This is a genomic window from Lactobacillus sp. UCMA15818, assembly GCF_030400225.1.
Taxonomy (GTDB): domain Bacteria; phylum Bacillota; class Bacilli; order Lactobacillales; family Lactobacillaceae; genus Liquorilactobacillus.
In genome coordinates this window covers 1-57671 of record NZ_VJYB01000003.1, presented here as the reverse complement: position 1 = coordinate 57671, position 57671 = coordinate 1, and the positions used below count along the sequence as shown (strand labels likewise).

General features: G+C 35.9%; 45 protein-coding genes, 1 rRNA gene and 2 pseudogenes (1 of these 48 running past the window's edge). 36 read left to right on the top strand and 12 right to left on the bottom strand.

Annotation, left to right across the window (positions count from 1 at the left end; translation table 11 throughout):
• Together FFX44_RS05615 and FFX44_RS05610 are read left to right on the top strand one after the other, a co-directional pair.
• On the top strand, positions 1-96 hold the end of the coding sequence (locus FFX44_RS05615) for a glutamate synthase subunit beta (protein ID WP_289978748.1). It extends 1329 nt beyond the left edge of the window; only the last 96 of its 1425 coding nucleotides appear in the window; its start codon lies off the left edge, out of view; it ends in the stop codon at positions 94-96.
• Between the two features lie 354 nt (positions 97-450).
• Positions 451-873 carry a YjdF family protein gene (locus FFX44_RS05610; protein WP_289978746.1) on the top strand — a complete coding sequence of 141 codons (423 nt, stop codon included), beginning with the start codon at positions 451-453 and terminating at the stop codon, positions 871-873.
• 153 nt (positions 874-1026) lie between these two features.
• On the opposite strand, the gene FFX44_RS05605 is transcribed toward FFX44_RS05610, so the two are convergent.
• From FFX44_RS05605 to treR, 4 genes are all read right to left on the bottom strand, one after another.
• Positions 1027-2337: an amino acid permease gene (locus FFX44_RS05605; RefSeq protein ID WP_289978745.1), complete on the bottom strand. Its 1311-nt coding sequence runs from the start codon at positions 2335-2337 to the stop codon at positions 1027-1029.
• 319 nt (positions 2338-2656) lie between these two features.
• Complete coding sequence (locus tag FFX44_RS05600) at positions 2657-3484, bottom strand: undecaprenyl-diphosphate phosphatase (RefSeq protein WP_289978744.1); 828 nt, start codon at positions 3482-3484, stop codon at positions 2657-2659.
• 92 nt (positions 3485-3576) lie between these two features.
• Positions 3577-5256 carry an alpha,alpha-phosphotrehalase gene (treC, locus tag FFX44_RS05595; protein ID WP_289978742.1) on the bottom strand — a complete coding sequence of 560 codons (1680 nt, stop codon included), beginning with the start codon at positions 5254-5256 and terminating at the stop codon, positions 3577-3579.
• On the bottom strand, positions 5249-6007 hold the full coding sequence (gene treR / locus FFX44_RS05590) for a trehalose operon repressor (RefSeq protein ID WP_289978741.1): 759 nt from the start codon (positions 6005-6007) through the stop codon (positions 5249-5251). Before treR ends, treC begins: the two co-directional genes overlap by 8 nt.
• A gap of 179 nt (positions 6008-6186) precedes the next feature.
• On the opposite strand from treR, the pseudogene FFX44_RS05580 reads away from it, so the two are divergent.
• Positions 6187-8156, top strand: a pseudogene (locus FFX44_RS05580) (glucose PTS transporter subunit IIA).
• Between the two features lie 375 nt (positions 8157-8531).
• Here the strand turns inward: FFX44_RS05580 and FFX44_RS05575 are convergent.
• On the bottom strand, positions 8532-9038 hold the full coding sequence (locus tag FFX44_RS05575; RefSeq protein ID WP_289978735.1) for a MarR family transcriptional regulator: 507 nt from the start codon (positions 9036-9038) through the stop codon (positions 8532-8534).
• Between the two features lie 138 nt (positions 9039-9176).
• On the opposite strand from FFX44_RS05575, the pseudogene FFX44_RS05570 reads away from it, so the two are divergent.
• The 13 genes and pseudogenes from FFX44_RS05570 to FFX44_RS05510 all read left to right on the top strand — a co-directional run bounded on the left by FFX44_RS05570 (position 9177) and on the right by FFX44_RS05510 (position 22465).
• Positions 9177-10118, top strand: a pseudogene (locus FFX44_RS05570) (ATP-binding cassette domain-containing protein).
• An 11-nt stretch (positions 10119-10129) separates the two neighbouring features.
• A complete protein-coding gene (locus tag FFX44_RS05565; RefSeq protein WP_289978733.1) occupies positions 10130-10906 on the top strand; it encodes an ABC transporter permease in 777 nt (258 codons plus the stop codon).
• A 768-nt stretch (positions 10907-11674) separates the two neighbouring features.
• A complete protein-coding gene (locus FFX44_RS05560; protein ID WP_289978732.1) occupies positions 11675-12793 on the top strand; it encodes a glycoside hydrolase family 88 protein in 1119 nt (372 codons plus the stop codon).
• Between the two features lie 17 nt (positions 12794-12810).
• Entirely contained in the window at positions 12811-14241 is a 1431-nt protein-coding gene (locus tag FFX44_RS05555; RefSeq protein ID WP_289978731.1) for a glycoside-pentoside-hexuronide (GPH):cation symporter, read from the top strand.
• A gap of 107 nt (positions 14242-14348) precedes the next feature.
• A complete protein-coding gene (locus FFX44_RS05550; RefSeq protein WP_289978729.1) occupies positions 14349-15185 on the top strand; it encodes a sugar phosphate isomerase/epimerase family protein in 837 nt (278 codons plus the stop codon).
• 67 nt (positions 15186-15252) lie between these two features.
• A complete protein-coding gene (gene aldA, locus FFX44_RS05545) occupies positions 15253-16719 on the top strand; it encodes an aldehyde dehydrogenase (RefSeq protein WP_289978726.1) in 1467 nt (488 codons plus the stop codon).
• A 109-nt stretch (positions 16720-16828) separates the two neighbouring features.
• On the top strand, positions 16829-17065 hold the full coding sequence (locus FFX44_RS05540) for a hypothetical protein (protein ID WP_289978723.1): 237 nt from the start codon (positions 16829-16831) through the stop codon (positions 17063-17065).
• 111 nt (positions 17066-17176) lie between these two features.
• On the top strand, positions 17177-17827 hold the full coding sequence (locus FFX44_RS05535; RefSeq protein ID WP_289978721.1) for a bifunctional 2-keto-4-hydroxyglutarate aldolase/2-keto-3-deoxy-6-phosphogluconate aldolase: 651 nt from the start codon (positions 17177-17179) through the stop codon (positions 17825-17827).
• 110 nt (positions 17828-17937) lie between these two features.
• Positions 17938-18783, top strand: coding sequence for a 5-dehydro-4-deoxy-D-glucuronate isomerase (gene kduI, locus FFX44_RS05530; RefSeq protein ID WP_289978720.1), 846 nt, complete (start codon positions 17938-17940; stop codon positions 18781-18783).
• A 20-nt stretch (positions 18784-18803) separates the two neighbouring features.
• The gene (gene kduD, locus FFX44_RS05525; protein WP_289978718.1) at positions 18804-19619 is read left to right on the top strand and encodes a 2-dehydro-3-deoxy-D-gluconate 5-dehydrogenase KduD; all 816 of its coding nucleotides are present in this window, start codon (positions 18804-18806) and stop codon (positions 19617-19619) included.
• Between the two features lie 38 nt (positions 19620-19657).
• Positions 19658-20623, top strand: a complete 966-nt coding sequence (locus FFX44_RS05520) for a sugar kinase (protein WP_289978716.1) — start codon at positions 19658-19660, stop codon at positions 20621-20623.
• 18 nt (positions 20624-20641) lie between these two features.
• On the top strand, positions 20642-21607 hold the full coding sequence (locus FFX44_RS05515; protein WP_289978714.1) for a sugar kinase: 966 nt from the start codon (positions 20642-20644) through the stop codon (positions 21605-21607).
• Positions 21608-21706: 99 nt separating this feature from the next.
• Positions 21707-22465, top strand: coding sequence for an IclR family transcriptional regulator (locus FFX44_RS05510; protein WP_289978713.1), 759 nt, complete (start codon positions 21707-21709; stop codon positions 22463-22465).
• A 269-nt stretch (positions 22466-22734) separates the two neighbouring features.
• Here the strand turns inward: FFX44_RS05510 and FFX44_RS05505 are convergent, their stop codons facing one another.
• Positions 22735-23694 (bottom strand): IS30 family transposase, encoded by a 960-nt coding sequence (locus FFX44_RS05505; RefSeq protein WP_289978712.1) that lies wholly within the window; start codon positions 23692-23694, stop codon positions 22735-22737.
• A 586-nt stretch (positions 23695-24280) separates the two neighbouring features.
• Here FFX44_RS05505 and FFX44_RS05500 point away from each other — a divergent pair.
• From FFX44_RS05500 to glmS, 6 genes are all read left to right on the top strand, one after another.
• Positions 24281-24472, top strand: a complete 192-nt coding sequence (locus FFX44_RS05500; protein WP_289978710.1) for a hypothetical protein — start codon at positions 24281-24283, stop codon at positions 24470-24472.
• A gap of 292 nt (positions 24473-24764) precedes the next feature.
• Entirely contained in the window at positions 24765-26570 is a 1806-nt protein-coding gene (locus tag FFX44_RS05495; protein ID WP_289978706.1) for a PTS mannitol transporter subunit IICBA, read from the top strand.
• Positions 26571-26585: 15 nt separating this feature from the next.
• Complete coding sequence (locus FFX44_RS05490; protein WP_289978704.1) at positions 26586-28655, top strand: helix-turn-helix domain-containing protein; 2070 nt, start codon at positions 26586-26588, stop codon at positions 28653-28655.
• Between the two features lie 8 nt (positions 28656-28663).
• Positions 28664-29107, top strand: a complete 444-nt coding sequence (locus tag FFX44_RS05485) for a PTS sugar transporter subunit IIA (protein WP_289978702.1) — start codon at positions 28664-28666, stop codon at positions 29105-29107.
• Positions 29107-30261, top strand: coding sequence for a mannitol-1-phosphate 5-dehydrogenase (locus tag FFX44_RS05480; RefSeq protein ID WP_289978701.1), 1155 nt, complete (start codon positions 29107-29109; stop codon positions 30259-30261). The genes FFX44_RS05485 and FFX44_RS05480 overlap by 1 nt, the downstream gene beginning before the upstream one ends.
• Before the next feature lie 241 nt (positions 30262-30502).
• The gene (glmS, locus tag FFX44_RS05475; RefSeq protein ID WP_289978700.1) at positions 30503-32323 is read left to right on the top strand and encodes a glutamine--fructose-6-phosphate transaminase (isomerizing); all 1821 of its coding nucleotides are present in this window, start codon (positions 30503-30505) and stop codon (positions 32321-32323) included.
• A 202-nt stretch (positions 32324-32525) separates the two neighbouring features.
• On the opposite strand, the gene FFX44_RS05470 is transcribed toward glmS, so the two are convergent.
• Complete coding sequence (locus tag FFX44_RS05470) at positions 32526-33602, bottom strand: glycosyltransferase (protein ID WP_289978699.1); 1077 nt, start codon at positions 33600-33602, stop codon at positions 32526-32528.
• Positions 33603-34050: 448 nt separating this feature from the next.
• Here FFX44_RS05470 and FFX44_RS05465 point away from each other — a divergent pair, with 448 nt between their 5' ends.
• Genes FFX44_RS05465 through cydC form a run of 4 tightly spaced genes read left to right on the top strand, consistent with a single transcriptional unit; the run spans position 34051 to position 39959 of the window.
• Positions 34051-35469: a cytochrome ubiquinol oxidase subunit I gene (locus FFX44_RS05465; RefSeq protein ID WP_289978698.1), complete on the top strand. Its 1419-nt coding sequence runs from the start codon at positions 34051-34053 to the stop codon at positions 35467-35469.
• Positions 35469-36485: a cytochrome d ubiquinol oxidase subunit II gene (gene cydB / locus FFX44_RS05460; protein ID WP_289978696.1), complete on the top strand. Its 1017-nt coding sequence runs from the start codon at positions 35469-35471 to the stop codon at positions 36483-36485. The genes FFX44_RS05465 and cydB overlap by 1 nt, the downstream gene beginning before the upstream one ends.
• Positions 36485-38200 carry a thiol reductant ABC exporter subunit CydD gene (gene cydD / locus FFX44_RS05455; protein ID WP_289978694.1) on the top strand — a complete coding sequence of 572 codons (1716 nt, stop codon included), beginning with the start codon at positions 36485-36487 and terminating at the stop codon, positions 38198-38200. Before cydB ends, cydD begins: the two co-directional genes overlap by 1 nt.
• Position 38201: 1 nt before the next feature.
• A complete protein-coding gene (gene cydC, locus FFX44_RS05450; protein WP_289978691.1) occupies positions 38202-39959 on the top strand; it encodes a thiol reductant ABC exporter subunit CydC in 1758 nt (585 codons plus the stop codon).
• Positions 39960-40169: 210 nt separating this feature from the next.
• Here the strand turns inward: cydC and FFX44_RS05445 are convergent, their stop codons facing one another.
• On the bottom strand, positions 40170-41150 hold the full coding sequence (locus FFX44_RS05445; RefSeq protein ID WP_289978687.1) for a polyprenyl synthetase family protein: 981 nt from the start codon (positions 41148-41150) through the stop codon (positions 40170-40172).
• Between the two features lie 105 nt (positions 41151-41255).
• Here FFX44_RS05445 and FFX44_RS05440 point away from each other — a divergent pair, with 105 nt between their 5' ends.
• Together FFX44_RS05440 and FFX44_RS05435 are read left to right on the top strand one after the other, a co-directional pair.
• A complete protein-coding gene (locus tag FFX44_RS05440) occupies positions 41256-42167 on the top strand; it encodes a prenyltransferase (protein WP_289978686.1) in 912 nt (303 codons plus the stop codon).
• 18 nt (positions 42168-42185) lie between these two features.
• On the top strand, positions 42186-43394 hold the full coding sequence (locus tag FFX44_RS05435) for an NAD(P)/FAD-dependent oxidoreductase (protein WP_289978684.1): 1209 nt from the start codon (positions 42186-42188) through the stop codon (positions 43392-43394).
• Between the two features lie 681 nt (positions 43395-44075).
• Here the strand turns inward: FFX44_RS05435 and FFX44_RS05430 are convergent.
• The 4 genes from FFX44_RS05430 to FFX44_RS05415 form a co-directional block, all read right to left on the bottom strand.
• Complete coding sequence (locus FFX44_RS05430; RefSeq protein ID WP_354669250.1) at positions 44076-44945, bottom strand: NAD(P)-dependent oxidoreductase; 870 nt, start codon at positions 44943-44945, stop codon at positions 44076-44078.
• 24 nt (positions 44946-44969) lie between these two features.
• Positions 44970-45911: a DMT family transporter gene (locus FFX44_RS05425; RefSeq protein WP_289978683.1), complete on the bottom strand. Its 942-nt coding sequence runs from the start codon at positions 45909-45911 to the stop codon at positions 44970-44972.
• Positions 45912-46076: 165 nt separating this feature from the next.
• Positions 46077-47300 (bottom strand): OFA family MFS transporter, encoded by a 1224-nt coding sequence (locus tag FFX44_RS05420; protein WP_289978681.1) that lies wholly within the window; start codon positions 47298-47300, stop codon positions 46077-46079.
• A gap of 373 nt (positions 47301-47673) precedes the next feature.
• The gene (locus tag FFX44_RS05415; protein WP_289978679.1) at positions 47674-48105 is read right to left on the bottom strand and encodes an Hsp20/alpha crystallin family protein; all 432 of its coding nucleotides are present in this window, start codon (positions 48103-48105) and stop codon (positions 47674-47676) included.
• Positions 48106-48392: 287 nt separating this feature from the next.
• On the opposite strand from FFX44_RS05415, the gene FFX44_RS05410 reads away from it, so the two are divergent.
• The 8 genes from FFX44_RS05410 to FFX44_RS05375 form a co-directional block, all read left to right on the top strand.
• The gene (locus FFX44_RS05410; RefSeq protein ID WP_289978676.1) at positions 48393-50018 is read left to right on the top strand and encodes a peptide ABC transporter substrate-binding protein; all 1626 of its coding nucleotides are present in this window, start codon (positions 48393-48395) and stop codon (positions 50016-50018) included.
• A 235-nt stretch (positions 50019-50253) separates the two neighbouring features.
• The gene (locus FFX44_RS05405; RefSeq protein ID WP_289978672.1) at positions 50254-53094 is read left to right on the top strand and encodes a sigma 54-interacting transcriptional regulator; all 2841 of its coding nucleotides are present in this window, start codon (positions 50254-50256) and stop codon (positions 53092-53094) included.
• Positions 53095-53296: 202 nt separating this feature from the next.
• Positions 53297-53788, top strand: a complete 492-nt coding sequence (locus FFX44_RS05400; protein ID WP_289979053.1) for a PTS sugar transporter subunit IIB — start codon at positions 53297-53299, stop codon at positions 53786-53788.
• Between the two features lie 95 nt (positions 53789-53883).
• Entirely contained in the window at positions 53884-54852 is a 969-nt protein-coding gene (locus tag FFX44_RS05395; RefSeq protein WP_289978670.1) for a mannose/fructose/sorbose PTS transporter subunit IIA, read from the top strand.
• Positions 54853-54875: 23 nt separating this feature from the next.
• Positions 54876-55688 (top strand): PTS mannose/fructose/sorbose transporter subunit IIC, encoded by an 813-nt coding sequence (locus FFX44_RS05390; RefSeq protein WP_289978668.1) that lies wholly within the window; start codon positions 54876-54878, stop codon positions 55686-55688.
• A 19-nt stretch (positions 55689-55707) separates the two neighbouring features.
• Positions 55708-56622, top strand: a complete 915-nt coding sequence (locus tag FFX44_RS05385; RefSeq protein WP_289978666.1) for a PTS system mannose/fructose/sorbose family transporter subunit IID — start codon at positions 55708-55710, stop codon at positions 56620-56622.
• 278 nt (positions 56623-56900) lie between these two features.
• On the top strand, positions 56901-57269 hold the full coding sequence (locus tag FFX44_RS05380; RefSeq protein WP_289978664.1) for a DUF956 family protein: 369 nt from the start codon (positions 56901-56903) through the stop codon (positions 57267-57269).
• A gap of 293 nt (positions 57270-57562) precedes the next feature.
• A 16S ribosomal RNA gene (locus tag FFX44_RS05375) occupies positions 57563-57671 on the top strand; the annotation flags it as partial.

Below are 57671 nucleotides of genomic sequence, written 5' to 3'. Positions count from 1 at the left end.
GATGCCCGTCGTGGTGCTAGCCTTGTAATTTGGGGTATCTATGAGGGCCGAATGGCTGCGGATATGATTGATCAGTCTTGTCAGGTTAAGGTGTAAAAAAAGATTTTATTGGTTTCATGTGAAACAAAGGTTATTGTAAATGAGTGCGTATCGTAAATTGAAAAAATTTTGATGTATAAAATATATTTATTCGTAATAGTTAGAGGGGCAGATTAAAAGAATTTTAATTTGATCCCTTTTTGTAGTGTACTGAAAATAAGCTAGATTGTTGTTTTGAAAATTAACTGATGGGCGAATAAATAGTATCAGAATTACGAATAATTTCGTGTTAGAATAAGAATGGAAAGTAAAAACACGGTTCGGTTGGTAGTCCGAACATAGTGATTTAGCTATCAGTAACCTGCCTCCTTGGTTGTCCATCTTTCTTAATTTATTTAAGGAGGATGCTTAATGTTAACTATTAAGAGTTCATTAACCATTATATTTGACCCACCGTTTTATAAGGCTATTTTTGAGAGGCGTTATGCTTCAGTTTATGAAGTTGGACAAGTGACCTTAGGAACTTCAGAACCTAAATTGAACTGCATCTATACTCTAGTTACTAATCATTGGTCAAGAGTGGTTTTCTTTCGGCAAAGTGATTCAAATGCTCTTGTTCTAGAAAAGAGAATTAATCCCAAGCGACTTCAACGTCTGGCTAGGAAGAGTGTTGAGAAAGGTGTAAGTACGAAAGCACAACTTGCATTACAGAAACAAATAGAGATTCGAAAGACTAAGAAAAAGCAAATAAAGCAGGCCGGTAGGGAAGCAAAAGAAGTACTTGCTTTTGAAATGCGACAAGCAAAGAAAAAGCAAAAACATAAAGGTCATTGAGCAATTTATCGTTAATTATGGGTGACTTGTGGGAAATGCTTATACAAAAAAGATCTCAGATTAAAAAAGCTGAGGTCTTTTTATACATATTAACCTTAATAATAATACTTAAATTTTGAAGGATAATACAACCTTTTGAAGAGGTAGTCTAGGTTATATTTGTTTACGCTTATTTATTGAGATGAGACTATACAAAACGACTATCCAGATAATGGCTCCAATTGCTCCGGGAATATCTGCAGGAATTAGGAACAAGCTAAGAAAGACCAAAGCAAAAAAAATAATAGTAGCCATACTTGTAATTCTATAGGCTGGCATAAGAAAACCATTTGCTAAAAAATCATTAGAGGTACGATATTTCCGATGTGCTAGTAGAGCTAAAATGTAAACTATAATGTAAAGATCACTAGAGGCACCAGTAACAATTGTAAAAACTTCACTAATCCCCTTTAAAATACTCATCAAGGGTGCAATCAGTACCAAGATAGCTGAAGCAATAATTGCTCTTGCTGGAACCCCATTTTTAGAAATATGTGCAAATTTTTGATTTAACCAACTTTGATGAGATGATTCAAGCGCCAATTGATAAAAGTGGCGCCCAGCAGAAAAAATGGAGCTATTCAAAGCAGAGGCAGCAGCTGTTAAAACAACAAAATTAATAATAACTGCTGCTGCCGGAATTCCTGCCAACTGATAAACTTGCACAAAAGGGCTTTTTTCTGCAGTTAATGCATGCCATGGGATAATGCCCATAATTACTACAAGCGCACCAATGTAAAAAATTAGGATTCGAACAAGAGTTTCGTTAACTGCTTTGCGGATAATAGAATGTGGTGATTTAACTTCACCGATTGTAATACTGATGAACTCTATTCCTTGAAAAGCAAAGAAAACCATCGGGAAAGCAGTAATAAAGTTAAAAGCTCCTTTGGGGAATAATTGATAGTTCCTGAATATATTGTTAAGACTAGCATGTCCTAAAGGAGTTTTAGCGTTTGTAAAAATCATGAAAATACCGGTGATAATGAGTGCGACAATTGCAATGATCTTAATCATAGCAAACCAAAACTCTGCTTCTCCAAAAAAGCGGACTGCAACTAAATTAATTATAACTAAAACGAATAAGAAAATTAATTCAACAAGCCATGCAGAAGAATTGGGAAACCAGTATTTTACATATGTTCCAACAGCAGTCAATTCAGCTGTTGAAAGAAAAATGAGACCTAGCCAATATGTCCAGCCCGCGAGACTCCCAAGTGTATCTCCTAAGTAACGCGATATAAATGCAACAAAAGTATGTTGTGTGGGATCAGAATAAAGCATTTCACCAATGGCACGCATCATGAAAAAGAAGAAAACACCTAAAAATAAATAAACCCATAAAACTGAAGGTCCTGTTTTATAAATAGTAGTTCCAGCTCCTAAAAATAGGCCAGTGCCAATAGTTCCTCCAATAGCGATCATTTGTACATGACGATTACTTAGTGACCGGTGTGTTCCGTCTTTATTTATTTCTGTTTTCTTAACGATTATGAAATACCTCCTTGGTATACCTTATCTAGTTTATAATTTTTTTTGATTATAGTAAAATTCATCATGTTCATTTAAAAATGATTTAATTTCATTTAAGCTGAAAAATGATTAGAAACTGTTTATAAATTTAGTAAACAGATAGGAAGTTTTGACTCACGAACCATATTTTTCGAGAAAAAATAAAGAGACTGAATCAAAAGTTAGCGTTGATTCAGTCTCTAAAGTTTATAATATAGTCTTCTTGTATTAATTAATGGAAGATAAGGAAGTATCCAATCACAACGATACCTAAGACAATTCGATACCAACCGAAAATCTTGAAGTCTTTAGTCTTGATGTAATTAAGCAGGAATCTAATAGAAACGTATGCTACAACGAATGAAACAATAACCCCAACTGCAAGGATAATACCTTGGAGACCAGCTAAACTTCCCCCATGACTAAAATACTTATAAAGCTTAAGCAATGAAGCGCCAAACATTGTTGGAATAGCCAAGAAGAATGAGAATTCTGCAGCTACGTAACGAGATGTTCCGACCATGATTCCGCCCAAGATAGTAGAGCCTGAACGAGAAGTTCCAGGAATCAATGAAAGAACCTGGAACAAACCAATGATAATCGCCGTCTTATATGATAGCGTATTTAGATCTGCAACTTTTGGTTGAACGTGTGCATTGTGATTTTCAATGACAATGAAAAGAATACCATAAAAGATCAGTGCAACCGAGACAACTAGCCAGTTCATCAGATGCGAATCCATCCAATCATTCAACGGCAAACCAACAATCATCGAAGGAATAACTGCAACAATGACTTTCTTCCATAAAGTCCAAGTTTGCTTTTTTTCAAGTGAGTTTTTTTGTGATGCCCACGGATTTAACTTGTTGAAGTAAATAACAACAACAGCCATTATGGCTCCCAACTGAATTACAACGTTGAACATGTCAACGAAAGCCCTTGACTGTTCCATTTTAATGAATTCATCGACCAATACCAAATGTCCTGTAGAGCTAATCGGCAAGAATTCCGTAATACCTTCAACTATTCCAAGAATAATCGCTTTTATAATGTCAAACATACAACTTCTCCTTCACAACTAAAAAGTTTTCATACCTCACTATGATACTTCATTTTAAGTAGATAAACAATTTAGGGAATGGTTAAGAATGATCAACTAAATTTAAAAACTAGTGATTCATATGGCTTTAGCGTGAGTACTCTAGGCAGTTCTCCTAGAGTTCGATTGTAATTTGAAAGAATAACTGATCCGTGACGTCTTTTATATTTTGATGGTAGTTCAATCGTTGTGGTTTTATCATAAAAGTTGGTAAGAACAACTAATGCAGAATCAGCCAAATATCTGCTATAGGCAAAAACTCTTTGGTCATCGCGCAACAAGGGCATAATGTGACCATCACTGATAAGTGGCTCACTTTTTCGGAGTGCAATCAGCTTTTGATAGAATTTGAATATCTTACCATGATCTAGTTCAGCCGCGACATTTATAGTGTCTTGATTAGTAGAAGCCAGCCATGGCTTGTTATGTGAAAAGCCAGCATATTTGGCAGCAGTCCACTGCATTGGAGTTCGACTATTGTCACGAGACTTCTGCTTAACAGCTAGAAATGCATCATTTTCTGAAAAACCGCTTTTTTGCAGTATATGGTAGGCATTCTTGGTTTCAACATCAACATATTCTTCAATGGAAGTATAGTCTGGATTAAGCATACCGATTTCTTCACCTTGATAGATGAAAGGAGTTCCTCGAAGTAGCTGAATGGCCGTAGCTAACATTTGTGCGCTTTGAATACGATATGTTTGTGTATTGCAAAAGCGGCTAAGTGCTCGCGGTTGATCATGGTTATTCCAAAATAATGCATTCCATCCATGTCCTTTATCAAGAGATTCCTGCCATGAAAACAGTAATTCCTTGAGTTTCATAAAATCAAAAGGAATAGTTTGCCATTTGTCACCATTTTTGTAGTCAACCTTAAGATGGTGGAAAGTGAAAACCATGGAAAGTTCCTGATTCTTAGGATTCGTATAATCAATTGAATTTGCAATTGTGGTAGAGGACATCTCACCAACTGTTATAATTTGAGAATCTTGTCCGAAACTTGCTCGATTCAGTTCGTGTAGATATTTATGAACAATGGGTGTGTCTGTATAGAGCTTTTTTTCAGCAGTTTCATCGCCATTTGAATTAACAAGAGTTTCGGATTTGCCAGTAACGTTGAAGACGTCAAAACGAAAACCAGTGACTCCTTTTTTTTGCCAAAAATTGATAATATTTGCAGCTTCATAGCGAACATCTGGATTGTGCCAGTCAAGGTCAGCCTGGGTTGGATCATATAGATGTAAATAAAATTTGTCAGTATTACCAAACTTTGACCAAGCTGGGCCACCAAATTTTGACTGCCAGTTTGTGGGGAGGGAACCATCTTTTCTTGTTGAACGAATATAAAAATAATTCTGATATTTTTGATTTCCTGCTAAGGCCTTTTGAAACCATTGGTGTGATGTTGAACAATGGTTAAAAACCATATCAAGCATTACACCAATATGATTTGCCCGAAGTTTTGCAACTAATTCTTCAAAGTCGTCCATTGTGCCAAAGACGGAATCAATGTTGTAATAATCTGCAATATCATAGCCGTTGTCATTTTGCGGTGAAATGAAAAAAGGATTAAACCAGATCATGTCGATATTCAAACTGATCAAATAGTCTATTTTCGCAATTATTCCACGAATATCACCAATTCCGTCGTCGTTGCTGTCATAAAATGACTTGGGATAAATCTGATAAATTACTTTTTTCCCTAATTCACTGAGATCTCTTTTTTTACTCATAGCGATGCTCCTTTAACTCATCATGAATCATGACTTTTCGCCGTCTTGCAAAATCAATAAACTTGAATTTTTCCGGATTATGATATGATTCTGTAATTTGCAGTAGGTTGGTATTTGCAAGGTAAGTGAAGCTCTTGACCAACACTGCGATATTATCAGAGTTTAGTTTTAAATTAGAACTGATGGCTTTAGAAACTGCCTCAACAGTAATCTCTTTTGTGGCATATGAAATCTCTAAACTAAGTTCATTTTCAAGATAAGCATAAATCGAATCTTCAGCTACTGACACGGGTAATTCAGTAACCGGGGGGCTTAACAAATAATCAATGTCTAAAACAGCAGGTTCATTTCCAATCAAACGGAGCCGTTCAATATAGAAAGCATCTCGCGTTGGAGGCGTAATTTCTTTTATTAAAGATGTTGGAATTTTTCTTTTTTCTAACTTCAAAACTTTGGTACTTGCATGCATGCTAAGAGAGTTGTTTAACTCCTTAAAACTGGTGATTCCTGAAATTGGGAATGTGAATTTTTGAATATCTAAAACAAGTGACCCACGTCCCTTTATTTTCTGAATTAAACCAAGTTCAGTTAATTGATCTAAGGATTTCCTGATTGTTTCCCGCGAAGTACCATATAGGTCACATAATTGATGTTCACTTGGTAAAAATTTTTTTGGAGAATAGAGTCCATGGTGGATTTTTTCTGCAATATCTTTAGCGATGATATTCTGTTTATTTGTATTTTTTTGCAAAGATACTCCTCCTTAAGTAATCGTTTTCTTTTTATTATAACATTCTTGTCTATGCAATCAACAAATTTAATAATTCTATTTAACAAGGGAATGATATTTAATTATTTGACAGATGTATATACAAGCTATAAGATAAGAGAAAATGTATGTAAGCGTTTAAAAATTTGGAGGGGATATTAATGTTCGGTTTCAAAAAGAAAGTAGATGTGGTAGAGATTCATGCTCCGGTTTCAGGTGAATTGATTGCGCTTTCTAAAACGAAGGATGCGGTTTTTTCTACAGGAGCGATGGGGCAGGGATTTGCTATTGAACCTAATGCCAATGAAATCATTTCTCCATTTGATGGCAAAATATCTGTGGTTGCGGAAACAAAGCATGCTATAGGTATGACAACTTCAGATGGATTAGAGGTGCTTTTGCACTTAGGAATTGATACGGTTGAACTTGGAGGCTCACCATTTGTTGTTCCAGTTAAAGTTGGTGATAAAGTCAAAGTTGGACAGAGATTAGTGTTAATGGATAGACAAAAAATCCAGGGAAATGGGTTATTGGCAACTGTTATGGTAGTTATCACGAATTCCAATGATAAGCTTGAAAGCCTTGATGTTGAGGAGAAAAAGTATGCAGTTGGTGAGATAGTTGGGACTTTGAAGTTAAAAAACTAGGAGGAAGCAAGATGGCAAACAAAGATTATTCAAGATTAGCTAGGACAATTGTTTCTGATGTTGGTGGAGAAGGAAATGTAGATAACTTGATTCATTGCATCACAAGATTACGATTTTATCTGAAGGACGAAAGTATCGCGAAAGATGAAGCACTAAAGAATACTGAAGGTGTAATCGATGTGATAAAGGCATCTGGGCAGTATCAAGTTGTGATTGGAAACGAGGTAACAAATGTTTATGATGCGGTGGTAGAAGAATTAGGACCAGAATTTGCGAAGAAACTTGATTCTGACACAGATACCAGTGCCGCTAATGATGCAAAAAAACCGAGTACGGATGGTAATCCGATAACACGCAACATAAATAAATTGATTGGAGTTATTACAGGATCGATGACACCAGTAATTGGAGTCATTGCTGCTTCTGGCATTATTAAGGGAATTTTGGCATTATTGACATTACCCCAATTGGGTCAGTTATTAAGTACAAAAAGTACATTATATCTTACGATTAGTGCAATGGCAGATTCAGCATTCTTCTTTCTTCCTGTTTTCGTAGGCTTTGCAGCTGCGAGGTATATGAAGGGAGATCCAATTATTACAGCTGTAATCGGTGGAGTATTAACATATCCGCAGATTATTGAGTGGGGAAGTAAGTTCAAGACGATGTTTTCGGTAGGTGGATTTAACTTCCAGTTTCTGAACTATACTTATTCGATTTTCCCAATGATTTTAGCAGCTTGGTTTGCAAAAGAAATTGGTAATTGGCTCAAGAAAAGTCTTCCAAGTTATTTACAAATGATTTTTACACCCTTAATTACAATTTTAGTTGTTAGTACAATCACCTTGGTTATTACAGGTCCCGTAATTCAAGGAGCCGCGAACGGGATTGCTGATTTTATTAATTGGTTAGTTCACATTTCAGGTTGGTTTGGTGGAGCAGTTATTGGTGGATTCTATCAAATCTTGGTAATCTTTGGTTTGCACTGGGGTGTTGTACCATTGGTTGCGCAACAGATTTCTGGCAGTGGCGAAAGTGCGTTAAATGCAATTATTTCAGGAACGATGGTTTCTCAAGGTGCGGCAGTGTTGGCTGTGGCAATTAAGTCTAAGAAAGATGATATCAAGGGCCTAGGCTTTGCGGCCGCGATTTCCGCCTTCTGTGGTGTTACAGAACCAGCCATATATGGTGTTAATTTACGCTATCGCAAGGTATTTATTTCAGGTCTGATTGGTTCCGCTGCAAGTGGATTGGTTACAGGATTGATGCATGGAAATATGTTTGGTTTTACTGGCTCATTAATTGGTTTTTCTTCATTCTTTGATCCGAAAAATTCTTCAGATTTGAACAGCTTTTATGCATTCTTACTTTCAAGTTTGGCTGCCTTAGTAGTTAGTTTCTTGGTTACATGGTTCTGGGGATATAATGATCAAATGAAGATGGGGACACAGGTTGAAAAGAAAAAGAATCCTTCAAAGGCATAGAGGATTTTAAAAAGATACACGTAGATTTCTAACTTATGGGATACGTTCAATTGGAGTTAATAAGGAAACGGGGTCATAATCCCCAAACTAAAGAATTCTACCAAAGAGAGTAAGAATCTTTGATTTTTCATTGGAACTATTGGTAAATTCAAACATTGGAGTTCTAATTATTTTATGATTAGGGCTCTTTTTGTTTTAATCTGAAAAATATTATATCTTTCTTCATGATGTGTTTGAAATATTTCAATGGTTTTTTTATTTTCTCAGAAAAACTAACAATACCCCAGAAAGAGGCATTACAGGTATTTCAGTCTTTGTGTTGAATAAGTAATATCCAAAAAAATCTAACTCTTGAGAGTTGCTTAAATATGAAAGTTATTTTTTAAACTGTTTTAAATATCGACTGGCAAGTAGCTTATGAAACTTAACTCCCAAGGTGGGGTTAGCTGCATCGATATCTGCATACATAGCCGTTGTGATTTTAGTAAGTAACGGTATTAATTGATCCAGTTCGGTTTCAGAGAGGGTATCAACAAATGGTGGAATTTCTTGATCAGCAGATTCGATTTCTTGTCTACCTGCATTAGTTAGATTTATCAAATTTACGCGCCGATCTTTTTGTGATTTGGTTAAAGTTACTAGCTTTCGTTTGGCGAGTTTATAGACAAATTCGCTGGTAGACTGAGGTGACATTCCTAAACGTGTTGCGAGTTGGTGCTGAGATAGATGGTTTTCGTCAGCCAGTGCCAGCAAAATTTTTCCTTGACCTTCAACTGTCAAATGAGGACGAACTTGTTTAACAATATCATCATAAATCTTACTAAGTTGTTCATATTCTGCTAATTTTCCTGCAGCTAGTTCCGCCTTGATTCTATTTTTCATAATTAATCTTACCCTTAACGTTTACTTCAGTATACACCATTCCGAAATTTCATAATAATTTTCCTTGACATTTTAATCAGGTGGCCTTACTATATTTTTAGTCAGGTAACCTGATTAATTATAAGGAGGTGCTGCTACATGTGTAGCTATGAGGCGATTGAAGTAAGGAATGTTCAGAAAAGATTTGCGAAAAAAAAGCAGTGAACAACGTTTCTTTTACTATAAAAAGAGGTGAGATATTTGGTTTATTGGGTCCAAACGGAGCTGGAAAAACCACGCTTTTAAAGATGTTGACAACTTTATTGCATCAAGATGAAGGTGAGATTTTTTTGAATGGATTTAACACGATGACGCAGAGTCGACTGGCACGTCAACAATTTAGTGTGACCGGGCAGGCCACGGCGATTGACCAAGATTTAAGCGCACGTGAGAATTTATTGATATTTGGTAAATTAACCGGTTTAACTCGTAATGCCGCATCTAGCCGTGCGAGCGAACTATTAACGGATTTTGACTTAACTAATTCAGCTGATCAAGCTTTAGCTACATTTTCTGGTGGGATGCGTCGTCGTTTAGATTTAGCCATTAGCTTGATTGGAAATCCTAATATACTTTTTTTGGATGAACCAACAACAGGGTTAGATCCAAGGACACGAACACAGATGTGGCATGCTATTCAAAAACTGGTGGCGAGTGGTTCAACTGTTTTGTTAACAACCCAATATTTGGAGGAAGCAGATCACTTGGCAAATAGAATTGCTCTCATTGATCATGGCAAAATGATTGCAATCGGGACGCCGAGTGAACTAAAGCAGCAAGTAGGTGGGATGCAACTTCGGTTAGAGGTATCAGATTTACAAATGGTTGCGCAAACTCGCAGTATTGTCCAAGGTATTTTAGAACGACCTGTTAGTGTTACCGATCGAACATTGACGGTATTACTTGGTAATTAATGATATGCAGTTAGTTACTCCAATATTGAATCAGCTTCAAGATGCTCGAATATTAATTAGCAACTTGAAGATTGGAGCTCCATCGTTGGATGATGTTTTTTTGAAAATGACGATTGGTAAAAATTAAGGAGAAAAATTATGAAGTTAAACTTGACAAAGAATTATGTTGTTAACAATATACTTACCATGGCGCACCGTAACTTACTAAAGACTTTGCATAATCCGGATAACCTCAGTGACGTTATTATTCAACCAGTGATTTTTACTCTGTTGTTCGGGTACCTGTTTGGGGGAGTTATTGCGGGTAGTGTACATGCTTACTTACCGATGCTGGTATCTGGAATTTTGGTCCAAAGTATCTTGAATGCTGCTTCAGGTTCTGGACAACAATTGCGTGAAGATATTAATGAAGGCATCTTTGACCGCTTTAAAACCTTACCAATTTCACCCATTGCACCACTAGCAGGACAATTAGTAGGTGACATGTTTCGACTACTAATTTCTGGGATAATGACATTAGCAACGTCCTTTTTGATGGGATGGCGACCATCTGTTAACATTCCTACACTTGTAATAGTTATGTTATTAGCTATTTTTATTGGCTGGTCTATCTCTTGGATTTTTGCCTTAGTTGGCTTAATGGTCAAGAATGCGGAGTTAATTGGCAGTTTATCAATGATTATTATTCTAGTGATGACGTTTTTATCTAATGCCTTTATTCCAACAAATACATTACCACGTTTTTTGCAATCCCTAGTTAGAATTAATCCCGTCAGTCTAACAATTACTGCGATCAGAACAATTTTGAGAACTGGTAGTTGGAGTAATAATGCTACTCTAGTGCTTATCAGTGGTGTAATAATTATTATGATTTTTATGCCATTAACTATTTTTGTCTATCAGCAACGCAGTTAGTAATCGAACTTATGGGGTGTATAGGGCAGAATAGTTTATGCATTATCAAAAGATGATAACGTCCATGCAAGATGAAATTGTATATAGAAAGCTTAGAAAAGATAATAGGGCACATGTTATGCAGGTACAATGGGACTAAATTAAAAAATAATAGAAAAGTATATTCAAGAATAAGAATCAGAAGATCGATTAAGAGATACAATTAGCAATTATATTGATTTGAAATTCCTTACACATGCCAAGTGCTGACCTTTGCAATGAAGTGTGGTAGAAACTTGATAAAGTATAGTGAAAAGACCTTCTCATTAGTTTTAGTATTGGAACCCAAATAATACATGATTTTTTTATTTTCAAGGTGGCTAATTTGATTATAAAATTTGCATATTAAATTGAGCACTGTAAAATTGGAGAAAATTTTACAGTGCTATTTTTCAAAGTGTTTAAAAAGAGTTGAAAAAAAATATGTGATGTATTATACTTTTATTTGGAAATTAGATTTCTTAAAAGGAAACTTGTGGTGGTGATGCAATCTTGAAATATTTTTATGTAACACTTGAAAAATAACAAAAACGGCATTATTTCTATGAATAAAATAAGTTACTATTCATTATTTCATTTTGTATCAGCAATATTTAATTTTAGTGATCTAATGATCAAGTGGAAATGAATGAGTTTTATTTCTATATTATAATAATTAATATAACTTAATATTTATAGCCATTTGAAAGTGAGATAAAATCTATTAAATAATTGTAGGAGGGAAGAACAATGAATAAAGTAGCAGTGAAAGACAAGTCTTTAACAAAAGGTCAGCTGCAAACAACAATTAAATTGTTAATTCATAATTTAGTGAATCTAAGTGATCCAACAGGTGAGTTTTCAGTTAAGGTTGCTGATGGTTCGATTATCGATAATAAGAGTTTTGATTATTGGGAGTGGACATCAGGAATCGGTCTTTATGGTATGATGAAATATTTTCAACTAACTCGTGATAAAAAGGTTCTAGAGAGTATTGTTAGCTGGTATGATAAACATTTAACTGGAGAACCAGTTGAAAAAAACATTAACACAATGGTACAGATGTTGACTCTTTCTTACCTATATGAAGAAACTGGTAATAAGGCTTATCTACCATTTCTAAAGCAGTGGGGAAAATGGCTTTATTACGATCTTCCAAGGACAGAAAGAGGAGGGTTTCAACACGTAACATTTGGAGATTTGAATCCAAATGAAATGTGGGATGATACTTTGATGATGAGTGTATTAACAATCGCTAAACTTGGAACTGTACTTAATAAAAAAGAATACATTGAAGAAGCTAAGAAACAGTTCTTATTGCACATTCAGTTTTTACAGGATCGAGAGACAGGTCTGTGGTATCATGGTTGGACTTTTAATAAGCGAAATAATTTTGGTAAAGCTTTTTGGGGTCGGGGTAATTGCTGGATAACAATTGCTATCCCAGAATTCTTGTCACTGATAGGATTCGATAAAAATGACGGTTACCAACAATTTATACTGACTAGCTTAGAATATCAACTTGATTCTTTACAAAAATATCAGGATTCAAAAACTGGATTGTGGCATACTTTAGTTGATGATTCGAGTTCCTATCTTGAAGGTTCTGCTACAGCAGGATTTACTTATGGCATTTTGAAAGCGCTTAATAATAATATGATTGACACCCATTACTTATCTGTAGCTGAAAAAGGTATTCAAGCACTACTTAACAATATTGACGAAAATGGTGGTTTAGCACATGTCTCAGCAGGAACTCCGATGGGTGCAGATCTAGATTTTTATAAAAATATTAAAATCTCAATTATGCCATATGGTCAATCTATGGCTAGTTTAGCTCTGACTGAATATCTGAAGAAGTTTTATTAAAATCGAGGTGTAATATAATGGATAATCGAGTAACAAGTAATGACAGCAATGAAAAAGCCTTAGCAATAAAGGCTGCTTCGTTTGGAACTAAAGATAAAGTTGGATATATGTTTGGTGATTTAGGTAATTGTTTTATTTTAGGACTTGTCAATAGTTTTATCACGATTTATTATACAAATGTTTTAGGAATTACAGGAGCAACACTTGGAACCTTGTTTTTAATTGCTCGGTTTATAGATGCTATTTCTGATGTTGCAATTGGCAGAATTGCAGATGTAGCTAAACTGACAGACCAAGGGCGCTTTAGACCTTGGATTAGAAAAGCAAAATATCCATTTTGTTTGATTTGTATTGTGCTATTTTTCCCATTTGTCAATGACTTTTCAATGACAGGTAAGCTTATTTACGTAACTATTAGTTATTTAGCTTATGGTGTCTTATTATCTTGTATTAATATTCCTTATGGTTCATTGGCTTCTGCAATTAGTGCTGATTCGGATGATAAGGCCTCTTTGTCAACATTTAGAAGTGTCGGGTCTGCAATCGGTGGAGCCACCACTGGTTTATTGATTCCTATTTTTATGTATACCAGTATTGGTAGTGGTCACAAGCAAATTAGCGGAATGAGATTTTTCTATATTTCGATTGTTTGTGCAATCTTAGCTTTTATTGCTTATAACATAACTTATCATTTAACAACTGAGCGTGTGCAGGTTGAAAAAAGGCAAAAAGTATCATTGAAGAACATGGCTAAAAGTGTAAGCGTTAATAAACCTTTAATTGCATTGATTTTTACTGATATGTTCATTGTTATTAATCAAAGTGCTTTGGGCACAATGATGAGTTATTTGTTTAATGATTTCTTTAAAAATAACGTTGCATTGTCGATTGCTGAATTTTTCACATATGGTTGTCCAATACTTTTAGCACCATTTGCAACTTATATAATTAAACATTTTGGCAAAAAGGAAGCATCTTCTTTAGCACTGATTGTATCCGCTGTTGATTTTTATGCGCTATATTTTATGCATATCCAAAATTCGTGGACATATTTAGCATTGATGTTTGTAGGAACAATTGCATATTCTTTCTTTAACTTGATGGTTTGGGCGTTTATTAGTGATGTTATTGATTATCATCAGTACATTTCAAGTTATCGGGAAGATGGTACGATTTACGCTATTAATTCATTTGCTCGTAAGGTTGGTCAAGCAATTGCTGGGGGAATGAGCGGTTGGTTACTAGCTTTAATTGGGTATCAATCTTCAATGACAGGTGGCGTACTACAAAGTGAAACTGTTAGGCAGCGTATCTACGCGGTATCTAATTTGATGCCAGCTACTTTGTTACTTATCAGTGCTTTAATTTTGATATTTGGTTATTCATTAAATAAGAAAAATATGGATAGGGTTACTACAGAATTGAAAACAATCAATAAGCAAGAATAATAATGAGTTTTATAAAAGAAAAAAATGATGTTCCATAGTTAAGGTAATATCGACTTATCACTTTTATTATTTGTTAAGGCAATAATCTATATGAAAGGAATTTTAAAATGGAACTAGGTATTAGGGCACATGATGTTCAAATATTTGATGATATAGATAATCTTTCCAATAAGTTAAGTAATTTAGGATTTTCATATATCCAATTTGCTCCCAGGGTATCACTTGCCAAAACGACATCCAATGGTGAAAATATTTCCTTTGGATTAGCCAATAAAGTTAAGTGGTCTTTGGAACGAAATAATATTCAAATTGCCTTGTTAGGATGTTACGTGAATATAATTCATCCAAATTTAACTAAACGAAAGCGAGAAGTAAAAATATTTCAAAAATATTTATCTATGTCAAGTAGTTTTGGTAGCGCTTTAGTAGCAACCGAAACAGGTAGTGTTGATCCAACTTTTCATCTAACTTCAAATAATTATAAAAATAAAGTAATTGATGCAACTATTGAGCAAGTTAGGCTATTGGTTACTTCAGCTGAAAAATGTGGTTGTTTGGTAGGGATAGAGCCAGGTGTTAATCACCCTATATATAATGTGGCCGTTACCAAAAAGTTGGTAGAAGAAATAAAGTCACCTAATCTAAAGATTATATTAGATCCAATGAACCTAGTTCTAAAAGAAAAGGATAATGAGTACAGTATTTTGGTGGATGCCATTAATGCTTTTGGTGAGAAGATATATGCTTTCCACATTAAGGATTATATCTTTAGTAAAGGAGAAAAAGTAGGTGTTCCAATTGGTGATGGTGTTGCACCCTTGAAAAAGATGTTGAATGCAATGAACAGTTTTCAGTCTAGTCCCTATGTAATTTTGGATGAGATTCCACAAAAAAATTTTGAAATTTCTTTAAAAAGAATTAACAAAATTGCGACAGAACTTTAAATATGGTTTCAGATAGATACTTAACCTAATTTATAAAAGATTTGTTTTCAGAAAGGAAAAAGAAAAAATGTATAAAAGTATTAAACATTTTAAAATGTATATCAATGGAAAGTTTCAAGATTCTGAATCTGGCAAGGTATTGACTGTAATTAATCCTGCAACAGGAGAAAAAATATCAACTGTTCCAAATGCAACACGAAAAGAAGCCCAATTCGCCATTGATATGGCGGAAACTGCACAAAAAAAATGGAAAAAACTTCCAGCTCCAACAAGAGGAAAGTATCTTCAAAAATGTGCTGAAGAGATTCGTAAAAATAAGGACAATTTAGTCTACATCTTGCAAGAAGAACAAGGTAAAATCAAATCTTTAGCCGAAACAGAAGTATTGTTTTCTGCTGATTACTTAGATTATATGGCAGCACAAGCTAGAACATATGAAGGCGAAATACTTCAGTCTGATAATATTGATGAGAATATTCTAATTGCAAAACAACCTATTGGTGTTGCCGCAGGTATTCTTCCTTGGAATTTTCCTTTCTTCCTAATTGCTCGTAAAATGGGACCGGCCTTGGTAACGGGTAACACTATTGTACTAAAACCGAGTTCTGATACTCCAAATGTGGCCTTGGAGTTTGCAAAAATTGTTGATAAAGTAGGAATTCCTGCAGGGGTTGTTAATTTCATTACAGGTCCTGGTACACAGGTTGGGGATGAAATTTCCCATAATCATAAGATTGGAATTATCAGTCTTACTGGTTCTGTTGAAGCTGGTAAAAATGTAATGGAAGGTGCGGCAACACACATGGCCAAGGTTTCTCTTGAACTTGGTGGGAAAGCTCCAGCAATTGTATGTAGTGATGCTGATATTGATTTGGCAGTTCAAGCTATTATTGATTCACGTATTGATAACAACGGTCAGCTTTGTAACAATGTTGAACGTATATATGTCCAAGAAAAAATTAGTAAAGAATTTACGGAAAAATTGGCTCAAAAGATGTCCAAAGTAATTGTAGGAAATCCCTTAAAAAACAAAAAAGCCGAAATGGGTCCACTTATCAATCAAATAGCTTTAGATAAGGTGGATGCGATGGTTCAAAAAACTGTCAAAGAAGGAGGGAGAATTATAGCTGGTGGACATCGAGTAAAAATCGAAAATGGTTTTTACTATGAACCAACAGTAATTATCAATGTCAAACAAAACTCTGAAATTATGCAAAAAGAAATTTTTGGCCCTGTACTTCCCATATTGACTTTTAAGACTTTATCCGAAGCAATTGAGTTGGCTAATGACAGTGAGTTTGGCTTGGCATCATCAATTTTTACTAAAGATCTAAATAATACCTTACGTGCTGTAAAGGAGCTTGAATTTGGTGAAACCTATGTGAATCGCTTTAACTTTGAGGCAATGAATGGATTTCATTCGGGTTGGAGAAACTCAGGTCTTGGTGGAGATGACGGTCGTCATGGATTAGAAGAGTTTCTGAATACTCATGTTATTTATTTAAAGGCTCATCCAGAGGACACACTTGGTTGATAAACTATTCTGGTATATATAGATCTTTGACAAATATAATTTATTACAGAAATTTTATCAACTTTAGGAAAATACTATTCACATTATGTATACACTGGAGGTAAAAAAGATGATAGACAAAAAGATTAAAATTGATTCAAATGAGTTTGCCTGTGCAGTAGTTGCAGGGTCTGGTTTTAAGGATGACGGAGATCTTGAAATTAGTAAAAAGGCTTTAATTCGCTATCTGACGGCGTATTATTTAATCGAAAAATTCAATCGGTTGGAAGCAAGTCAATTTAATTTTACAAAAAAACCTAATTTTGAATATTTAATGAAAGCGCTTGACCAAATTAAACCCGTTTAATAACTAAAAAGTTATATATAGTTAAAAATAGAGTTGTTATTTTGAAGTTAAAAACATTAGGTAACCTTAATTTTATTTTCAGCAAGGCATTTTTTAAAAATGGAGGCACTCATGAAAAAAGTAAGCATTCTAGAAAAAATTGAAAAAGCAGGAATTATAGCTGTTATCAGAGGGACTAAAAAACAAGCTTATCAATCAGTAAAGTCTTGTGTTAATGGTGGTGTGAAGGGAATTGAGTTAACATTTACAGTTCCTGAGGCTGATAAGATTATTGCACAAATAAAAGAGGAATATGATAGCGATCCAGAGGTTTGTATTGGAGCTGGGACTGTGCTAGATGTTTCAACAGCAAAATTAGCAATTAGTGCAGGTGCGTTATTTATTGTTGCTCCAACATTTAACAAAGAAGTTGCAAAATTATGTAATTTATATCAAGTTCCGTATATTCCTGGTTGTATGACGGTTACAGAAATACAAACAGCATTAATGTATGGAGCTGATATTATAAAAGTTTTTCCCGGTAGTGTTGTAGGTAAAGATTTTATCGCGGCCGTAAAGGCACCTTTACCACAAGTAAACATTATGCCAACCGGTGGTGTTAATCTCGATAATATGCAGGAATGGTTTAATGCAGGTGCGCTTGTAGTTGGTACTGGAGGAAACTTGGTAGGACCTTCATCCAATGGTGATTATGCCAAAGTTGAGCAAAATGCTCGTGCATATCATGAAAAATTTGTGGGATTGAAAAAAATAAGTAATTGAGTTTCTTATAAGTTATTGGTAGTTGCGAAATCAATAAAAATGTACTAATATTATCATATAATTAAAAAGAAATATGATTTCTTATTAGGAAATAAAAAGGAGGATTTTAAATGTCGTTCAAAATGAAAACCAATTATGCACATAATCCAGCTGATATCGAACATTATTCAACCACGCAAATGCGTGAGGAATTTGTGATGGATAAATTATTTAGTGTTGGCGATGTCTTACTAACTTATACGTACAATGACCGCATGATTTTTGGTGGTGTTACACCAGGTAATCAAGTTTTGGAAATTAAACTTGATAAGGAATTAGGTGTTGACTATTTCTTGCAACGTCGTGAATTGGGAATTATTAACATTGGTGGTAAAGGGTATTTGACAATTGACGATGAAAAAATTGAAATGGTAAAACACGATGGTTATTATGTGGGAATGGGAACAAAACAGGTACTTTTTGGATCCGAGGATATTTCGAATCCAGCTAAATTTTATGTAGTTTCGACTCCAGCGCATAAAACTTTTCCAAATAAAAAGTTATCATTTGCTGATGCTTTGAAAAAGCCATTGGGCGATCAAAAACACATAAATAAACGTACTATTTATAAATATATTGATGCTACACAAATGGACACCTGCCAGCTGCAAATGGGCTATACTGTTTTAGAGCCAGGTTCTTCTTGGAATACTATGCCCGCACATACTCATGCTCGACGAATGGAAACATACATGTATTTTGAGTTCGAAGAACCAGATACGAAAGTTTTTCATTTTATGGGCGTACCTAAGCAGACTAAACATGTTGTACTGAATAATGAACAAGCAGTAATTAACCCAAGTTGGTCAATTCATTGTGGTGTTGCAACCACTCGCTATTCTTTTATTTGGGCAATGTGTGGTGAAAATCAGACTTATGATGATATGGATTCAGTTGCAATGAATGATCTTAGATAAATTTGAGGAGATGTTATAACATGGAACAATCAAATGAAGAAATCAAAGTTAACGAAGCTGCATTGGATAAATTTAAAATAAATTTTTTCAGTCTTAAAGGAAAAGTCGCCGTTATTACGGGTGGTAATACGGGATTAGGGCAAGGCTATGCAGTTGCTCTAGCTGAAGCGGGTGCAGATGTATTTATTCCTACTTTTGCCAAAAAAGAGTGGGATGTCACTCGCAGTATGATTGAAAAAAGAGGTCGTCGGGTAGAATTTATGCAGATTGATTTGACTCAAAAGGGCGCACCTCAAAAAATAATTGATGAAGTAATTAAAAAATTTGGAAGTATTGATATTTTAATCAACAATGCTGGAATGATTCGACGTAATCCTTTACTTGAATCAAAGGATGAAGATTGGGAGAAAGTCATTGATATTAATTTAAACGCTGTCTATTATATGTCAATGGCAGCAGCCAAAGAAATGGCAAAACAAAAATCAGGAAAGATTATTAATATTGGTTCAATGCTTTCTTTCCAAGGAGGGAAATTTATTCCTTCCTACACAGCTTCAAAACATGCTGTAGCAGGTTTAACGAAGTCCTTTGCTAGTGAACTAGGTTCATATAATATTCAAGTTAATGCAATTGCACCCGGTTACATTAAGACTGCCAATACGGCTCCAATTCGGGCAGACAAAGTAAGAAACCAAGAAATTATTGATCGAATTCCTGCGGGACACTGGGCGGAACCTCATGAGCTGATGGGAGTAGCAGTTTTTCTTGCAAGTAAGGCCTCGGATTACGTAAATGGACATATTTTGGCGGTTGATGGTGGATATTTAGTTAGATAAAGATAAAAAGAGAGCTTTTTTGAAAGGGTGTCTGGAAAGTGAGTGAAGTAAACCTTTTGACATTTGGTGAACCATTAGTTATGTTTGCGTCTCAGGATTTGAATTTAAGCTTAACCGATTCCACCCACTTTAGAAAATTACTTGCAGGAGCGGAGCTAAATGTGGCAATTGCTGCAAAAAGATTAGGAATTGGTACTGAGTATGTGACTTCTGTGGGAAATGATTTGTTAGGAATTTATATTAAAAAAAGTATTAGTGAATTAGAAATTGGAACTCATTATTGCTATACAGATGAAACACATCAATCTGGTTTTTACTTCAAACAAAGAGTTAGTCAGGGGGATCCTTCAGTCTATTATTATCGTAATAATACTGCTGCAGCTAATTTTTCACAAAATTTTTTAGAAGATATTAATTTTACTGGGGTTAAGGCCCTTCATGTAACAGGAATTTTTGCTGCAACTTCATCAAATAATTTTAAAGTAATCCAAAAGTTGCTGAGTTTGGCGAAAGCAAAGAATATTATCAGTTTTTTTGATCCTAATATTCGACTACCACTTTGGGATTCTAAAGAATTGATGGTTGAGTCGTTGAATTCATTGGCACAACAGGCAGAGATAGTTTTGCCTGGTATTAGTGAAGGGAAACTTTTAACTGGACTAAAAAAGCCATCAGAAATTGCAGATTTTTATTTGAAATACAGTAACCGTACTAGGTTAGTAGTAATTAAATTAGGATCCAAAGGTGCATATTTTAAAAATATTAATGGAAATCAAGGATATATTTCTGGTTTCCAGCCACCTCGTGTAGTTGACACAGTAGGTGCTGGAGATGGGTTTGCAGCAGGGTTGATATCAGGAATTATTGAAAATTTATCAATAGAACAATCTGTTGCTCGTGCTTGTGCGATTGGAGCATTGGCTGTTTCGTCAGCAAGTGATAATGGGGGATACCCAACTAGGTTTGAACTTGAGAGATTTATGGAAAAAGTAAATGAAAATTGATAGAAAGTGAGATACGGAATGACAGAATTAATCACAGTTGGGGAACCAATGGGCCTCTTTATAGCGCAAGATAAGGGTCCACTGGAGAATGTTAAAAACTTTGTCAGTAGAATTGCTGGTGCAGATTTAAACGTTGCAATCGGAGTAGCACGTCTAGGGCATTCGGTTAATTTCATTACGCAAGTAGGTAAAGACACATTTGGTTATCAGATAATTAACTTATTACATGAAGAAGGGATAGAAACTTCAAATGTACAGCAAAGTGATATTTGGAAAACTGGGTTTATGCTGAAAGGGTTAGCCTCTGATAATGGGCGACCAGAGACGGATTATTACCGTAATGATAGTGCTACTTCAAATTTAGAGTTTAATAAATTTCGAGAAATTAACTTTTCTGATACCAAAATTTTACATCTTGGTGGAATTTTGGCCGGTTTAAGTGACAAGGGTTATCAGGCAACTTTGAAATTGATTAAAATGGCACGTCATTATAATATCCAAATTACTTTCGATCCTAATTTACGACCAACAATTTGGAATTCTAAAACCTTAATGATTAAACGTACTAATGAAATTGCGCAGTTGTGTGATGTTGTAATGCCAAATATCAAGGAAGGACGAATTTTAACTGGCAAGTCAACAGCCGAAGAAATTGCTGATTACTATTTGAGTAATAGTAATGTTAAACAAGTGATTATTAATATGGTAGATGATGGTTCTTTTAGCAAACGTAAAGTGAACAAATGTGACACACAGAAAGAACTTGTGACTGCAATCAAAGACTTGAAGATTATTGATCGCATCGGAGCTGGGGATGGCTTTGTAGCTGGTGTAATTTCAGCTAAACTTGAGGGCTTAAATGACAAAGATTCTTTACTGCGTGGTAGTGCAATCGGTGCTATTCAGATGCAAAATATTGGTGATAATGAGGGCTTGCCAACAAAAAAAGAATTAACTGTATTTATGGATAAGAAAATAAACTAGATGTTAGTGAGTATAATTTAAATTTATTTGATATGTGACATTCCATCGTTTTTGAGGTACAATAATTTCTAAATAAGAAACTATTAAGGATGGAAATTAATGGCAGATCAAATTTTTTATGGTACGGTTCTTCTAAAAGCTAAACAAATTACTGATTACATTGTTGACAGTAACACAGCAGTTTCTTTAAAAGACATCAGTGATAATCTTGCGATTACAAAACCAACTATTTTAAAAATACTGAGAACTTTAGAATATTGTGGTTTTGTTAATCGTAATTCTGAGACACAAAAGTATAGTTTAGGAACTGTCTATTTGCGTTATGGTCAAAAGGTTGCTGAAAGTTTTGATATTAAAGAACTTACTCGTCCTTTTCTTGAACAACTACGGGATAAAACGAATGAAACAATTAATCTTGGTATTGTCGAAAAAAACAAAGTTGTTCTTTTAGATAAGCTTGAAAGTTCGAGAAGTGTTAAACTTGTTTCGCGAGTTGGTGGTACGATGCATATGTATTCGTCAGCAATGGGAAAAACATTTTTGGCGCACTATACCCCAGAGAAATTGACGAAGTATTTGGAAAATACTTCGCTTGTATCATTAACCCCAAACACAATTACGGATGTGCAAACTTTGAAAGATGATCTTGAACAAGTACGTCAGCAAAATTTTGCAATTGACAATGTTGAAAATCAAGCAGATATTTTTTGTGTGGGTTTTATCTTGGAAAAAAATAGTAACTGTTATGGTGCCTTTAGTATTAGTGCACCTGAGTATCGTGTTACCAAAAAAGTATTACATGAATTTATAAAATATGGGAAGGAAGCACAACTAAAGATTTTGGAAGTTCTTAATTAAGTTCTGTTCCAGTTCGAAATAGGTCGCTATTTTAGTTTACATATATTTTAGCAATACATGTTGATGTTGTTTTTTGGTAAGTACCCAATAACTGACCATCCATAAAAAGTGAACTTCAAATTGACTATGTTTAATTATTAACTAAATTTATACTTATGTATTTTTAGACGCTAAAGTACATTAGCTTTTGGAGGTGCAGTCTATGGAAAATATATTAAAAGAGCTGGAAGAACAATTGCTTTTTTATAGACTTGAAATGTCAAATTAAGTTAGAAATAACTTAGTTGCTTATCTGTGATATTTTTCATGAATATCTCAATTGGTGTTTTGTAATTTAGTGATTTCCTCGGTATATGATTACGTCGGCTGCTGACTTGTTGAACCACAGTATTTGGTAAGCTACGAAAATCCATGTCCTTTTTGAGACCATCTCGTCTAATCATTCCGTTGTTGTTTTCATTTAAACCACGTTGGTTAGGAGCTCCAACTTCGGCAAAGTAAGCACTAATATCATGCTTATTCGCAATTTCTTTCCAGCCAGCAAATTCTTTACCATTATCAAAAGTAATTGATTTGAAAAGGTGTTTTGGCTGTTGAGACAACCATTGATCAAGGTGTTCGTTAACACATTCAGCTGATTTTTGTTGAATGTTCAAAATGATCTCAACTTTGGAGAGACGCTCAACTAAGGTCATAACTGCACCTTGGTGAGCTTTGCCTTGGACTGTGTCTGCTTCTAAGTGACCAAATTCATGTTGAAAATGAGGGTAATCCTGATATCGTTGGTAAATGCTTCTGCCAAGTCTGCCAGCTTTACCACGTCGTTCAACGTAACCATTTGGATGCCGTTTACCTTTCATTGGCAATAATTTCTTATTGAAAACTCCCCTTTGAAAAAAGCGGTATAAAGTTCTCATACTACAACTGATATGAATCTTTGCGCGACCAATAATTGTATCAGGGGTCCAACCTAATGAGACTTTTTGCTTAATGTATTTGACTTCATCTTCTGGTAATGTAATTACTTTTCGACCACAGTGAGCCTTGTTAATTCGGTAGTTTTCTTGGAATTGGCTAATTGAATGTCCGGTATCTAAGAAACGGTAAACACGATAAACAGTTTCACTAGAACGTTTAAGAGCTTTAGCAGCTTGGTAAGCTTTAATACCTTGTTTCCAAAAATTATATATGAAGGTTAATTCTTGTGTGGTAAGATGTTTATAGGTCATTTGTGGTTACCTCTCTTTTGATTAGGGATATTCAAAAGTCTACCACAAATGGCTTTTTTATTTCTAACTTAATTTTACAAACGACGAGAAAAGAAGATTTTAAAAAGCTACTTGATGAAAACTATAAAGAAATTGGGGTATCAGGAGAAGTTTGCAATAAGGCAATGGAATGAACTATGTAAACAGTCATCAAGTATTATCAAAAAAAAGGCTCACCATTTCTGATGTTTCTAGTAAAGGAATAGGGGAAAACCTGATTATGAATTCCTTCAGAACTACTGATAAAAGAACAAATACATCTGCTTTTAGAACATCTCTCTAGAAAAACAAGTTAATGGTAATTGGAAAATTTTTTTCTATCAAGGGGCATCTACAAATGAATAAATTCCTTCCATTGATATCTATACTGCAGAAGTAAGTTTTAATTATAGGGACTAAGATTTTCAATAACCCCTCAAAAACTTTGAAATAATAGCGGCAATAAAAATTACTATCTCAGATTATAAATACTACCATACTTCCTACTCCCTATTCCTTATTCCCTATAAATTACTTATACAATTGTTAATCGAAGGAGGCATAATTTATGACTTTAAAGAATATTTTCTATAATTATGTAGGCTTAGTAGCTACAACATTCCTCTGGTTTATAATTTTGGTGGATAAGGATAACGATATGCAAAGATTTTTCTTCATAGCTGTCATTGAGTTTCCAGTGACGATTTCAATTTTGTTTATTAAAGAGCTGGTTCTTAAATATAGAAAAAACAAATTTTAGTCTTGATTTATGAAACATGTTTATTCGTGATAAATATAGAAACTAGATCAAAATTTAATTTTTGACCCAGTCTTCAAAATAAGGAGCTTCACTAGAGAAAATTTTCTGGTGAAGTTCTTTTAGTATAATCTAAAAAACAATTGAGATTACTTGCAGGAGTGAGCTAATAGCCTACATGTGAAAACATTAACTTAAACTGGCACAAGTTAATGTGACTTAATGTTATTTACTTTGTCTTGAAAACGCTTGCAACAAGAAAGTAAAATAAAGATGTAAAAAGGAGGGAATTTTAATGGAAATGAAGAAATCAAAGAGTTCACTTAAGGCTAAAATTCAGAGACTAGGAACCACTCTTAGCGGAATGATTATGCCTAATATCGCGGCAATTATTGCTTGGGGGTTAATTACAGCAATTTTTATGGCAGCTGGGTGGTTTCCTAACAAGCAAATAGCGACGTTAATTAACCCAATGCTTAATTATATGATCCCGCTTTTAATTGCTTACGTTGGTGGTAGAATGGTCTATGAGGAACGTGGTGCAGTTGTGGGAGCAATTGCAGTCATGGGTGTGATTGTCGGTTCAAGTGTACCAATGTTCTTAGGAGCAATGATTATGGGACCACTTGGTGGCTGGAGTATTAAGAAATTTGATCAATTATTCCAAGATAAGATCAAGTCTGGTTTTGAAATGATTTACAACAACTTCTCAAGTGGAATTTTAGGAATGATATTAGCAATTTTTGGTGTTTTTGTAGTTAATCCACTTGTGACTGCTGGGAGTAACTTCATGAGTAAGGGTGTAGATTGGATTATTTCTATTCATATGCTACCTCTTGCAAATATTTTCATCGAACCTGCGAAAATCTTGTTTTTGAATAATGCAATCGGGAATGGAATCTTGGTACCCTTGGGTATTCAACAGGCTTCGCAATCAGGCAAGTCAGTCTTGTTCCTTCTCGAATCTAATCCAGGTCCTGGGATTGGCATCTTGTTAGCATTTATGATTTTTGGTAAAGGAACTGCGAAAGCATCTGCTCCTGGGGCAGCAATAATTCAATTCTTTGGCGGAATTCATGAGATTTACTTCCCATATATTTTGATGAAACCAGCATTAGTTTTTGCAGCCATTGCTGGTGGCGTGAGTGGAACATTTACTTTCCAATTATTGAACACAGGATTAAAAGCAGCTGCATCTCCTGGCTCAATCATCGCAATTTTATTGATGACACCCAAAGGAAATTATTTGAAGATTCTAATTGGTGTTTTGGTTGCGGCAATTGTATCATTCGTGGTTGCAGCAATAATCTTGAAGGCTGATAAAACAATGACAGACGATAGTGACCTTGAAGCACGTCAACGACAGATGGATGCGATGAAGTCTGAATCAAAGGGTGGTGCGTCAACTGCTGCTAGTGGTCAGAGTGCTACAGAACAGGTCAAGGCATATGAAGATGTTAAAAAGATTATTTTTGCATGCGATGCGGGGATGGGTTCTTCTGCAATGGGGGCTTCCTTGTTGAGAGACAAAGTTAAAAAGTCGGGTATTACAGATATTCCTGTTACAAACACCGCAATTAGTCGTTTGAAAGACGAGAGTGGACTGCTTGTTATTACACAGGCAGAATTGGCTGAAAGAGCATTACAAAAGACACCAGGTGCAATGCATATTTCAGTTGATAACTTCTTGAGCAGTCCAAAATATGATGAAGTAGTTCTTAACTTGAAGGCATTGAACCAGATTTCTCCAAGTGAAGAGAAACCAACTGTTGTTGATGAAGACACAACAGTCGAGACAGGATTGCAAAATCTGAACTTCACAGCTATTAAAGAAGTTGACTTTATTCATCACGATCAGCGAGTAGGTTCGGCTACGATGGCAACATCAATGTTCAAAGATCGTTTGAAGAAGGCTGGTAGAAAGACACCAGTCAAGAATATTGGAATAGATGAACTTGAAGATAGTAGAGAACGTTTGGTTATAGTGACAAAGGAAGCAGAAAAGAATCTCAAATTGAGATATACAAATGTTCAGATTTTAAGTGTATCCAGTTTGCTTGAAGCTGACGAATATGATTCGGTTGTAGCACATTTAAATTAAAAAGGATGATGTAGCTTGATTTTGTTGTCAGAACGCCAGAAAAAGATTCTGCAAAAGCTGTGCAAGCACGATGAGGGTGTTTCGATGTCTGCGATTGAAGATTCGTTGGTGATTAGCAGAAGAACAGTATATCGGGAATTCTCAGAATTAAAACTGTACCTTGTACAACATGGCTTAAGTATTGCAAGCAACGATGGGCGTTACTGGCTACATGGATCAGATGAAAATCGAAAAAGATTAATGACTGAACTAAATAATCAGGTTGCAGAGGTTGCTTTGTCGAGCAGCCAGAGACAGGCGGCGGTTGTCTGTCTGCTTCTGCTTGGTACTGAACCAATTAAGATATTTTCTTTAGCCATTACACTAGGAGTTAGTGAAAATACTATTCAAAGAGATTTGAAGGGTATTGCAAAAGCTTTGAGAGAATATGGGATAAAAGTGGATGTGAGGAAGTCTGTTGGAGTTCAAAGTACAGGTGAGGAAGCACAAAAGCGGCTAATATTATGTGGAGTTCTTACAAATGAAATTAACGAATATGAGTTTTTTGATTATTTGAACTCCACTGATGAGAAACCAGCTAAAAGCTTTTTTCTGAATTTATTACCGAGACAGATTTTGTTTGAATGTGTTGCGGCACTCAAAAAGGCAATGGTAGAATATACCACAAAATCGGATATTCAGGAAGTTCAGTGGGTGTTGCTGGTTGCAATCTCAATACTGCGAATGAAGACGACAGTCATAAAAAGTTATTCTGCAGCAAAACAAAAGAGTATATTCAAGTATCGTCAGAAAGTCTTAGTAATACTAGATAAATTTGGAAGTGAAATAAAGGAAAAAATAACATCTGGAGAAATTGATTTTTTAGCAGTTCAGTTGAAGGGCCTTGATTATCATTTTTCAGCTGAAAGCTGGTCAGATGATTATGGGTTACAGATATCATATGATGTTAAAGAATTGATTAAGTGGGTCTCAGATGCATTTGGGTGGAACTTTGGCCGCGATCGGGATTTGTTTGACAGGCTTAGCAAGCATATTACCTTATTGCTGAAAAATAATACACTCAAGTTGCCTAATACAAGAATTGAAACACTTGAAAATGTTAGCCAACAATATCAAGAACTTTACAAAGCAATACAAGATGCTTTGCGCGAAGTATTTCCTGAATTTATTTTTACACCAATGGAAGCACAATTAATACTATTATATTTCGCAAATAGCTATACAAGTGATTCTAAAATACAAAAACTGAAGACTTTGATTGTATGTCCTAATGGAATTGGAACAGCAAGTATCTTGAAGAGCCGTCTGCAAAGAGAGATAGTTGAGATTCATGCAGTTAAAATAGCGAAGGTTTCAGAGCTTAATAATGTTGAACTCAGTCAGTATGATTTAATCTTGTCAACGGTGAGCCTTCCAGGGTTTGGTTGGAATTATCTAGTGGTCAGCCCGCTCCTGTTGGATGATGAAGTTCAGCAAGTTAAGTCTTTAATTAGGAAAATCGGTGGACGGCTTGAGTATGTAGAAGCACAAAATAAAAAAGTGACAAATGCCATATATGATAAAGGTCAAGAAAAATTAACGCGATTAGCCCAAGAGATAAAGGAAGCAAATGAGTTTGCGAATTCAGTCGAAGTTTCTAGAGTTAATAGTACAGGTGATTTAGGGAGTACATTGGATTTGATACTTGGTTCAATTCCAGAAAAAATCACAAATGAAAAACAAGCGGTAAAAGAGGAACTTTTAAAGCGAATACGCTTAGCACCAGTTGGAATTCCGCGAGCAACAATTGCATTGGTTCACGCTACAAATTCCAATGTAAAACGCCCATTCTTCAATATTTATGACCTCACAAAGCCGATTGATATGTTGGCGATGGATCAAGCTCCAATCAAAGTCAGTAGAATACTTTTGATGCTGGGGCCAACTCCAATGACGGATTTTCAAAATATTTTGATGGGGACAGTCAGTGGGGCAATCGTAATGAGCAACTTTACTACGGGTATTTTTGAAAAGGGCAATCAGGATCAAGTTCGTGACCTGATAGCTACTCAGTTCTTGGAGCAAATTGAAATGAAAGGAAAGTGATGATGAAGATGGATTTAGAGAAAGATATGATTAAGCTTGATCAGCATGTGGCAACCAAGGAAGAAGCTATTCGTCTTGCAGGAAAACTGCTTGTAGATAGTGGGGATGTTGAGCCTGAATATGTAGAATCTATGATTGCTAGAAATGATGATGTTTCGACATATATGGGGAATTTTATCGCAATTCCTCATGGAACCGAAGATGGAAAGAAATTCATTAAGAAGACTGGAATCTCAGTTGTTCAAGTGCCAATGGGAGTTGACTTTTCAGAGGATAGTCAGAATGAGAATGTTGTAACTGTAGTCTTTGGGATAGCAGGTCTAAATGGAGAACATCTAAATTTATTGTCACAAATAGCACTTTTTTGTAGCGATGTTAATAATGTTGTAAAGCTTGCGGATGCGCAATCGGAACAAGAAATTATAAACTTGTTGAAAGAGGTCGATAAATAATGAAAGCAGTACATTTTGGAGCAGGTAACATTGGACGTGGATTTATTGGAGAAACATTAGCAGCTAATGGATTTGAAATCAAATTCGTTGATGTTAATGAGACAATCATTGATGCATTAAATGAGAAGAAAAGCTACACAATCCAGTTGGCTGATGAATCTCAAAAAGAAATTACAGTAACTAATGTCAGCGGGATTAATAATGCTAAGAATCCAGAAAAGGTTGTTCAGGCAATCGCGGATGCTGATATTGTAACGACAGCAATCGGACCCAAGATTCTAAAATTCATTGCACCATTAATTGCAGATGGAATTGTTGCTAGGAAGTCTGCAGGTAACGAGAGTAAGATTGATGTAATTGCCTGTGAGAATATGATTGGTGGAAGTCAGAACCTGAAGAAAGAAGTATACACACACTTAGCTAAAGAAGATCAGAAGTATGCAGACGAGATAATCGGATTTCCTAACGCTGCAGTTGATCGGATTGTTCCATTACAAAAGCATGAAGATCCTTTGTTTGTGTCAGTTGAACCATTTAAAGAATGGGTTGTTGATGAACATCAGATGAAGGCTCCTGAAATAAAATTAACGAGTGTAGAGTATGCTCCTGATTTGGAACCTTATATTGAACGTAAGTTATTCTCCGTAAACACAGGGCATGCAACAGTTGCATATACAGGCAAATATAAAGGATATACAGATATTGGTTCAGCAATCGCCGATGAACAAGTTCTTGAGCAATTAAAGCGGGTCTTGAAAGAGACAGGCGACTTATTAATTACAAAATGGGACTTTGATCGTGCGAACCATGAAGCATATCAACGTAAGATAATTGGTAGGTTTGAGAACAAATATTTATCTGATGATATTGCAAGAGTTGGAAGAACTCCGATTCGCAAATTAGGATATGACGAACGGTTCATTCGACCGATTCGTGAAGCAAAAGATAGAGGACTATCATATGAAGCATTATTAGAGACAGTTGGGATGATTTATACTTTTGACGAGCCTAATGATACTGAGAGTCAAGACTTGAAAAAGTTAATCGTAGATAAGCCAATTGCAGATGTTGTGGCACAGACAACGGGATTGGATGATCATGAATTAGTAACACAGATTGTTAGTTCTTATCAAAAAGCACTTGCTAATAAATAACTAGATTCTTTTCTAGAAAAGGTATACGGCTGAAAGACTATACGAAGCTGTATGCCTTTTTGGTATATCCTTATTTTTTGTCATGTGTTTTTATATACCAATATTTGAATTATAGTTTGACAACCATATTGATAGGTACTATATTAGATGTATTAAAGCTAAGATTATCACATTTTGATATAGACCAATTTAATGAAAATTAATAATTAATTAGAAAATGGTTAGGAAGGCTGGTTTTGGTATGTGTGGAATAGTAGGTATTACTGGTAATAAAAATGCAGTTGATATTTTGTTGAATGGATTACAACGTCTGGAGTATCGAGGGTATGACTCTGCAGGTATATATGTGAACTCGCAAGATGGTAAAGAGTATCTTGTTAAGGAAAAAGGACGGATTGACGACTTACGTGAAGAAATTGGGGCTGATGTTCATGGTACAAGTGGAATCGGTCATACGAGATGGGCAACGCATGGAGTACCAAGCAAAGAGAATGCACATCCACATGTTTCAGCAGATGGACGTTTCTTTTTGGTACATAATGGTGTGATTGGCAACTTTGCAGAATTAAAAACAACCTATCTGCAAGACGTTAAATTTGCTAGTGACACGGATACCGAAGTAATTGTACAGTTGATTGCGAAATTTGCGAAAGAAGAAAATCTTGCAACCAAAGAGGCTTTTAAAAAGGTTATCTCACTGGTAGATGAAAGTTCTTCATATTCATTCTTGTTGATGGATAACCAAGAACCTGAAACCCTGTATGTTGCAAAGAACAAGAGCCCCCTTCTGATTGGGGTAGGTAATAACTTTAATGTGGTATGTAGTGATGCAATTGCAATGCTTGATCAAACACATGACTTTATTGAACTCGTTGATGGTGAGATCGTGATTGTCAAACCACAAAGTGTAACAATTGAAGATCCACAGGGAAATGTTATTGATCGTAAGCCATTTCATGTTGATACAGATGCTTCTGAAGTTGAAAAGGGTGCATATCCTTATTATATGTTGAAAGAAATTGATGAGCAGCCTACTGTAATGCGTTCATTGATTAAGCATTATATTGCAGATGATGGGTCAGTTACAATTGATGACACGCTTTTGGATAGTATCAAAAAAGCAGATCGTTTATATATCGTAGCGGCTGGAACGAGTTATCACGCAGGGCTTGTTGGTAAAGAACTCTTTGAGGGATTAACGAAGACCCCAACAGAAGTTCATGTAGCATCAGAATTTGGTTATAATCCACCATTGTTGTCCAAAAAACCATTCTTTGTCTTTTTGACTCAAAGCGGAGAAACTGCCGATAGTCGTCAAGTTTTAGCACAAGTCAATAAGTGGGGATATGAGAGTTTAACGATTACAAATGTTGAGAATTCGACGTTATCACGGGAGGCAACATTTACATTATTGTTGTATGCTGGTCCTGAAATAGCTGTGGCTTCAACTAAAGCATATACTGGACAGATTGCACTTGAGGCAATTCTTGCGAAGAAAATTGGTGAAGAGAAAGGCATTTCAGCTGCAACTTCATTTGATGTTGCACATGAACTTACAACGGTTGCTAACGGGATGCAAGAATTAGTTGATGAAAAGAGCCAGTATGAACAGATTGCGGCAAATGTTCTTGCAACGACACGCAATGCTTTTTATATTGGCAGAGCAATTGACTATGATGTTGCACAAGAAGCTGCATTGAAGTTAAAAGAAGTATCTTATGTACAAACTGAAGGATTTGCTTCGGGTGAATTGAAACATGGAACAATCGCGTTAATTGAAGAAGGAACTCCTGTAATTGCAATTATTACTGGAGCAAAAACTGCAAAGCATACTAGGAGTAATACACAGGAAGTTTTGGCTCGTGGCGCAAATGTGATAAATATCGTAAGTCGTAATTTGGCAGAAGATGGTGATCAGGTTATCTTGCCAGATGTGCATTCACTATTAACGCCACTACTAGCAATTATACCTTGTCAGTTATTGGCTTATTACACGAGCCTGCAGCGTGGGTATGATGTTGATAAGCCTCGTAACTTGGCTAAGAGTGTAACGGTTGAGTAAACTGGATTATATAAGTTTCCAATAAAACAGCTATCTCAGAAAAAATGATACTTTTTCTGAGATAGCTGTTTTGATATAACCATAAAAAGAGACACATAAAAGTTGATAAAGTTTAATTACCAACTTGAAATAACATAGTGATTCCTTACTATAAGTAATGTGAATGTAGATGAAAGAAACTCTGTTCTTAAATTTTTAATATTCAGATTTCTTCCAACATCACCCGCCATTCTTCAACAATATTTTGAAGTACAAAACTTTGCGATCTTTCCCGAGATTTTTTTGCCCAATACTCACGTGCTTTTTTATTTTGTGTAAGCTGTTTGAGCTGCTTAACTAAGTCTGCAACATCATGGTCAGCAGTAATAATACCAAACTGATTGTCTAGTAAATATTCATAGGCACCTGTGTTATTCATGGAAATAACGGGCAAACCGAAATTCATGGCTTCACCGATTACTAATGGCATTCCTTCCCAACGTGAGGTCATGAGAAAGATTGAAGAGGCTTGATAGTGTTCTTGTAATTGTTGATCTGAGAGTGTTCCCAAAAGTTGTAATTTATCTTCTAGTTTTAGGCGCTTAATTTCATTTTGCAGATTATTATAGTCAGGACCGTCACCAGCTAACTTGATAATCCAGCCATCTTGTAGTTGCTCAGCTGTACTGAGCAATAAATCTAACCCTTTTTGTGGTGTATCAATTCTAGATACAGCGCTAATGATAGGATTATTTAATGTGGATAATTTGGTAACATCAATGGTGAGCGGATTATATAATACTAAGGTTTTCGCCTGTTTTTCCGAAAAGCCTTGCAGATCGTGTTCTGTCAAAACCACTAATCTATCGGCTGCAGCCAAGCCAGCCACGAATTCTGTTTTCATGAATTGATAATAATTGTTCATATAAGTCTCATAGCTGTTATGCATCCAAGCGATGCAATGGATATCGGGAAGTTGTTTTTTAATTTTTGGAATAAAGCTGGTTAGTAGACCCGCAGTTAAGATGACTGCATCATATTCGCCAACCTCCAATACTTTAATCAAATCCACTATTTGGTCCCGATAGTTAATAAACGGTTCCTTGCCTCTGAAGCTTTTTCCAGAATTTACAGGAGACTTTGATGTAATGAGCGGCGCGGCGAGCTTGAAGAAGGCAGTGTTATCTGAAAGAGAATAATAAGTTACTTCCATTTTTTTTGAAAGCTCATTGCCAATGACTGTTGCAACTCTTTTAAGTCCATCCATTACTAGATTTTCTACACAAATTAATATCTTCATAATTTACATCCCCTAATATGAAATCTTCCCAGGTTTATTTACAAAGCTTCTCAAAAAATGGTTCCACGTATTATTTCTTCAGGCACATTCTCAAACTAATTTGTGCTGACTGCTTAAAGTTATTCATAAAAAAGCGGTACTCCATTTGTCTTCCTCAAAACTACTATAAATCGCTGTAATAATAAAGAAAAAAGCATATTTCAGTAAGAGAATACTAGTACAAATTAAGTGCAATTAAAACAAGAATAATTGAGAATATTAGATAAATAGAAAGTAATATTAAAATTGAATAAAAAAATAGGTTTTTCACAATGTTTTGTAGCCTAATAATTGATTTTACTTATTATAGTAGTATATTTTTAAGTGAATGTGTTTGATGTTCTTACATAAATTTACGGTGTGTGAGAAATACTGACGTTCTTAAAAAAACAAAAGGGAGGGGTTTCGTATGAGTATTGTTGAACTTGGACGATTTCAGTTTGCGATGACAACGATTTATCATTACTTTTTTGTTCCGTTTTCGATTGGAACAGGATTGGTAGTTGCAATTATGGAAACAATGTATGTTATTACAAAAAAAGATAAATATCTTAAAATGACGAAATTCTGGGGTAATATTTTTCTATTAAGCTTCGCTGTTGGAGTTGTGACGGGTATTATTCAAGAGTTCCAATTTGGGATGAACTGGTCAGCTTATTCGCGGTTTGTCGGCGATATTTTTGGGGCACCATTGGCAGTGGAAGCATTGCTTGCTTTTTTCATGGAATCAACGTTTTTGGGACTATGGATTTTCACTTGGAAGATGGTCAGTCCTAAATTACACGTTACTTTTATGTGGATTGTAACCTTAGCTTCTTCGCTGTCGGCGTTGTGGATTTTGGCGGCCAATAGCTTTATGCAGCATCCTGTGGGTTATACAATCAAAGATGGGCATGCTGTAATGACAAGTTTCAGTGCACTTCTAAAGAATCCGCAATTATGGTATGAATTTGGACATGTCATTGCTGCCGCAGTCGTAACTGGTGGGATAATTATTACAGGATTATCAGCGTTTCAATTGCTTAAGAAAAAAATTGAGAATCCTGATTTTTACAAGCAATCATTGCATATCGGGTTATTAGTAGCCTTATTTGGATCAATCGCGGTTTTAACAGCAGGCGATCTGCAGATGAAGGAACTAGTAAAAGAGCAGCCAATGAAGTTTGCAGCTACTGAAGGTTTATATAAGAACTCAGGTGATCCGGCTTCATGGACACTTGTTGCTTGGGCAAATGAGAATGGTCATAAACGTGTTTGGGGCGTTGAAGTTCCTTATGTATTAAGTATTTTGGCATACGACGAGCCATCAGGTTCTGTTAAGGGAATGAATGCCATAAACAAACAGCTGGTTAAGGAATATGGGAACCGCAACTATTATCCACCAGTTAACACACTATTTTGGAGTTTTAGAATAATGGCTGGCTTTGGGACGTTGATGCTACTTGTTTCCTTGCTGGGACTGTTCTTTACGAGAAAGAAAAATCAGCTTTTATATCGACAAAAATGGATGCTGTGGATTTTAGGATTATGTACTTTCACGCCATTCCTAGCTAATACTACTGGTTGGTTAGTAACGGAATTAGGTCGTTATCCATGGACAGTTTACGGCTTATTCACGATTAAACAAAGTATCTCACCAAATGTTTCAGTTGCATCGTTATTGATATCTAATATTGTCTATTTTCTCTTGTTCACAGGTATTGGGGTAACGATGATTTCATTAGTTGTTCGTGAACTTAGAAAGGGACCAGATTATGAAGAGAAACTCGATGAGCAAGAAAAAAGAGCTGCTCGGATTGATCCATTTGATAAGGAGGCATTTGAATAATGAGTGGATTACAACTATTATGGTTTATTTTAATCGCAGTTTTATTCTCAGGCTTCTTTTTTCTCGAAGGTTTCGACTTTGGAGTAGGGATGGCAGTTCAATCTCTAACACATAATGAGAATGAGAAGGATCAAATTGTTGCAACAATTGGGCCTGTTTGGGATGGGAACGAAGTATGGTTAATTACAGCTGGAGGGGCATTGTTTGCCTCATATCCCTTCTGGTATGCGACATTATTTAGTGGTTACTATTTGATACTATTAATGATATTGACTGGACTTATTATTCGTGGGGTATCATTTGAATTTAGAAAGAATGTTCCAGCTAAGCAAAAACAGTTTTGGAATTGGACACTCTCAATTGGTAGTCTGATTGTTCCATTTTTCTTTGGTGTGATGTTTATTAGCATGATTAAGGGAATGCCGATTGATGCGCATGGTGATATGTCTGCGACCTTTGGTGACTATATTAATTTATTCTCGCTTGTTGGTGGGATTGCAGTCGTCTTGCTTAGTTACTTGCATGGATTGAACTATATTGCTCTTAAGACGACTGGACCTATTCGTAATCGTGCAAAAAATTATGCCAAGTTCTTATATGGCGTCTTGTATCTTGGCTTGGTTGCATTTGCTGTTTTGATGTATTTTAATACGGACTTTTTTGAATTACATTTTGCAACTACTTTGGGATTACTTATCTTGATTGTTGTCTTGACGATAGTTGCCAATATTGCAGTCATGAAGGATGCCGAGATAACAACTTTTGTTGCAAGCGGTGCGACCTTTGTAGCATTAGTTGCACTGATCTTTACGGGGATGTTCCCAAGAGTAATGATTAGTTCAATCAACTCTAAATATGACTTATTGATTACGAATTCTTCTTCTAGCCCATATACATTGAAGATTATGTCATATGTAGCGATTACTTTCTTACCTTTAGTCTTGGCATATTTTGCATGGACTTATTATATTTTTAGAAGAAGAGTAAAACATGCACCTGTCATGGAGACGAAATAATGATTGATAAAAAGCTGATGATGTTGCCAGGGATAAAAAAAGTGTTAGTAATCCTGACCGGATTGGCTCTGATGCAAGCTGTCGCAATTGTTGGACAAGCTTGCTTTTTGTCGACAGCAATAGTTGGGCTGTGGAGTGGAAATGAGATAGGTAACCAAGTTAAGTGGATCTTACTTTTTTTCTTATGCTTTGCAATCAGACATCTAGTCAATTTCTATCGTGAAGGGCTATTGGATGACTATGCTGCTGAGCAGGCTGGTAAAATCCGAGGGAAGTTATTGAATAAAGTTTTTCATCTTGGTCCAATTGTTATTCAAAGTAATGGAACTGGTAATACCACAACAATGGCGCTTGAAGGAATTGATCAGGTTGAAGATTATTTACATCTGATTCTTGCTAAGGTTACGACGTTAATGACTGTTCCGTGGGTTGTTTTAGTGGCAATTTTTTATTTTGATTGGGAGTCGGCCGCGTTCTTATTAGGCATTTTTCCTGTCATTATTATTTTCATGATTGTCTTGGGCTATGCTGCACAATCAAGGGCAGACAGGCAGTATGCTTCATATCAGATGCTGTCCAATCACTTTGTTGATTCCCTTAGAGGTATCGACACTTTAAAGTATTTCGGGCTTAGCAAGAATTATGCAAACAGTATTTTTAAGACAAGTGAAAAATTCCGTAAGGCGACACTTAATACACTTAAGATTGCAATTCTTTCAACATTTGCATTGGATTTTTTTACAACCTTATCAATAGCTGTTGTTGCTGTTTTCTTAGGATTGCGTTTGATTGATAATCATATGATTCTTTATCCAGCGTTGACGATTTTGATTCTTAGTCCGGAGTATTTTCTGCCGATTAGAGATTTTTCGAGTGATTACCATGCAACGCTGAATGGCAAGAATGCATTGAATGCAATAAACAAGATTTTGGATGTATCAGAGCCTCCTATTTTACCAGTTCCTGTCACTAAATGGAGTAATTCTTCACAGCTGGAACTTAGTAATCTAAATTTTTCTTACACAGAAAATAAACCAGCATTGAAAAGGATTAATTTGGCAGTTTCTGGATATAAAAAAGTCGGGATTATTGGATTGAGCGGTTCGGGCAAATCGACGTTAATTAATATTCTAAGTGGCTTTTTGAATCCGAATGAAGCGACTATTAGATTCAACAATGAAAAAACTAGTTCTTTTGCCCAAAAAGATTGGCAGAAACAACTGACGTATATTCCACAAAATCCTTATATATTCAAGGGAACACTGCGGGACAATATTGTCTTCTATCAACCCGATTCAACAATGGAACAGATTAGGCAGGCTGTAGAAGTTGTGGGGTTAGATAAACTGGTTTCTGAATTATCAAATGGATTAGATACTCAAATCGGTGAGGGTGCACGAGCTCTTAGTGGAGGGCAAGCGCAACGAATAGCATTAGCGCGGGCCTTCTTGGATAAGCAGCGAAGAGTCCTTTTGTTCGATGAACCAACTGCCCATTTGGATATTGAAACTGAAGTAGAGTTAAAAGAAAGAATGCTGCCTTTGATGGAGAATCACTTGGTGTTCTTTGCCACTCACAGGCTGCACTGGATGAGAGAGATGGATTTGATTTTGGTGCTGGACAAGGGGCAAGTAGTTGAGGCTGGAACGCTGGATGAATTACGCCAAAGTAATGGAGCTTTTGCAGAATTAACGCAGTCTTTGAGGAGAATATAGGATGAAAATATTTGAATTATTCAAGAAAGATACTTGGATTAGGCCATTTTTGAGTAAATACCGTAAGTCACTCTTCTTTGCACTAGTGTTAGGCTTCATGACCTTCTTTTGTGGAGGGGCACTTATGTTTAACTCGGGTTATTTAATTAGTAAGTCTGCTGCACATCCTGAGAATATCCTCTTAGTATATGTTCCAATCGTACTAACAAGAGCCTTTGGAATAGGTCGTCCACTTTTTAGATATTTAGAGCGCCTGACAAGTCATAATTGGGTCCTGAAGTTAACTTCGGAACTGCGCTTAAAGTTATATAAGGTATTGGAAAAGGATGCTGTTTTCTTTAAAAATAAATATCAAACTGGAGATATTTTAGGTCTGTTGTCAGAGGACATCGACCACATTCAAAATTTGTATCTAAGAACAGTTTTTCCAACAGTAATAGCTTGGATACTTTATGTGTTTATTATAATAGCTCTTGGTTTCTTTTCGGTCTGGTTTGCATTGATAATGCTATTATTGCTTTTTGTACAAGTTGTTTTGTTCCCACTCATGGCAATTCTTGTTAACGGCGCACGGCAAGAAAAGCAAAAAATGTTAAAAAATGAGCTTTACACAGAACTTACAGATAATATTTTGGGTGTTTCCGATTGGATATTCAGTCAGCGTGGGCAAGAATATTTAGATTTTCACAAGAAGATTGAAGACAAACTTCACCGGGTGACACACAAAATCAAAACAAGTAATCATTATCGTAACATGGGAGTTCAATTGATGTTTGGAGTGATGGCGATTGCTTTATTACTTTGGGCAGGAATTCAATTTCCCGGAAATCATGGTGGTGCAGCTAATTGGATAGCAGCGTTTGTCCTAGTGGTGTTCCCATTAATTGATGCCTTTGCTCCATTAGGTGATGCCGCACAAGAAACGAATATTTATCAAGATTCCTTAAAACGGCTAAATGAATTATCCGCTGACGCTGATGTTAAAAAGACAAACAAAAAAGTTGGGCAATTGGAAGCGCCCTTTGTAATTACCATAGATAATCTTAGTTTTCATTATCCAGCTGATGCTAAACGAGTCTTGAATAATCTGAGTTTGAATATTAATAGCGGTCAAAAATTGGCAATTTTGGGTCGAAGCGGATCAGGAAAGACAACCTTAGCTGAACTATTACGTGGAGACCTACAGCCAAGTGCAGGCAGTCTGAAATTGAATGGAATTGATGTGCAGGAACTTGGTGAATCTATTAGTGATTATGTTGGTGTTATTCATCAGGCTCCATATCTCTTCAATACGACAATCAGCAATAATCTCAGAGTTGGGAATGAAGATGCAACAACTGCTAGCCTTTGGAAGGTATTAGAACGTGTAGGGTTGAAAAGCCTTGTAACAAGTCTCCCTGAGGGCCTTGAAACGGTGGTTGATGAAGCAGGTCTTCGATTTTCAGGGGGAGAGCGCCACAGGTTAGCATTGGCTAGAATACTACTGAAAAATACTCCAATAGTGATACTGGATGAGCCAACGGTTAGTCTTGATCCCCTAACTGAACAGGATTTGATAGAAACATTCATGCAGCAACTAACAGGGAAAACGATAATTTGGATTACACATCATTTGCAGGGTTTATCGCTGATGGATAAAGTTGTTTTTATTGAAGATGGTGAACTTAAAATTGAAGGTTCCCCTGATAAACTCGCGGCTTCCAATGAGCATTACAGAAGACTCTTAGCAATTGACCATGGTGATTATGTGGTTGAATAGATAATTGCTAGGCCAGAATTTTTCCTTGAATTAGAATGTAGGCTGTATCTCCACCAAAAAAGTGTGTCCTATAAGGATTGGCTGAATACGAGAAAAGAGGGCTGACCTAAATTTTGGACCAGCTCCTCTATTTATTACGAGTAAACGTATTTTATAAGTCAAAAATCTCCAGCTAAATTCAAACATTCTAGGCTTATGGTGCATATGCTTTTAAAACTTACGGTTTAAGAGGCTGTGTGTTAGCTTTTTGATGCTGTGTGTGATCTCATTTTGTGGTAATTTATTGATTTCTTCTAATGCTTTTTCCGTGTAGCTCTGGGCGAAAGAAATTGCATCTTTGACACCTCCAAGTTTATGAACCAGATTGCTCACAGTTTTAATTTCAGCAACAGTGATATTTTGTTTTTTATCTAAAAGAGGTGCAAAGGCTTGTGGATCTTTTGCAAGCGCAAAGAGTAGCGGTGAGGTGTAGACTCCCTGAGCTAAGTCTTCTAACACAGGTTTTTTCAAGATCTTGCTTGAAGAAGTATAATCTAAGATATCATCATAAATTTGAAAGGCAATTCCAATGTTTTCACCAATTGAGGCTGCTGCCGGAGTTATTTCAGAGGAACTCTTGCCAAAGTATGCTCCTTCAAGGCATGCTAGGCGAAACAATTCTGCTGTTTTTCCTTTGATGTTTTCAACATAATTTTCAATTGTTTGTGTTTGATTAAAACGAGCATGCATTTGACTGAGTTCACCAAACAAGAGTTTTTTCATTGCTGCTGCATTATCTTTCATCATAGATGTACCATTCATGGTATCAATCAGTATTTCAAAAAATGCGGTAAATAATAAGTCACCTGCATAAACAGCGACATCTTTCCCAAAGTTAGACTGAATGGTAACTACACCGTGTCTAAGGGGAGAGTCATCGATGATATCATCATGAATAAGTGTGGCTTTATGTAATATTTCTAAGGACGCAGCAATTTTAAGTAATTGTTCTTCATTTTGTTCATGTTTATCTCCAAGTTCTGAAAAAAGAAGAAAAAGCCCTGGGCGCAGCATTTTCCCTTGTTCTTGGGCTGCAGCAGTAAGCAGCTGCTGCACATCAGAGTTATCAGTGCTGAGGTGTTCATTGATTAAAGAACTGACAGTATTGAGTTTTTGAGCAACATTTGGGTAGTGGGACCATATATCTAGCATATTAACATTGAATTCCTTTCCGATGAGCGATGACCATAATATGTTCTACACTATATTAAACCAAAATCAGCAGTTTAGCTATAATAAAGAAAAGGAGTGATTTAATTGACTGTTCCAGTATTTTTAGAATTAGTCGAAATAAAGGCTAAAACGGCAAGCATTTTACCGTTTTTATTAGGGACATGTTTTAGCTGGTTCAATTATCGTTCATTAAATCTTGGATTGCTAGTCATGTTTTTTATTGCAATGTTTTTGTTCAATATGGCTGTTGATATTTTAGATAATTACAATGATTATCTAAATGCGACTGAAGCACATGATTACAAGAAAGAAACAAATATTATTGGACGTGAGAACCTATCATTGAGGCTTGTATTTGGAATTATGATTAGTATGATCGCTGTATCGGCAATTATCGGTTTTATTTTAGCCTACATAACAGGCTGGCCATTATTGATAATGGGGGGGATTTGTTATTTTGTTGGGGTTTTTTATTCTTCTGGTCCGCGACCGCTTTCCAGCTTACCTTTAGGAGAGGTTTTTTCAGGTCCTACAATGGGATTTATGATTACACTAATTTGTGTGTATATTAATTCATATCAGAATTTTTCTTGGAGTTTAGTAAACGTGGGCGCAATCTTGGTGATTTCACTACCCAATACGATGTGGATTTCGAACTTAATGTTGGCTAATAATATCTGCGACCTTGCAGAAGATGAAAAAAATAATAGATACACTCTAGTTCACTATCTTGGGAAGAGACATTCATTACAATTATTTGTTATAATGAACTTTGTAGCTATAATTGCTCTGGTGGCTGCATTTGTTTTGAAAATTGCACCTTGGACAATGCTTTTATCCTTGGCTGTATTGCCAGTCATTATTAGGCAAGTTAGGTTGTTTTTGAACAAACAAGTAAAAAAAGAAACATTCAGCTGCGCTATCAAAATACTTGCCATTGGAGCCGTAAGTCAAACATTAACTTTTTTGATTTACATGCCGTTCATTAATAATTAAGAAGAAGGAGATGTAGAAATGAAGGAAATAGTTATTTTAGGTGCAGGATATGCCGGTTTGCGTGCCCTTCATCGGTTACAAGCAAGCAAGGGTGATTTTCATATTACTCTTGTTGATCGCAATAATTACCATTATGAGGCGACAGACTTACATGAGGTCGCAGCAGGTACGCAATTAAAGGAAAAGATTACCTATACAATATCTGATGTTGTCAAGCCTTCAGTGACGACATTTATTCAAGCTAAAGTTGAAACTATCAATCGCGAAGCAAAGACGGTTACGTTAGACAATGGTCAAGTTCTTAACTACGATTATGCAATTGTTTCTCTTGGCTTTCGTTCTGAATCATTCGGAATTACGGGTGTTGAAGACAATGCACTTGAAATGGTGGATATTGAAAGTGCAGAGAAAGTATATCGTCATATTGTTGGACAGATGCAAGACTACAATAAGACACAAAATCCAGATGATTTAAAAATTGTTGTCTGTGGTGCTGGCTTTACAGGAATCGAGCTCTTAGGCGCTCTTATTGAATCTCGGGCAGCCTTAGCTAAGATTGCAGGTGTATCTGATACTCAATTAGAAATCTATTGTGTTGAAGCTGTTACTCGCCTTTTACCAATGTTTGATGAAGACTTGGCCGATTACGGGATTTCTAGTTTGAAGAATTGGGGTATCAAGTTTCTTACCGGCAAACCCATCAAAGAGATTAGACCAAATACAGTTATCTATCAGGATGATAAAGAAACTGGTACCACCAAAGAGCTCTCTGCTAATACAATTATTTGGACCACCGGTGTAAGTGGTAGCCAAGTAATGGAGGCTTCTGGGTTCTCACAAAGACGTGGACGCGTCATCGTGAGTGATAATTTGACAGACTCTGATTTTGATAATGTTTATATTGTTGGGGATGTTTCGGCATTCATGAATAAGGAAAACAACCGACCATATCCAACAACAGCACAAGTTGCTCTTAAAATGGGTGATTACGCTGCAAAACATTTACTTGCACAATTAAGGGGCAACGAAATCGAAAAGTTTACCTTTAAATCACTTGGCTCTGTTGCTTCTATCGGAAATACCCATGCATTCGGTATGGTTGGTAAGTCAGCAGTCAAAGGTTATCCAGCATCATTTGTTAAGAAAGCGATTATGGATAAGTCATTATTTGCTACTGGTGGTGTCAAAGAAGTACTTGCTAAGGGACGCTTTGATTTGTACCATTAGAGTATTTTAATTAGCAGTTACAAATATGGTTCGAGAAGGGCTATATTTGTAACTCGAGTTAGATCTTGAGGTTAAACTTAGTTTTGAGACAGAGATATTTACAATTAACAGAAAAAAACAACCTAAGATTAGTTCTGGTATTAATTGGTGAAAATCAGTTAATATCAGAACTTTTTGTTTTACACTGAAAGTGAAGCTAAGGGCGACCATAACCTCTGGAACTTCGAGCCCGTATTTTAAAATGACTTCCTTTACTTTCTACGCACAAATATGATTTAAGATTGAGGACCCTTTGAGGCCGTGTTTAGGAAATGATATCTGCGTTGAAAGTTTAGTTTAGCTTCATAAATTTAATTAGGAGAGTGATTTACTTGTCTGACGTTATCACATTAGATGTTGGGTCAGAAGTTAAACTTTGATCTGGCTTCTTTTATATATTTTGCTCACTTATGTTCAAATTGTCAATGGCCTTTAGTAAGTTTAATAAAAGAATCTTTGAAGTTAGTAATTTATTTCAAAACAAGATTGTGCAAGATTTAATTTATATAAGTCGGATGATAAATTAAATTTATAGAGGGGTCTGGGCCAAAAGTTAACTTTTGGCCCAGACCCCTTATTCTATTACGAATAAAAGTGTTTCATAAGTCAAATTTTCCCGACTTATGAAACACTCTTGAGTTATTATTTATAAATATTGATTAATCCTTGAGTTCCTTGATTTCCAAGGCCTTTAACATCAACCATCACTTCGTAGAGTCGTTTAGCCTCAGCTGTTGCTTTTAAATCAAGTCCCATTTTATCAGCTTCCTCTAAGGCAATACGTAAGTCTTTGAGAAAATGTCTAGCAAAGAAACCAGGGGTAAAGTCATCTTTGAGGATGCGAGGAACATAATTATTCATGCTCCAGTTATTTGCACCGCCAGCGGAAAGCGTTTCAAGAACTTTTTGTTCATCTAATCCAGCATGTTGGGCATAAAGAAGCATTTCTGTTAAGCCCGTCATTGTTCCAGCAATCATAATCTGATTTGCCATCTTAGCGTGTTGTCCAGATCCCGCAGCTCCAAAAAGATTGGTTGCTTTACTGATGACTTCAAAGAGAGGGAGAAGCTTGTTATATGTTTCTTCTTCTCCGCCAGCCATTATAGTTAATGCAGCATTTTGAGCACCGACATCACCACCAGAAACAGGGGCGTCAACGGCATGAAAACCATGCTCTCTTGCATAGTCTGCAATTTTAACTGCTAAACTTGGACGGCTTGTTGTCATATCAACTGTAATACTTCCGGCTTTTAATCCTTTAAAGATACCATTATTACCAAAATAAACTTCTTCAACATCAGTAGGAAAGCCTACCATTGTGAAGACAATGTCGCTTGCCTTTGCGACTTTAGTTGGGGTTTCAGCCCAAGTTGCACCAGCTGCGACTAATTTGTCAGTTTTACTTTTTGTACGATTATAGACAGTTAAGTCATGCCCTGCCTTTATTAAATGTCCTGCGATTGCAGCACCCATTACACCAGTTCCGATAAATCCAATTTTCAATTTTTTCATCCTTTCTATCAACAACGCAAATTTTTACAATAACTTGATAATACCAACACCAATGATCATAATAATAATCCCGCTGATTTGTGTAAATTGAACGGGATGTTTTGGTGAGTGAAACAAGCCAAAATGGTCGACCAAGAGGCTCCCAATAATCATTCCAATCAACACAATAACAGTTACAACCCCCGTTCCAAGATGTGGAACTAAGAATGAATTGCCAGTTACGAAAATAGCACCTAACAAACCACCTGTCCAATTCCACCAGATAATTTGCGGATTCTTTAGATTTTTGAGGTTCTTACGATCTTTGATTAAAACGATTAGCCATAAGAAGATTGTTCCAATTAAAAAAGAAAAGAAAGCAGCATTAATCGATGAACTAAGTATAACACCTAAATGACCATTAATTGCAGTTTGGATAGCACTAAGAGATCCCGTGATAATTCCGAAAAGACGCCAAAAAAATAATAGGAGTGGTGACTCTCTTGTCTCTGTTTTTGCAACAAGCTTATCTTTATGAAGGATACTTGGGAGTGCCACAGCAGCAATTACTCCCACAAAAACTAGTACTGCTCCACAAAGGCGAAGCAAGGTCAACGGATGCTGTGATGAATAAAATAATCCGAAATTATCAATTAACATGCTTGAAAGTATTTGACCCAATATGGGCATGATAACTGTTTGGACTCCGCCGATATGTGGGAAAAGAAAAATGTTACCAGTTAAGAAGACAATTCCAAGAATTCCACCTAACCAAATCCACAATGGTTGGTTTGATATGAGTGTGGCGCTCGGAATTAGTACGCCATGAGTAGCAGTCACAAGAATTCCTAAGAAGACGGTACCCACGCTAAAAGAAATTGTAGAAGCAATGAAAGGAGAAATTACGGAGACACGCAGGCGCGAATTAATTGCTGTCTGTAGTGGCAAAAAAATGCCTATGAGGACACCAATAGCAAATAAGTACATATTTTTATAACCTCGCTTTGTAAAAATTATGATAGATAGTCAATTTTTAGTAATCTATGTCTACATATTAGCAGATAAAAATAAGCAGTAAAGCCAAAGAGATTTTTTTACAAAAAAATACGGAACATGAAGTTGCTCAAAGCTCCGTAAGTCTTCCTTAGATGGTTACTTATCTGTTAATCTTCCCAGTTTGATAAATCCTCGTTGAATCCAAAATGATGAAATCAATGCAAGAATATCAATTATAATGAAAACAATTAATGTAACTGTATAACTATGGAGAACTTGGTGCGTGAAAGATAAGAGCAAAGGACCAACTATCCCGGCAGCAGCCCAAGCAGTCAAAATATATCCATGGATAGCACCAAGTTCTTTTGTACCGAAGGTATCCCCTAAATAGGCAGGAATTACTGAGAAACCAGCGCCATAGCATGACAGCACTAAGCATAATGCAATTACAAATATTAATGGAGTGCTGAAGGTAAGGATGATAGACAGCATTATAACATTTACGATGAAAATAGCACTAAAAGTGACAGGCCGGCCAATAAAATCAGAAAGAGTTGCCCAGATAAGGCGCCCAAATCCGTTGAACAGTCCAATTATTCCAACCATGACGGCCGCCGTAGCTGCTGACATACCAGTCATTTCTTGTGCCATTGGTGAAGCTGCGGATACAAGACCAATTCCACATGTGATGTTGATAAAGAACATGAGCCAAAGAAGAGCAAATGATTTTGTTTTAACTGCCTGATTAGCGGTCAAATCAGGACCTGTAGTAATTCGAATGCCTTTTTTTTCAAGATTTACGGTTTTATTTGAAGTACTGGGTTTGCGAATGAATTGTGCAGAAATAATCATTACAATAAAGTAGAATATGCCAAGAATATAGAACGTTCTTTCGAGTCCTACTATGGATATTAGTTTTTGTGCAACTGGACCCGTGAGCATCGCGGCAAAACCAAAGCCCATGATTGCAAGTCCCGTTGCTAATCCGCGTTTGTCAGGGAACCACTTGATGATGGTTGATACTGGTGTAACGTAGCCGGATCCGAGTCCTAAACCACCAATAACTCCGTATGCAATATATAAAAGAACAAGTGAGTGGATGTGAATTGAGTAACCTGTCAAAATTATTCCAAGACTATATAAGATACTAGAAATTGTACCAGTTAATCTAGGCCCAGCTGCTTCAACGACTCTACCCATGAAGGCCGCGGACATTCCTAGAAAAAAGATTGCGATGCTGAATGCTCCTGCAACAGAAGATTCAGCCCAACCGGTCTGTTTAGCGATGGGACCTGTAAAAACGCTCCAGGCGTAAACTGAGCCAATCATCAGATGTAACATAATTCCTGCTAAAGCAACAATATATCTATTTGTTTTCAAATCGAACTCTCCTTCGCAAAATACGAACTATATTGTAGTTTAAAACATAATAGTATGCTTATTTGAATTATATCACATAATAATATATTTTGTAAGATACTTATTGACTATTTTGCGAACAATATATTGAATGCTAAATAGAGAAACTGAATCAAAATTTAAATTTTGACCCAGCCCCTATTCTAAGAATAAGATTAATAAAATAACATAAGAGACCAAGCAGAATGTAGTTCTTAGTTTGGTCTCTTATGTTATTTTATTAGAACGAACGACTTGTGAATTCTTAAATATGAGAGGACGGTAAATAAATAAACAACAGCATAACTGGTAGCACTTAAAAAATGGGATTAATTAGTAAAATGCGTTAAAGCAATTAGTCAATTTTAATCTGATTTTCGGGTGAGGAATCAGTCTTTGATTTTGGAAGTGTGATTTCTAATACTCCAGCAGTATACTTTGCAGAAATCTGATCTTTAATAATATTAGGAAGACGATACTGCCGAGAATAACTGCCATAGCTGCGTTCACTGGTAATGATGTTTCCATCCTTATCACTTTTATCTTCAAAAGAATCTCTTTTTGCACTAATCGAAAGTACTCCGCTATCATAAGATAAAGAAATGTCGTCTTTACTTATTCCTGGGATATCAACTTTGACATTATATGCATCATTTGTTTCTTTGATATCAGTTTTGAGAGACTGATTAAGAGATTTTGCTCCTTCAAAAAACGAATGACCTAAATTGCTGAAGAAATCGTCTTGTTCCATCCAATTATTGATTCTGTTTGTTAATTCGTTACTCATTACTAAGACTTCCTTTCTTTAATTTTCAACTCTATTTTAGTCTTTTTATGAAAAAAGGCAATAAAAACGAACTTAGGTTCCTTTTTTGCTATTGACTTTTTCTAAGTTAACTGATAAGCTTAAGATTCTATTATACGGTGAGGCGTCCACTGCGGAAGGTGGGCGCCATTTTTTTGTCAACAGAATTATGCAAAATTAAATAAAAATATTGCTTTTAATTATATTTTAACTTAGAATTAATTTCATGTTAACGTGTTGAGTTTTTGATGAAAAAAGGGGATGTTTTGATGAAGATACAAAAAAAGTTTAGTTTGGGGATGGCAGTTGCTGCCTGTTCACTGATTCTAGTGGCTTGTGGCAAAAGTAGTTCATCCAGTTCTAGTTCAAAACAAGTTATTAATTGGAGTGAAGCATCTGAGTTACCATCAATGGATATCTCAAAAGCTACAGATACGATTAGTTTTGATATGTTGAACAATACAAACGAAGGGTTATATCGTTTGGGCAAGAATAGTAAGATTGAGCCGGGAATTGCGAAATCTACCAAGATTTCTAATAATGGGATGACCTATACATTTACTTTACGTAAAGATGCAAAGTGGAGTAATGGTGAAAAATTGACGGCCAAGGACTTTGTTTATTCATGGCAAAGGACTGTCAATCCGAAAACGGCTTCAGAATATGCATACTTATTTAGTGGTATCAAAAATGCAGATGACATTGTCGCAGGTAAAAAGGCAGTTAGTACACTTGGAATAAAGGCACAAGGTAACTACAAGGTGGTAGTCACACTTGAAAAGAAAGTACCGTATTTTAAACTTTTGATGGGATTCCCTTCATTCTTCCCACAAAATAAGAGTATAGTTACCAAGTATGGTAGTAAATACGGAACGGCTTCCAAGTATATGGTATATAGTGGCCCATTCGAGATGACCGGCTGGACAGGTTCCAACCTTAGCTGGACATTGAAGAAGAATAGTGACTACTGGGATAAGAAAAATGTAAAATTATCTGCAATTAATTTTAAGGTTAATAAGAGTACGACAACTAGTTATAATTTATATCAGAGTGGAAAACTTGATGAGACGCTTTTAGGTTCTGAGCAGGCAAAACAATTGTCAAGTTCAAAAGAATTTACGGCTCGCAGTGGAGCCCGAATCAATTATCTTGAATTTAATCAAACACAAAAAGTTTTCCAAAATAAGAAGATTCGTCAAGCTATCTCTTTGGCAATCAATCGTAAACAATTAGTCAAAAAGGTTCTTGGTGATGGTTCTATAGTTGCCCCTGGAATTGTTTCGAAGGGTCTTGCATCGTACAATGGTAAAGACTTTACACAGGATGCTAAAACTTATGACGGAGTTAAGAGTGACAAAGCGGAGGCAAAGAAACTTTGGGCAGAAGGGCTTAAAGAGTTGGGAACCAGTAGTGTACAGTTTACTTTATTAGCAGATGATACAGATGCTGCAAAAGATGTTTCTGCATACATTCAGAGCCAACTTGAAGAAACATTGTCAGGGATTAAGGTATCTGTGAACAATGTACCTTTCAAGACGCGTTTAAGTAAATCTCAAAATGGACAGTTTGATGTAGTTCTGTCAGGATGGGGAGCTGATTTCTCAGATCCAATTAGTTTCGTAGACTTATTCACATCTGATAATTCATATAACAATGGTAAGTGGAGTAATTCTGAATATGATTCATTAATTTCTGCTTCAAAAGATAAGGATGCGGGTTCAACAGCGAAACGTTGGAGTGATATGGTAGAGGCTTCAGAAGTTCTTATGAAAGAACAAGGAGTTGCACCGTTGTATCAGCAATCACAAGCGACTTTGGTTAAATCGAAGGTTAAGGGCGTTATTTACAATTCTGCTGGTGTCAACTTTAACTTTAAAGATGCGTACGTGAAATAATTAAGAATTAATGATAGTTTTAAAGTAATCAAAAAGAGCTAAGTTGTAAGTTAAAAAAGCCTCAAAAGAGGAGGGGATTATCGAAAATGTTTTTGGATTTTCGACAATTCCCTTTTTTGTGTAGTAGTATACGCTATTGTAATAAATCGATTTTTTTGTTTTTGAGTGTCAAAAATTGAAACTAATTGAAATGAGTGATACACTTTTGATACACAAAGCGAAAGGGGTTACATACATGACACGGCGTGAAAAAATTATTGATTATTTAGCTAGTCATGACACTGGAATGCTGGGGGCCCATACAACCAGTGAGGTGGCGACAGGATTAGGTATTTTTAGATCTAATGTCAGTAAGGAGCTGAATCAGCTTGTTCGCGAAGGGCTTGTGAATAAACAAAATGGCAGACCGGTAAGATATTGGCTCAATACAACCGGAATACAGCTGGATCCGATTGAAGAAGAAAAGATTAAAAGCACTAAGGTGGGTTTTGCTGCAGATAAAAGTATTGAAGGGAAGAAAGTGCTGAATCCTTTTTCTAAAAGAAACGGAAACACTTTTGATAGCATGGTAGGAAGCTATGATAGTTTAAAAAACCAAGTTGAACAAGCAAAAGCTGCCTTACTCTATCCGCCTCATGGTCTAAACACGTTGATTATCGGCCCGACTGGTTCGGGAAAGACTTATTTTGCCAACACTATGTATCGGTTTGCTGTGGATTCCGATATTCTAACGAAAAAGCAATTTATTACATTTAATTGTGCAGACTATGCACATAATCCGCAGCTGCTGATGTCTCATCTTTTTGGATATGTTAAGGGTGCTTTTACGGGAGCTAATGAGGATAATGATGGGTTGATTCAACAAGCTGAGGGTGGAATGCTTTTCTTGGATGAAGTTCATCGCTTGCCGCCCGAAGGGCAAGAGATGATCTTCTATTTCATGGATCATGGGATATATAGCAGACTTGGTGAAACAACTAAGGTACACCATGCTGATGTTAGACTGGTTTGTGCCACAACTGAGAATCCAGAAAGTTCGCTGCTTCAAACATTTGTAAGAAGAATTCCTATTATTATTCAGTTACCTGCTTTTCAACAAAGAACAGCGCATGAAAAGATTCAATTATTAGAACAACTACTGACACTTGAAGCTAATCGAATTCAGAAAAATATTTGTTTAAATGAGGATGTAGTACAGGCTTTAATTGGTAGTGTCACATACGGAAATGTTGGACAGCTCAAGTCAAATGTGCAACTTGTATGTGCGCAGGGTTTCTTGAACAGTATGCAAGACAGAAATGAAATTAGATTGCAATTTGAACAATTACCGCCGAATATCAAAGATGGGTTGTCACATTTAGCTGGTAATCGACATGAATTAGGTGAAATAACAAAATTATTAGAGGCTAAGATGATTATTAAGCCTGCTACACAAAAAAGGTATGCTGAAGTTGATAGTTATGAATTACCATATAATTTATATGAAATCATCGGGGATAAAGCTGCTCTTTTGAAGGATGAAGGATTAGACAAAGCGGCAATAAACAATTTCATTATGACGGATATTAATTTACATTTGAAATCATTTTATAGTAGAGGAAAGTTGGATAGGGCAGAAAATAAGCTAAATGAAATTGTTGATCAAGATATAATTATTTTGACTAAGAAAATTCAAAAATTTTTGGTTGAAGAAGAAGCATATCCGGCACGTGCTAATTTTATATATGCGATGAGTCTGCATATTAGTTCTTTTGTGAAGAGGATTCAGTCAGGCAAACCACTTAGGCAAATATCAAATGACTTAACCTCAATGGTGCATGACTATCCAGATGAATTGGAAGTTGCGCAGAAGGTTAAGGAGATAATCGAAGAGTCGTATCAATTCCCTATCCCTGAGTCAGAAGTCTATTACATGGCAATTTTACTGGTATCATTAAAATCCGAACCTAAAGCAGGGAAGGTCGGCATTGTGGTTGCGGCACATGGGAAGAGTACTGCTTCATCAATGGCTCAGGTAGTTACACAATTGTTGTCAGTTGATAATATCACTTCGTTTGACATGCCGTTAGAAATGAGTCCCAAAGTTGCACTGGATGGAATTGCTGTACAGGTGAAGAAAATAAATCAAGGCAATGGTGTACTACTTTTAGTAGATATGGGATCCTTGAGTACTTTTAGCACTAAACTAACAGAAAAAACACAGGTAGAAGTGCGAACGATAGATATGGTTACAACAGCAATGATCCTAGAGGCGGCTCGTAAGACTGCACTTATTGATAGTGATTTGTTAACAGTTTATCGTGAATTACGTGAATTTGCTGGATATTCGCGTACTACAGAAAAAATCACAGAAAAAAAGGAACAAGATGCAATAATGGATAACGATAAACGACAAAAGGTTATCATTGCAGTCTGTTCCACAGGTGAAGGAACAGCAAAAAAAATCAAAGAATTATTGGACAAAATTCTTATAGATAACTTTATCGATGACATAAAAGTTGTACCGATTTCAGTAGTTCGGATGAAACAAGAAGTTCAAGAAATAAAAAAGAATCAGCGGGTAGTTGCTGCAACGGGAATCGTTGATCCTGAAATCTCCGTCCCCTTTGTTTCACTGGAAAAATTATTGCAGGATGGTGGAGAAAGCCTAATTAGCTTGATTGAGAATATGGAATTGACGATAAATCAAAATGTTGATTTTGAATATTCTGATTCCTTGACTGAAGAGATGGCACAGAAGTATTTAGAACAGTATTTTACATTCATCAACCCTAAGAAAATCACAGGCATATTGTGGAAGTATTGTGATTTTATTGACAGCAGAATTCAAAAAAAGCTTACAAATGCTTTTAAAATCAGTCTAATTATGCATTTAGCTGGGGCAATCGAAAGGTCTTTGACAAGCTCTGAAATGACAACTTCTACTGTTGAACTTGAGAGTGTGAAAAAGGATGCATTGTATAGTGTGGTGCAGCAAGCTAACAGGATTGTACAAGAAACCTTGAATATTGAATTGGATGAGAATGAAGTTTATTATATTGTGCAACTTTTTAATACAGAATTCCAAAAAATATAATACACAAAGAATGATACACTAATCGATGGTGTGTCATTCTTTGCTTTTTTGTAAAGAAATCCTTTAATAAAAGGAAAATTTGATAATACACAAAACTTGGCATGGAAGTTGCTACTAGTTAGATTGTAGGTATCGCTTACAAGATGACTACAAACTATATTAAGTAATAATATTATTCGCTATGAGGTGATGATAGGTGCCAATGGATGTCCGACTTTTACGAATTGATAGTCGCCTGCTTCATGGACAAGTAACTACTAATTGGGCAAAGGTCACAAAAGTTAATCGTATTTTAGTGGTGTCTGACAAGGTTGCAAAAGATAGGATTAGAAGAACCTTGTTGGTACAGGCTAGTCCCCCAGGAATCAATGTCAATGTTATTTCAGTTGCTAAGATGATTGGTATTTATCACGATATTCGCTTTGGTTTACTGAAGGTGATGATTTTAGTGGAAGAACCTGAAGATGCTAAAAGGCTAATTGCTGGAGGTATTATGGTTGATACGGTCAATATTGGTGCAATTAGTTTTGATAGGACGAAGGTAATGGTTAGTGATGCAATCGCGGTGAATGATACAGATGTTGCAGCTTTTTCTTGGATCCACAAGAAAGGAATTAGGCTGGATGTTCGTAAAGTTTCGGGTGACAACTCAAGAGATTTATGGCATGCACTTTCTGAAAAAAAATTAGTTTGAAGAATTTATTACTTAATTATAGTGGAGTTATTGTAGTAGGTTTTATCAACTTTTGCAATTTATGCAAAAGAAAAAAATATTAGGAGGTATTAAACATGGTAGGAATTATTCTTGCGAGCCACGGTGGGTTTGCAGAAGGCATTTTCCAGTCTGGTTCGATGATTTTCGGCGAACAAGAAAATGTTAAGGCTGTTACCTTAATGCCTAATGAAGGCCCTGATGATGTAAGAACTAAGATGGAAGAAGCTATTTCATCTTTTGATAATCAAGATGAAGTTCTTTTCTTGATTGATCTATGGGGTGGAACGCCATTTAATCAAGCCAATAATTTGTTGGAACAGCACAAAGACAAATGGGCAATTGTCGCTGGAATGAATCTTCCAATGGTAATCGAAGCTTATGCATCAAGATTATCAATGGAATCAGCACAAGAAATTGCAACGCACATTATAGAAACGGCAAAAGATGGTGTGAAGATCAAACCAGAGAAGCTGCAACCCAAGGAAACTAAAACTGCAACCGTTGTAGTTAATAAGGGTGGTCGTCCAGGAAAATTTGAATACGTCCTTGCACGAATTGATTCGCGGCTACTGCATGGACAAGTTGCAACGGCTTGGAGTAAGACTGTTAATCCAACACGGATTATCGTTGTTTCTGATAATGTAGCTCGAGACGACTTGCGTACAAAGATGATTACGCAGGCAGCTCCAGCAGGCATCAAAGCTCATGTAGTGCCAATTGCACAGATGATTAAATTGGCAAATGATGACAAACATTTTGGGGGACAGAAGGCTTTGTTGCTTTTTGAAAATCCGGAAGATGCATTGAAAGCAATTGAAGGTGGAGTACCTATTAAAACACTGAATATCGGGTCAATGGCTCATTCTGCTGGGAAAGTTCAACCAAATAAAGTTCTTGCATTCGATCAAAACGATATTGATGCATATAAAGAATTGGAAAAAAAGGGAATTTCCTTTGATGTACGTAAGGTTCCAAGCGACGGTAGAGAAAATATGGACAATATTCTAAAAAAAGCACAAGAAATGTTGAAAGAAAAGCGTTAATCAAAAGAAATGGAGGATAAATTATGAACCTGAATATGATTCAAATCATTTTGGTTGTCTTCGTGGCATTCTTAGCTGGTATGGAAGGTATTTTGGATGAATTTCATTTTCATCAACCAGTTATTGCATGTACATTAATAGGTTTGGTAACAGGACAATTATTACCATGTGTTATTTTGGGCGGAAGTCTGCAAATGATCGCGTTAGGTTGGTCAAATATTGGAGCTGCTGTTGCACCTGATGCAGCTTTGGCGTCAATTGCATCAGCAATTATTTTAGTTTTGGGTGGTCAAGGTCGTGCGGGAGTCTCATCAGCTATTGCGATAGCAATTCCTCTGGCAGTTGCAGGTCTTCTTCTTACTATTATTACTCGTACATTAGCCACAGGGATTGTTCATTTTATGGATGGTGCTGCCAAAGAAGGCAGTTTTAGAAAAATCGAATTTTGGCAAATTGTTGCTATCTGCTTACAAGGTTTACGTATAGCGATTCCAGCAGCTTTAATTTTGGCTCTTGGTGCTGGTCCCGTTAAGTCATTGTTAAGTTCAATGCCAAGCTGGTTGACAGGTGGCTTGTCCATTGGTGGTGGAATGGTTGTTGCTGTTGGTTATGCGATGGTTATAAATATGATGGCTAGTCGTGAAGTTTGGCCATTCTTTGTTCTTGGATTTGTTTTTGCAGCCGTTAGCGAAATTACACTTATTGGACTTGGTGCTATTGGGGTTTCAATCGCATTGATTTATCTGACTCTTTCAAAAAGAGGCGGTAATAGTAATGGTGATGGCGGAAGTTCCAATACAGGTGATCCAGTAGGCGACCTAATAGATAAATATTAGAGAAGGAGGGAAAAATATAATGGTTGATCAAATTAAATTAAGCAAAAAGGACCGTATCAGTGTTTGGTGGCGCTCAACATTCCTTCAAGGTTCGTGGAATTACGAAAGAATGCAAAATGGTGGTTGGGCTTTTACTTTAATACCAGCACTTAAAAAACTATATAAAACTAAAGAAGAACGTTCAGAAGCACTAACTCGTCATTTGGAATTTTTTAATACTCATCCATATGTAGCTTCACCAATTATTGGAGTTACACTGGCACTAGAAGAAGAAAAAGCTAATGGGGCACCAATTGATGATGTCACAATTCAAGGTGTAAAGGTAGGTATGATGGGTCCTTTAGCCGGAGTGGGCGATCCTGTATTTTGGTATACGGTTAAGCCTATTGTTGGTGCATTGGCTGCATCGCTTGCTATAAGTGGAAGCATTATTGGGCCAATTCTTTATTTTGTCGTTTGGAATGCGATTAGAATGAGCTTCATGTGGTATACACAGGAATTAGGATATAAAGCTGGTTCTAAAATTACTGAAGATTTATCAGGTGGAATTTTACAGGATATCACTAAAGGAGCTTCGATCCTAGGGATGTTCATATTAGCAGCACTTATTGAAAGATGGGTTAGTGTCGATTTTAGTCCGGTTAAAGTTTCCAGCATTAAACAAAGTGCAGGGGCATATATCGATTGGAGTAAATTACCTTCAGGAGCAGCTGGCATTAAGGAAGCTTTAATTCAACAGGGCTCTGGTCTTTCATTAACAGAATATAAAGTTACTACTTTGCAAGATAATTTGAATCAATTAATTCCAGGATTAGCAGCTTTACTTATCACATTCTTATGTATGTGGTTGTTAAAGAAGAATGTTTCTCCAATTGTTATCATACTTGGCCTCTTTGTATTCGGTGTAGTAATGCATGTTTTAGGTGTAATGTAGGATCAAAGGAATTGAATAAAAAAGTGTGGGATATAAGTCGGTAAAATTTGAGTGTTGACTTTAAATTGAGCGAATAGTTTTGACTTATGGAACACATCTGTAGGCAAGTAGGAAGGACCCAAGTCAAAAGTTATATTTTGACTTGGGTCCTTCCTACTATAAATACAATTACAATCAGTTTTTCAAGTAGAGTGAAAATATGGGAATGCAACACTTTACGTGCTTAATAGGTAAGCTATATAATTACTTAAATACATAATTTAAGAAGGAGAGAGAAAATGGTCAAATCAATTAATACGAAGGTAGATCTAACTATTAAGGGAAATTCTCATATGGGAATGACAGATTATGGAGAAATAATGATAGGCGATAAAGGATTTGAATTCTATGATAGTCGCAATGTAAAGAACTTTATTCAAATCCCATGGCAAGAAGTGGATGTTGTTGTTGTATCGGTTTTATTCAAGGGAATGTGGATTCCACGATATGCTTTAAAGACTAAAAGAAATGGGTTATTTACTTTTTCCTCTAAGGATCCTAAAAAAGTTTTGCGTGTCATCAGAAAATATGTTGATGCTAATAAGATAGTCAAGTCGTTAACATTTTTTCAAGTTTTAAAGAGAGCAATGACCAGAAAGAAAAAATAATTAAAATGTGATTAATGTTAATAAAAAGGTTGACGCGGAGTTAAACTAAGCGTATATTTAATTTCGTTGCTTGTTTCGGGGAAATCTGGAATTACAACTTAAATAAAAAAGTGTTTGACAGTTGTTGTTAAACATGGTATTATATAAAAGTTGCGTTAAGCAATTATGTAGACCTTTGAAAACTGAACAAAGTTTCGACAAATCAAATGTGTAGGGTCTCTTGTTTAGTACAAGAGCAAACATTTGCGAAGTCAATTCGCTAGTAAATAATTAAGTAAAGAGTCACAAACTTTTAAAATGAGAGTTTGATCCTGGCTCAGGACGAACGCTGGCGGCGTGCCTAATACATGCAAGTCGAACGCAAAACTTTCACCGAATGCTTGCATTCACCGGAAGTTTTGA

What these genes read in the sequence shown, in the direction of transcription:
- FFX44_RS05610 (WP_289978746.1), top strand. Translation starts at nt 451, where the DNA reads ATGTTAACTATTAAGAGTTCATTAACCATTATATTTGACCCACCGTTT.
- FFX44_RS05605 (WP_289978745.1), bottom strand. Translation starts at nt 2,337, where the DNA reads ATGATCGCTATTGGAGGAACTATTGGCACTGGCCTATTTTTAGGAGCT.
- FFX44_RS05600 (WP_289978744.1), bottom strand. Translation starts at nt 3,484, where the DNA reads ATGTTTGACATTATAAAAGCGATTATTCTTGGAATAGTTGAAGGTATT.
- treC (WP_289978742.1), bottom strand. Translation starts at nt 5,256, where the DNA reads ATGAGTAAAAAAAGAGATCTCAGTGAATTAGGGAAAAAAGTAATTTAT.
- FFX44_RS05575 (WP_289978735.1), bottom strand. Translation starts at nt 9,038, where the DNA reads ATGAAAAATAGAATCAAGGCGGAACTAGCTGCAGGAAAATTAGCAGAA.
- FFX44_RS05565 (WP_289978733.1), top strand. Translation starts at nt 10,130, where the DNA reads ATGAAGTTAAACTTGACAAAGAATTATGTTGTTAACAATATACTTACC.
- FFX44_RS05560 (WP_289978732.1), top strand. Translation starts at nt 11,675, where the DNA reads ATGAATAAAGTAGCAGTGAAAGACAAGTCTTTAACAAAAGGTCAGCTG.
- FFX44_RS05555 (WP_289978731.1), top strand. Translation starts at nt 12,811, where the DNA reads ATGGATAATCGAGTAACAAGTAATGACAGCAATGAAAAAGCCTTAGCA.
- FFX44_RS05550 (WP_289978729.1), top strand. Translation starts at nt 14,349, where the DNA reads ATGGAACTAGGTATTAGGGCACATGATGTTCAAATATTTGATGATATA.
- aldA (WP_289978726.1), top strand. Translation starts at nt 15,253, where the DNA reads ATGTATAAAAGTATTAAACATTTTAAAATGTATATCAATGGAAAGTTT.
- FFX44_RS05540 (WP_289978723.1), top strand. Translation starts at nt 16,829, where the DNA reads ATGATAGACAAAAAGATTAAAATTGATTCAAATGAGTTTGCCTGTGCA.
- FFX44_RS05535 (WP_289978721.1), top strand. Translation starts at nt 17,177, where the DNA reads ATGAAAAAAGTAAGCATTCTAGAAAAAATTGAAAAAGCAGGAATTATA.
- kduI (WP_289978720.1), top strand. Translation starts at nt 17,938, where the DNA reads ATGTCGTTCAAAATGAAAACCAATTATGCACATAATCCAGCTGATATC.
- kduD (WP_289978718.1), top strand. Translation starts at nt 18,804, where the DNA reads ATGGAACAATCAAATGAAGAAATCAAAGTTAACGAAGCTGCATTGGAT.
- FFX44_RS05515 (WP_289978714.1), top strand. Translation starts at nt 20,642, where the DNA reads ATGACAGAATTAATCACAGTTGGGGAACCAATGGGCCTCTTTATAGCG.
- FFX44_RS05510 (WP_289978713.1), top strand. Translation starts at nt 21,707, where the DNA reads ATGGCAGATCAAATTTTTTATGGTACGGTTCTTCTAAAAGCTAAACAA.
- FFX44_RS05505 (WP_289978712.1), bottom strand. Translation starts at nt 23,694, where the DNA reads ATGACCTATAAACATCTTACCACACAAGAATTAACCTTCATATATAAT.
- FFX44_RS05500 (WP_289978710.1), top strand. Translation starts at nt 24,281, where the DNA reads ATGACTTTAAAGAATATTTTCTATAATTATGTAGGCTTAGTAGCTACA.
- FFX44_RS05495 (WP_289978706.1), top strand. Translation starts at nt 24,765, where the DNA reads ATGGAAATGAAGAAATCAAAGAGTTCACTTAAGGCTAAAATTCAGAGA.
- FFX44_RS05485 (WP_289978702.1), top strand. Translation starts at nt 28,664, where the DNA reads ATGGATTTAGAGAAAGATATGATTAAGCTTGATCAGCATGTGGCAACC.
- FFX44_RS05480 (WP_289978701.1), top strand. Translation starts at nt 29,107, where the DNA reads ATGAAAGCAGTACATTTTGGAGCAGGTAACATTGGACGTGGATTTATT.
- glmS (WP_289978700.1), top strand. Translation starts at nt 30,503, where the DNA reads ATGTGTGGAATAGTAGGTATTACTGGTAATAAAAATGCAGTTGATATT.
- FFX44_RS05470 (WP_289978699.1), bottom strand. Translation starts at nt 33,602, where the DNA reads ATGAAGATATTAATTTGTGTAGAAAATCTAGTAATGGATGGACTTAAA.
- FFX44_RS05465 (WP_289978698.1), top strand. Translation starts at nt 34,051, where the DNA reads ATGAGTATTGTTGAACTTGGACGATTTCAGTTTGCGATGACAACGATT.
- cydB (WP_289978696.1), top strand. Translation starts at nt 35,469, where the DNA reads ATGAGTGGATTACAACTATTATGGTTTATTTTAATCGCAGTTTTATTC.
- cydD (WP_289978694.1), top strand. Translation starts at nt 36,485, where the DNA reads ATGATTGATAAAAAGCTGATGATGTTGCCAGGGATAAAAAAAGTGTTA.
- cydC (WP_289978691.1), top strand. Translation starts at nt 38,202, where the DNA reads ATGAAAATATTTGAATTATTCAAGAAAGATACTTGGATTAGGCCATTT.
- FFX44_RS05445 (WP_289978687.1), bottom strand. Translation starts at nt 41,150, where the DNA reads ATGCTAGATATATGGTCCCACTACCCAAATGTTGCTCAAAAACTCAAT.
- FFX44_RS05435 (WP_289978684.1), top strand. Translation starts at nt 42,186, where the DNA reads ATGAAGGAAATAGTTATTTTAGGTGCAGGATATGCCGGTTTGCGTGCC.
- FFX44_RS05430 (WP_354669250.1), bottom strand. Translation starts at nt 44,945, where the DNA reads ATGAAAAAATTGAAAATTGGATTTATCGGAACTGGTGTAATGGGTGCT.
- FFX44_RS05425 (WP_289978683.1), bottom strand. Translation starts at nt 45,911, where the DNA reads ATGTACTTATTTGCTATTGGTGTCCTCATAGGCATTTTTTTGCCACTA.
- FFX44_RS05415 (WP_289978679.1), bottom strand. Translation starts at nt 48,105, where the DNA reads ATGAGTAACGAATTAACAAACAGAATCAATAATTGGATGGAACAAGAC.
- FFX44_RS05410 (WP_289978676.1), top strand. Translation starts at nt 48,393, where the DNA reads ATGAAGATACAAAAAAAGTTTAGTTTGGGGATGGCAGTTGCTGCCTGT.
- FFX44_RS05405 (WP_289978672.1), top strand. Translation starts at nt 50,254, where the DNA reads ATGACACGGCGTGAAAAAATTATTGATTATTTAGCTAGTCATGACACT.
- FFX44_RS05400 (WP_289979053.1), top strand. Translation starts at nt 53,297, where the DNA reads ATGGATGTCCGACTTTTACGAATTGATAGTCGCCTGCTTCATGGACAA.
- FFX44_RS05395 (WP_289978670.1), top strand. Translation starts at nt 53,884, where the DNA reads ATGGTAGGAATTATTCTTGCGAGCCACGGTGGGTTTGCAGAAGGCATT.
- FFX44_RS05390 (WP_289978668.1), top strand. Translation starts at nt 54,876, where the DNA reads ATGAACCTGAATATGATTCAAATCATTTTGGTTGTCTTCGTGGCATTC.
- FFX44_RS05385 (WP_289978666.1), top strand. Translation starts at nt 55,708, where the DNA reads ATGGTTGATCAAATTAAATTAAGCAAAAAGGACCGTATCAGTGTTTGG.
- FFX44_RS05380 (WP_289978664.1), top strand. Translation starts at nt 56,901, where the DNA reads ATGGTCAAATCAATTAATACGAAGGTAGATCTAACTATTAAGGGAAAT.